Source organism: Psychrobacter sp. UBA3480 (assembly GCF_002377945.1).
GTDB lineage: Bacteria > Pseudomonadota > Gammaproteobacteria > Pseudomonadales > Moraxellaceae > Psychrobacter.
The window spans coordinates 63325-120995 of the sequence record NZ_DFQV01000020.1 but is presented as its reverse complement, the minus strand read 5'-3'; the positions used below and the strand labels follow the sequence as shown (position 1 = coordinate 120995).

Here is a 57671-nt window from a genome sequence, read left to right as displayed (position 1 = left end):
GCCGTACGGGCTTTTATTAGATCATTTTGAGCGGTCAATTTATATTCAAAGGACAACTTAAGCGCATTAAGCTCACGATAGCTACGCAAAAAATACAATAAGAACACAGCAGTAAAACCACCGGTAAGCACTGTGTTGAAAAGCAAATTAATGACAAAAGCTTGACGGTTATACTCCATCCACCCTAGATTGATCATAACCAAAACCACCAACACCATAGAGACCGTGGCAGAAAACATCATGAGCATGACAATACGCAAACTCACACTAGGAATGCTCGCGTTTTTGAAGACAGGACGCAAATAATCGACCAAATATAGTGCGGGAATAACTGTCAGTGCATTTTGTATCACGCGAGAAAAAAACTTGATAATAAAATCAGACCAGCCTGATAGACCATGGCGCTCAATCACCGTCAAAAACAGTGACCAAAAAAAGATATATGTCAGCCACTGCCAAGGCCTCATGATTTCCATGAGTTTAGGAATAAAAAACTCTAAGCGTGTAGCTAGTAAGGCAACCTCATCATTTGCTATACTCGAGTTCTTATTCTCTTGACTTGTCTTGTACCGATATGAACGCCAATTCTTCAAAACCTAGTAATCCTGAATCAAGTAAAAGTTCATCTGACTCTGATTTTAGCACAGATGCTTCTATAACAAGTACCACAACGCAGACTGCGCCTGCTAGTAGCCAAGGCCAACAAATGTGGGGCGGGCGCTTTAGTGAAGCGACAGATAGCTTCGTTGCCGCCTTTACTGCTTCTGTAGGCTTTGACCAACGCTTTGCTCGTCACGATATTCAAGGCTCGATTGCGCATGCAACGATGCTGAAAGAATGTGATATTTTAACTGCTGATGAAGTCGCCACTATTATTGATGGCCTTCAGCAAGTATTGCGCGAGATTGAAGCAGGTGAGTTTAACTGGTCGATCGCCCTTGAAGACGTGCATATGAACGTCGAGTCACGTTTGACTGACATTATAGGTGCCGTTGGTAAAAAGCTACATACTGGTCGTAGCCGTAACGATCAGGTAGCCACAGACATTCGCCTATGGTTGCGCGAAGAGACTGATAATATCATTGAGTTATTAGTACGTTTGCAAAGTGGTTTACTTGATTTGGCTGAGCAACATACTGATACTATCATGCCAGGCTTCACTCATTTGCAAACAGCACAGCCTGTTAGCTTTGGGCATCACGTGATGGCATGGTTTGAGATGTTGTATCGCGATACCGAGCGTCTTGTTGATGCACGTCGCCGTATCAATCAGATGCCACTTGGTAGCGCAGCGCTTGCTGGTACGACTTTCCCAATCGATCGTACCATCACTGCCGAACTACTAGGTTTTGAAGGTATCTGTCAAAACTCACTCGATGCTGTTTCGGACCGTGACTTTGCGATTGAGTTTACTTCAGCGGCTTCTATCCTGATGATGCATATGTCACGCATGAGCGAAGAGATTATTCTTTGGATGTCAGCGCAGTTTAATTTTGTGCAGATACCAGACCGCTTCTGTACTGGCTCATCGATTATGCCGCAAAAGAAGAACCCTGACGTACCGGAGTTGGTACGTGGTAAAGCGGCACGTGTCTTTGGTCAGTTGATGACTTTGCTTAGCCTAATGAAGAGCCAGCCACTTGCCTACAACAAAGACAACCAAGAAGACAAAGAGCCTTTGTTTGATTGCGTTGATACGTTGACAGGTTCGCTGCTTGCCTTTGCTGATATGCTACCAAACATCACGCCAAACGTCGATGCCATGCGTGCTGCGACGATGAAAGGCTATGCGACTGCAACTGACTTGGCAGATTACTTAGTACGTCAAGGTGTGGCATTCCGTGACGCTCATGAAGTCGTTGGTAACGCTGTTGCTTTAGGCATCAAAGAGGGTGTTGATCTAAGTGATTTGTCATTGGCACAGCTACAGCAATTTAGCGATGCTATCGGTGAAGATGTCTTCGACTATCTAACGCTAGAAGGCTCATTAGCAGCTCGTGACCATTTAGGTGGCACTGCACCAAACCAAGTCAAGCAAGCGGTGATCAATGGCCGTGCTCGCTTAAAAGCCTTTGCTTAATCATTAATTTGCAAATAACAGCCAACTTGCTAATTTAAACTTAACACCCGCTACTTATGCGGGTGTTTTTATTTGTCCTATGACCTCTACTGGTTTGGCCAATGTCATTTTCAAAATATCACTAGCTTTGGAAATTTCAATAAAAAGGTCAAACGTAGTTAGTGTTTGTCATACACCAACTACCAGAGACTTTATAACAAATGAATAGAGGCTTGACGATATACATTAGTACCCTTTGCTAAATCTACCAAGACCGTTATCATAGACTCATATGATATTTGATTTAACCACTTAATATAATGAATAAGGAATGCCTTATGACTGAGACTTTCAACCCTCAAGCAAATACTGTGTTTTGCCGTAAATATAAGCAAGATTTACCAAAGATGCCGCATCCACCCTTCCCTAATAAAAAAGGTCAAGAGCTGCAAGAGACCGTATCTGAAAAGGCGTGGAAAGAATGGCTTGAGCATCAAACGATGCTTATTAATGAAAACCATCTAAGCATGATGGATCCTGCTGCCAAAAAGTTTTTGACAGAGCAGCGTGATAAGTTCTTAGACAACGAAGACTATGAGCGTGCACAAGGCTGGACACCAGAAAGCTAGTATTTACTGGCTTTCTACTAGCTACATTTAGTAGTTATAAAAAAACGCGCTTACTTTAGCGCGTTTTTTTATTATAAGGTGAAGATCACAGTCATTCCTAGCAGCCTTCATCACTATCTGACGTTTCAAGATCATTGGCTGACAATGTACTAACTTGACGAGCAGCCAATCGGTCATTGGCTTCTTGCACCGCTTTTTCGACCATCGCATAGTCTGAATGACGCACGTCCTGCCCACTGATATAGTTAATGACTAGCTCTGCGACATTTTGTGCATGGTCACCAATACGCTCTAGCGATCGTAATATCCACATAATATTAATGACTTTTGATACATGGCGCGAGTCTTCCATAATATAGGTCATCAAGGCGCGTATGGCTGACTGATATTCGGTATTGACCACGCTATCATTACGCATCACTTCAAACGCTTGCTCCGCATTTGATTGACTAAAAGCTTCTAACGAGTTGTTTAGCATCAGACGAACTTGATTGCTCAAATGCTGAACCTCAGCATAGCCGTATGCTGATTTGCCTTCTGCCGCTATTTTACTGGCCATTCGCGCAATTTTTACCGCTTCATCGCCGATACGTTCCAAATCGACCACACCTTTACTGATTGACATGACTAAGCGCAAATCACTGGCTGCTGGCTGGCGTTTGGCGACCAATAATAAAATGTGCTCGTCGAGTTCGACTTCCATTCGATTGATATCGAAGTCCATATCGATGACTTCTTGCGCCAGTGTTTCATCTTTATCGATAAGAGCGTGTATGGCTTTGGCCACTTGGTTAGCCGCGCTATCACCCATGTATAGAAATAAACGGATGGCTTCATCAAGATCTTGGTCAAAACTTTTGGAGATATGCTTATCACTTTGCATGAGAGGTATTCCCTAGAATCTATATTTTAATAGCGCGGTGTGCTTGCGAAGTTAGAAAGTCGGCTTATGACATGTTAACTAGCTTTGTCTGCTTGTACCGATTTCAATCTCAATCAATGTTAGCCATAACGACCTGTAATATAGTCTTCCGTCGCGGTTTGGGTAGGTTTGGTAAATATCTGATCGGTCTCACCCATCTCAATCATATCGCCTAAATACATATAGACCGTATAGTCAGATACGCGTGCCGCCTGCTGCATATTATGAGTGACGATAGCGATGGTATAGTCGTTTTTCAGATCTTCGATCAAATCTTCGATAGCACCCGTCGAGATAGGATCCAGTGCTGATGTCGGCTCGTCAAGCAACAGTACTTCAGGTTTGGTCGCGACGCTACGTGCGATACATAGACGCTGCTGCTGGCCACCTGATAGCGACAGTCCTGATGCTTTTAGCTTGTCTTTCACTTCTGGCCATAGCGCTGATTTTTTCAGTGCCCACTCTACGCGATGATCCAGCTCAGCCTTACTTAATTTTTCGTACAGTCGTACGCCAAAGGCGACATTGTCATAGATTGACATCGGGAACGGCGTTGGCTTCTGAAAAACCATACCAACTTGAGCACGCAATAAGTTCACATCGATGTCTTTACCCAAGATGTTTTTGCCATCTAAATTAATGCTTCCTTCTGCACGCATACCTGGATATAGATCGTACATGCGGTTAAAGGTACGTAGTAGCGTAGACTTGCCACAACCTGAAGGACCAATAAAAGCAGTCACTTTTTTATCGGCGATATCGATATTGATGTTTTTTAATGCCTGAAAATCATCGTAATAGAAGTTTAGATCTCGAACTTCCATTTTTGCAGCAGGCATGTTCTTAGGAATATCTTGAATCGTTTGCTTACTGAAATCAGCAGTGTTTGGTTGCTGAGCTTGGGCGCTAGTAGACATGGGTCTATTTAATAGGCTGCCTGTTGCCGTATTAAAGTTGTCAGCAGTCGTGTTCGTACGGACGTTGCTTAGGACATCATTCATAATATTTCAACCTAGCTCAATTAATTTCATATAAGTTTAAGTAAATGCTTAGCGTGTAGCGTGCTACGGTCTGGTCTGCTCTCAGCCCTTATTTGGGCTGACCTCTACCACCGATAAATCTTGCCAAAATATTCAATACTAGGACAGATGCGGTGATAAGTAATGCTGCCGCCCAAGCCAATGTATGCCAGTTGTCATAAGGACTCATCGCAAACTGGTAAATGGTATTGGGTAAGTTAGCAATAGGCTGACCCATATCTGTACTGAAGTACTGATTGTTAAGTGCGGTAAATAGTAACGGTGCTGTCTCACCGGTGATTCGAGCAAAAGCCAATAGCACACCTGTGGTCAGTCCAGCTCGCGCAGCTTTTACAGTTACCTGAGTGACCAGCTTCCATTTAGGAGTACCTAGCGCATAGGCCGCTTCACGTAGACTATTCGGTACCAGATTCAGCATGTTTTCTGTCGTACGCACGACTACCGGAATAACAATCAATGCCAATGCTAACGCGCCTGCCCAACCAGAGAAACTTTGACCTTTTACCATCAGTGCATAGATAAATAGACCGATGACAATCGATGGTGCTGACAATAGAATATCATTTAAAAAGCGAGTGACCTTGCCAAGCATACTACCTTTAGAAAACTCAGATAAGTAAATACCTGTCATAAGGCCAATAGGTGCACCGATAAACAAGCCTGAAAACGCCAACATGACCGAACCAACAATAGCATTGCGCAAACCGCCTGCACTCATTGGTGGCGGCGTATCAGCGGTAAAGATTGGTAGCTGCACCATACCTTGGAAGCCTTCAACAAACAAAGTCACCAAAATCCATGACAACCAAAACAGGCCAAAAACCATCGCTGACATAGCAAAACCCAGACCTAACTTGTTGGTCAAACGACGCTTGTTATAAAGGCTTTGATTGTAGCGGGTAGCGCCGTTTAGCTTAGTAGGTAGTGGTGCATTGATCGCATTGTTAGCAGGCATAATATTTATTTCCCATATCTTTTATCAATATCTATCAAGGTTCAATAAATCGGTAACAGACTTATCGGTTACCTGCTTTGTGATCCATGCGCATGAGCATCAGTTTTGCTAAAGACAGCACAATGAAGGTGATGACAAATAAGATTAAGCCTAAATGTAGTAGAGACGCAAGATGTAGCTCACTAGACGCTTCAGCAAACTCATTGGCCAAGGCTGAGGTAATTGTCACACCAGAAGTGAATAGGCTTGGACTGATATTAAACGCATTACCAATCAAGAAAGTAACGGCCATCGTCTCACCCAATGCTCGACCAAGACCCAAAATTACACCACCAACGACACCAGCTTTGGTATAAGGCAGGATAATCTTGAACATGACTTCCCAAGTCGTCGCGCCCATGCCATATGCTGACTCTTTCAGTAAATCTGGTACGACAGAGAAAACATCGCGCATGGTGGCAGCGATGAACGGTATGATCATAATGGCAAGTACTAGGGAGGCGGTAAACATACCCAGTCCCATAGGCGCACCTGCAAACAGTTTACCGATAATAGGCAAAGGCCCGACGTGCTCAATGAACCATGGCTGAATGTGATCACCAAAGAATGGCGCAAATACGAACAATCCCCACATACCATAAATGATAGATGGGATACCAGCCAACAACTCAATGGCGATACCAAGTGGTTTTTTGAGGAACTTAGGGCACATCTCGGTTAAAAATATCGCAATACCGAAACTGACTGGAACCGCGATAATAATAGCGATAAATGAGGTGACTAAGGTGCCGTAAATAGGCGCTAGTGCCCCGTATTCATTGGCAACTGTATCCCAGTTATTGCTGGTATAAAACCCCAAACCAAACTCTTGAATACTCGGCCATGCTCCAACAATTAGAGACACCAAAATGCCCCCTAAAGATAGGAGGACGAGTATGGCAAACGCTTTAGTAGAATTCACAAATAAAGCGTCGTAACGTTTTTGTTTAGCCAGTTGGGACCTTAAGTCTGTCATAAGTGTCTCAGCATTGAATGGAATGAGTCGAAATATTAAAAAGATGTATCTCAGGTTTTAACACAACAAACTTAAACGGTATGAGTAAGCATATTTATCGAGATGTATTCATCAAATTTGCTGTGTTAAAACCTCTCAAATAACTACCGGAGAATAGTTATTCGAGAGGATAACTTGTCGGTTGCTAAATAGTATTTAGCAGAAACAAATTACTGAGCTGGCTTGTAGACAGGCTGTCCATCGCTACCTTTCACTTCGTTCCACTTCTCTTTGAACAATGCCACTGCTGTGTCAGAGAATGGTACGTAGTCTAGTTCCATAGCGCTGTCATCACCTTGGGTATAAGCCCAGTCAAAGAAGTTCAACACGCCAGCGACTTGCTGAGGATTTTCTGGTTGCTTATGTACCAAAATAAAGGTCGCAGCAGCGATAGGCCATGCTTGGTCAGTTTCAGAGTTGGTGATGACTTTATAAAAGCCTTCTTGTTGTGACCAGTCGATATCACCTGCCGCAGCAAACGTCTCAGCAGATGGCTGTACAATGTTACCAGCTGCGTTTTTCAGCGCAGTATGTGACATCTTATTTTGCTTAGCGTAAGCATACTCAACATAGCCGATAGAGTTTTTCATGCGGTTCACGTAGCTTGAAACGCCTTCGTTACCTTTACCGCCTGCACCAGTAGCAGAAGTCGGCCATTTGACGGTTTTATCAACACCAACGGTGTCTTTCCAGTCTGGTGAAACCTTGGCAAGATAGTCAGTAAAGTTAAACGTCGTACCTGAACCATCTGAGCGGAATACTGTTGTGATTGGGGCATCTGGCAAGGTCAAATCTGGGTTCATCGCCTTAATCGCAGGGTCATTCCAGTTACTGATTTTACCCAAATAGATATCAGCCAACGTTGTGCCGTCTAGTTTCAATGCACCAGGCTCAACACCATCAATGTTGACGATTGGTACAACACCACCGATGACTGTTGGGAACTGAATCAAACCTGCTTCGTCTAACTCTTCAGGTGTCATCGGTGCATCAGAAGCACCAAAGTCTACTGTCTTTGACTGAATTTGTTTGATACCACCAGATGAACCAATCGACTGATAGTTGACTTGGCCGCCGGTCGCAGCATTGTAGTCATATGACCATTTCGCATAGATAGGCTGCGGGAACGACGCACCTGCACCTGTAATATTCATAGCGATATTTTCAGCAGATTTAAAATCTGACGTAGCAGAAGATGCTGTTTGAGAGGTTGTTTCAGCTGTTGTCACAGCGCTACTGCTAGTATCAGCAGTTGGCTCCGCCGTATCTGTTGACTTATTACACGCCGTAAGCATTAATGTACAACTGACGGCCACTGCTAATAACGAATAACGCATGTAGGACTCCTGAAGTTTAACAACGGTATAAAAAAGCATTGCTTGTGATATGCGTGCTATCTTGCCAAATCTTTATGACAGTTTAATGACAACTTCTAGAATCCTTCATTCGCTTTACATAATATTTGAATAATTTATCTACAGCCTAGCAGTACTAAGCATCCTCATCTATCAACACTCAAAAAAATTATTCACGCAAATATGGAACTGTATGTATGACACAGAATATTTGTATCCAAATACCATTAGCCGTTGGTACAGAATTTTGTTAGTATGAAGGCTGATTTACAACACTGACAGACTCGGGGTGCGGTGTATTTTTGGCTCATTTTATTAAACTTGTTTTATTAAAGTAGTCGCCTTGATACATTCGCTGAGAGATCACCCGCCGAACCTGATGCGGTTAGTACCGACGCAGGGAAGTCTTAAGCACTTTGTTATTTATGACAAAGGGCGCGTAGAAATACATTTTTATCGTCACTACTGTCTTGATATGCGTGATGCATAACCGGATAAGAAGAGAAGATATAAATTTGCGTCCAATATTTGATGAGCACCATGCGCGACGATATTTTTTGGTCGAAGTTGTGGGTTCATGATATAAATTTGTCTAGATGATGGATGGCTACCCCCGCAGATACTGGCGGTGTTGATTTTATTCAAAAACCAACACGCTAGGACAGCATATGACTACTGCAGACACTACCTCAATTGCACCGAAAGCCCAAACGCATAACCCAGCCGACAACTCAACGCTTGCTTCAAATGCTGCTGACACGACCAACGTCAAAGCAGATAAAAAAGCAGATGCGCTAAAAACCCCTGCTCACCGTGCCGCAAGTGATGCCCGTTTCGAAGAAGATGCGCGCGACTTGCACCGTATTTTACCTGCCTCACGAAAAGTCTATATCGAAGGCTCAAGACCTGACATCCAAGTACCGATGCGTGAAATCAGCTTGGCTGATACGCCTGTTGGTGGCACCGGAGATAAAGACGGTGAGCATAATCCACCGTTTTATGTGTATGACACCTCAGGTGTATATACTGACCCTAATGTCGATATCGACCTCACACGTGGATTGCCAAAACTGCGTGAGAACTGGATTGCAGAACGCAATGATACAGAGCAGTTAAGCGGCCTATCTAGCTCATACGGACAAGCACGTGCTCGTGATATCAGTACTGCCAATCTTAGATTTGCTCATATTGATAAACCGCGTCGCGCCAAAGCAGGACAGAACGTCACGCAAATGTACTACGCACGTCGTGGCATCATCACTCCTGAGATGGAATATATCGCCATACGCGAAACGCAAAAACAGCATGAACTGACCGATATGCGTCAACACGATGGCGAGAGCTTCGGTGCCAATACGCCTCAAATCATTACCCCTGAATTTGTTCGTGATGAAGTAGCGGCTGGACGCGCTATTATCCCAAACAATATTAATCACCCTGAATCTGAGCCAATGATCATCGGGCGCAATTTCTTGGTGAAAATCAATGCCAATATCGGTAACTCAGCGCTAGGTTCGTCTATCGATGAAGAAGTATCTAAAATGACGTGGGCAACACGTTGGGGTGCGGATACCATTATGGATTTATCAACGGGTAATCATATTCATGAAACCCGTGAATGGCTAATCCGTAACTCTCCTGTGCCGATTGGTACGGTACCGATTTATCAAGCATTAGAAAAAGTCGATGGCGTCGCTGAAGACCTTACATGGGAAATATTCCGTGATACGTTGATTGAGCAAGCAGAGCAAGGCGTAGATTACTTTACTATTCACGCTGGCGTGCTATTACGCTATGTGCCGCTCACCGCAAAACGTCTGACAGGTATCGTCTCACGCGGTGGTTCTATCATGGCGCAGTGGTGTCTAGCCCATCACAAAGAAAGCTTTTTATACACGCATTTCGAAGATATCTGCGAGATTATGAAACAGTACGATGTGGCGTTTAGTTTAGGTGATGGTCTACGCCCTGGCTGCTTGCAAGATGCCAATGATGAAGCGCAGTTCGGTGAGCTACGTACGCTTGGTGAATTGACCAAAGTGGCATGGGAGCACGATGTACAGGTGATGATTGAAGGCCCTGGACACGTCGCGATGAACCGCATTAAAGAAAACATGGACTTGCAGCTTGAGCTATGTGCTGACGCGCCTTTCTACACTTTAGGGCCATTAACGACAGACATCGCTCCAGGTTATGACCATATTACTAGCGCCATCGGAGCTGCGATGATTGGTTGGTTTGGTACAGCGATGCTATGCTATGTCACGCCAAAAGAGCACTTGGGTCTACCAAACAAAAAAGATGTAAAAGATGGCATTATTACTTATAAAATTGCCGCACACGCTGCCGACCTTGCTAAAGGTCATCCAGGAGCACAGGCACGTGACAACGCACTATCTAAAGCACGTTTTGAATTCCGCTGGGATGATCAGTTCAATCTAGCGCTCGATCCTGATACTGCACGCGAATATCATGATGAGACGTTGCCAAAAGACGCACACAAATCGGCACACTTTTGCTCCATGTGTGGCCCTAAGTTTTGTTCAATGAAAATCACTCAAAACGTGCGTGAATATGCAGCAGGACTAGATAAAGATGCTGCCAACCAAAAAGTAACGCCGCAAACGGGCGACCTAACCGATGCTAGTCACTTAATCAAAGAGGTAGATACAGAGCTTGTCGGACAAGTTGGGGAGGCCACTGCTGAGGAAATTCGCCAAGGCATGGCCGAGATGACTAAGAAATATAACAACGAAGGACGTCAGTTATATAAAGAGGTGTAGAGTTAATAACCGATACTTTTAAAATAATAAAAGCCCTACTATTCAAGTATTTTTATACTTATCTAGTAGGGCTTTTTTGCTTATTTACTCATGATTTATGTGCGAATTTTTATTTACTACGTTTACACTTTTGACGCTTCATAAATCTCTTCAATTGAGGCATTGATGGTTTCAGCAAACTCGCTATCGTTTTGTTGCTTACTCAAGCCTTCGGTAAAGGCACGCGAGAAGCTCGCAATCATACCTGGGTTTTGTTTGAGCTTGGCGCAAGCATCGCTACGACTATAGCCACCAGATAACGCCACAACTTTTAGCACTTTAGGATGGTCAATCAGCTCCTGATAAAACCCTGCTTCTTCTGGTAACGTCAGCTTGAGCATCACTTGATGTTTGTCACTTAAGCGTTCTAGATTACGCAGTATATCTGCCTTTAGCAGTAGCTCGCACTCATGCTTTTGAGTGCTATCAATATTGACCTCTGGCTCAACGATTGGCATCAGGCCTTTTGAAATAATCTGCTTCGCCACATCAAACTGCTGCTGTACCACAAGCTCGATACCATCGACGTTTGGCTCATAAATGACTGAGCGCATTTTAGTACCGAATACGGGATAGTTTTTTGCTTTATCCAATAATAGATCTAAATTCGGGATTGGCTTCATAACTTGTACGCCGCTCATTTGCTCAGCCAGACCTTTATCTACCTTCAAAAATGGTACGATACTTTTATCTTCCCATAGGTAATTGGCCGTCGACTTACCATTGACTTCGCGCTCCATGGTGTCTTCAAACAAGATTGCACCAAGTACACGCTCACTATCAAAACAGTCACACGTCATGATACGAGCACGCATTTCATGAACCAAATCAAACATGGCCTCATCATTATCATAGTCGTCGCTGCTGACACCATAAGTCTCTAACGCTTTCGGTGTACTGCCGCCACTTTGATCAAGCGCAGCAATAAAACCTGAACCATTTTTTATACGCTGTAATTGCTTATCGTATTCCATTGAGCCTGCATCCTATTTTTATTGGTTAAGTTAAATATCATAAACTAAGCTTTTTTATTCCATACAAGCCGTGTTATTTGTAGATAACCTTATCATAGGATGATTTGTATGCCTATATAGGATAGGTGACAATATAGCCAAAAAATCATGAAACCAATACTTTTGGACAGAGTGCATTACGCCAAAAATAGCACCCCTACACAGCAGACTGCCAATAACAATCCTATTATATTGATACGGTTCAGCTGCTCTTTAAAAACACCTACGCCAATCAATGTCGCTACGGCAATAACACCGACATTCATACCAGTGAAAACAATACTGGGAGAATCATGCAGCACTTGGTGTGCCCGCACATAGGCATAAATATTGCCCATGTTTAATGCGCCGAGCAGTAGACCTGTCATAAGCGCTTGTTTTTGCCAACGTACCCGTGTGACCAGTAAATAGACTAAAAGCAATACACCTGCTACCCCGAAGCTAACCAATAGAGTCAACGGAAAGGCCGCCCCTTGTTTGGCCACTTGTTTGAACAAAATATCAATAATGCCGTAGCCTGCCCATACCCCGAATAACCACAGTGGCGTCTGCTTTGCTTGCCGAGTAATATCGTTATGCTGTGGTCGATAGACAAGCGCACCTAATGCCAGAAAACCTAACGCCAGTCCAAGTATACGTGTACCAGTCAGCACCTCACCGAATAGCAAAAAAGCCGCTACGATAGGAATGATAAGTGATAAGCGCTGAGAGGCGTCGGTTGCTACCATCCCCACCGCTTCAATAGCTCGTCCCAAAATGATAAATACGGCAGGTAATAGCACTCCAAGCGCAATGATGATGCTCCAAGCGCTATCAAGCGCATGTATGGCCCCTATATCAGGTTTTAGTAACACCCAAGTCAGTAAAAAAGCCACGGGATAGCCTGCTACGATGGTCTGACGAATATCTATATTTTTCTGGCGCAATATTTTCAAAAGTACTGAGACGGCGACGCTACATAGCACCGCTATTATTAAATACATCATTCACTGCTACCTTTTGAACTTCAATGTTGAGTTATTACTGTTCATATATTTATAAAAACCATTAAATAAAATACTTGCTAATCAGCTGATTTTCGCAATGAAATCATGCTTATAAAAGCAATATTTAAACCATGAATAAGTTCGGATGTAGAATGTAACAAAATATGTTTTCTACAGCAATCTATTTATTATGGTTATAACTGAAGCTCTCAAGACATGGCTATTCTTAAGCAAATTACAATTAGCATGCAGGTATGATTAGTAATTTTGCTAAAATAGCACCTAATCCCAATCACAAAAGTAAAGATTCTAGATAACGAGTCCTCTCGTTCATCTTGACGTACTGCTATTGATGTTTTATTACTGCCTATGAATGCTTTATTTCGCTTTTTCGAAAACCGCCTACCCGCCTTTCCAGACACCCCTATGCCATTGCCATCACCTCGCGATGGTATGCTGAAGTTTTTATGGGCATGTACCAATGGCCTACGCGGCTGGCTACTAATCTTTATGATTTTGTCCGCTGGTATCGGTATCTACGAGGCCATGCTGTTTGCTTGGATAGGTAATATCGTCGATTGGTTAGGCGTTTATACACCGCAAAACTTATGGGTAGAAAAAGGCGATATGCTACTCATCATGCTCGCTGTCATGATAGTAAGTCCATTGTGGATTGCCTTGTCATCGTTTATCCACTTTCAGACCTTGCAGGGCGTGTTTCCTATGCAGATGCGCTGGCGGTTTCATCAGCGCATGCTTGGGCAATCCATGCAGTTTTATCAGGACGAGTTTTCGGGTCGCGTCTCAGCTAAGGTAATGCAGACAGCGCTAGCAGTACGCGATACCGTGATGACTGTCACTGATATGTTTATGTATGTCTCTGTTTACTTTATCACCTCAGGGGTGATTCTGTTTAATTTAGACAGCTTACTACTCATTCCTTTTGTCATTTGGCTGGTCTTAGTTGCTATCACCATTTGGTACTTTATCCCTAAGCTCAAAGAGACAGCGATTGTGCAAGCGGATGCCCGTGCCTTAATGACAGGACGAATTACGGACGCTTATGCCAATATTATGACCGTAAAGCTATTTAGCCATTCGCGTCGTGAGCTGGGCTATGCCAAAAATGCCATGGGACAGTTTCTAGGTACGGTACATGCGCAGATGCGCTGGGTCAGCTATTTAGAAGTATCGACCCATCTTATCAGCGTGATCTTGGTCAGTAGTACGGCAGGTATTGGATTGTACTTGTGGCAACAAGGCGCAGTTGGTGTTGGTGCCATTGCTGCTGCGACTGCGATGGCGTTGCGTCTAAATGGTTTGACGCGTTGGATTATGTGGCAGACGGCCAGTTTGTTTGAGAGTATCGGTACAGTTCAAGACGGTATGCGTACGTTATCAGCACCGCAGACGATCATTGATAAACCTGACGCACCAGCGCTAGCCGTCACGGACGGTCGCATTGTGTTCGACCATGTTGACTTCAGTTATGAAAATGACGAAGAAGGCAATGGCCAAACTGGCGAAACGGTTGATAGTACCAACATCGCTAAGCGCGCTCCTAACTCATACATCAAACTATTAGACAACTTCCACTTAGATATTAAGCCAGGTGAAAAGATTGGTTTGGTTGGGCGTTCAGGTGCTGGTAAATCGACCTTAGTTAATTTGCTACTACGCTTTTTTGATGTCGATAGTGGTAAGATTCTGATTGATGGTCAAGCTATCGATGAGGTCACACAAGAATCGTTGCGCCAACAGATTGGTATGGTGACTCAAGATACGTCATTGCTACATCGTACTGTACGTGAGAACATCGCTTATGGTCGTCCTGATGCTACTGATGAAGAGATTATGATCGCTGCCAAACAAGCTCAGGCATGGGATTTCATCAAAGATTTGTACGATGACAAAGGCAATACAGGACTTGATACCCAAGTAGGTGAACGCGGAGTCAAACTATCTGGCGGTCAACGTCAACGTATTGCTATCTCACGTGTTATGCTAAAAAATGCGCCGATTTTACTTTTAGATGAAGCGACCAGTGCGCTAGATTCTGAGATCGAATATGCCATTACCGAAAGCTTAAATGACATCATGACCGGCAAGACCGTTATTGCTATCGCCCATCGCCTGTCTACTATTGCAGCACTAGATAGACTGGTCGTTATGCATCAAGGCCGTATCATTGAGCAAGGTAGTCATGATGAACTATTGGCATTGAATGGTGTCTACGCTCGACTGTGGCAGCGTCAAAGCGGTGGCTTCTTAGGTGAAGACAATTAGGATTCATTAAGTCAGCTCAATCATAAGAAGACAAACTACAAAAAAATCACTCAAAATAAGTCACAAGGAAGTGTTTATTTTATGGAAGCATTCACAAACCGTATTAATCTTGGCGGAAAACAGGCACGCTATTATGACCTTAGCCATTTTAATCAGCCGCTAGATTCAAGCTCTACTCCCCGCGCGCCAGCACATTTTTATAGTGGTAATAGTTTTACCGTTGGCACTTATACACCACTATTGAGCAAGCTAGCCACTGAATTTGATATCAGCTCACTTGCCCTACGTGGCTACTGGTATGATAAGCCGCACAGCCGCCGTCTGACGCGCGAGCAAGATGCCGATATGCTGATTAAGTTTTTAGAAAAGACCCAAGATAAGCCTGTCATAGGTATTGGTCATTCGCAAGGGGCTACGGCTACAGCGATGGCAGCTGCCAAACGTCCAGAGTTGTTTTCGCAGTTGTACCTGATCGAGCCTGTCACATTTACCAAACACCAAGCCACCTTTTATAACCTGTTGCCACGCTCTGTCCTACTGAGTCGCGAGCCTTTCAAAAGTACGTTAACTAAGCAATCTACTTGGCCAAGTATCTATAGTTATTACGAGAGCCTACGTGCGCAGCGTGCTTATAAGCGTATCAGCGATGAGCACTTGCAAGTATTTGCTGAACAAAGCTTGAGCAAAAATACAGATGGTAGCTATACGCTTATGTTTGCACCAGAACAAGAGCTGGCCAATTATTTTGGCGCCCCTCATATCGATGCTGCGCTCAAAAAACTACGCTGTCCCTACACCTTGATTACAGGGAAGCCTACCCTGTTCATCAATGACAAAGTACGAAAGCAATGGAAAAAATTTGTCCCAGTTAGCAGTCTTATTTCGCTGTCAGATTATGGGCATCTATTGCCAATGGAAGCGCCTGAACTATGCGCTCAAATTATCAACGAGCACTATCAAAGCAGTAAATAAGGATTTACAACGACTAAATTATGACTGACCTCTTTGCCCCTGCACCCACGGATAACTTACTACCCTATGATGGTAAAGTGAACGATCTAGGCGTGGTTATCGACGATGCCACTGCCCTTTATAATACTCTACTACATGAGCTACCTTGGCAGCCAGACATCGTGACGTTATTTGGTAAGACCCATCTAACTACTAGGAAAATTGTCTGGACGGGAGACAAAGATGCCAATTATCAATACTCGGGACATGTGCGGCAAACTGTTCCATGGTCAGATATGGTGTTTCACGTGAAACAAGATATCGAGCAAGCTTTAGCAGAAATCGGTGTCATCGCTAGTTTCAATACCTGCCTGCTTAATTACTACCCTTCTGGCACTGATGGTATGGGCTACCATGCTGATGACGAAAAAGAGCTCGGTCATCAACCAGTCATCGCCTCCTTGTCGCTTGGTGCCACACGTAAATTTGTTTTTAAGCATAAAAAAACTCAAGACAAAGTTGAACTTTATCTTGAGTCTGGTCAGCTCGTTGTGATGCATGGTGATACACAGACCTTTTGGAAGCATACGATTACTAAGACAAAGACGGTCGATGCTGGGCGAATCAGTCTAACGTTTCGGCATATGCTTACATCTTGATACTATCGCTGACTTAACGAATCATCTAACTCTTATGCTAGACGATCCAAAAAACGCTCACGATAACACTGGTAAGCAGCTTCACAAACATTGGCAGTGTAGCTAGCATTAACACCACCTGCGACCACTGCGCCTACCGCTGGAATAATTTGCGCCGCTTTTGTCTTAACGATGTTAGTGGCTACTTTAGTCGCTGTCTGACGCAGTACACGAGACACGACTTCTTCATTAATCTGATTAAATGCCTGAGTTTCTGGATCTTTAATCATCGCATGAGTGTCATCTAGCGCCGCTTTACGCTCCTCAACAGAGGCAGAAGTTGCCACAGCCAACAATGACATAGCAAATAGCTGTTCGCCTTTATCATTGATATCAAAGCCATAATAAGTTGCATATTCCCCAATCGCACGTAGATTGGCTGTAATAAGCCCAACGACATCAGCAGGGATACCTGCCCAGCCTACAACCCCTGTAGTCACCCCTTGCGCACTGGTTAGCGCTACATATTTGCTTTTGAAAAGCCTAACTTGTTTATCTACAACTGCAATGGGTAGACGTTTAATATCAGCCAGCGTTTCAATCGAGGAGCTATCAACATCTGCTATCTCTTGATAGCTATCGATAACGTTTTGAGTGTCTAGTATCCAATTGGCTACATCACTTAAAGCACTAATCGTTTCCTCAGTTGCTTTTTTTAAAGAATCACCAAATTGTGGAGCCTCCATTAACGCATCACCAGCTGCTACCACAGGGGTATTAAGCACTGTTAGCGTTTTATCCAAAATTCCTTTATCAGGGTTCTTCCATGCTTCTATTTCTTCACGGACTTTGGATTCATATGCAACTTGGTCAGTTATTTTTTCATTGGTGGTCTTATTGTTGATAGTCATATTATTCCCTTTATTAGTATCGTTCGTTTTCTATCCTATGATAAATAAGCAAAGACTACAGGGACGTTCTGTTGTTCAAAATAAAACTTTTGTATGATTTGTTAAGTCATCAGTTAAGTTCACTGGGTTTCAACAGACATCCCCTTACTAATAAATCCTATCAAACACTACCTAATAATTAGGCAATCTTGACATTCACTCAGCTGCCGCTAAGACAATCTTGCCGAAAGCGTCGCCTTTTTGTAGCTCCTGGTGCGCTGCAACGACTTCTGAGAGTGGATAGTTTTTTTGAATCTTTAAAGTCAGCTTACCATCGGCTACTTCCTGTAAAACACGCGCCATATCTTGACCACTACGCTGCGCTTTATAGCCTGCTACTGCTAAGTCTTTTTGCTGACCGGCTTCTTTGAGCTTATCAACCCAAATAGTTGGCAACACATTCACGCGGGCGCCTGATCTGAGTACGCTAAGCGCACGGACACCTGCTTCATCACCGACTAAATCAAGTAGCACGTCGGCTTGTAGATCAGAGAACGCTTCATCTTTGGTATAATCTATCCAACCTGCTAGCTTAGATACGTCTATCAACTCATTAAGCTTGGCGTACTTTTCTGGCGAGCAAATTACCGTCACCTTGATGTTATCTTGAGCCACTTTATTCATGAGCAATTGGATTAGTAAATGACCGACACCGCCTGCTGGTGCATTAATCACCACATGCTCGCCTGTTTTTATATCAGCAAAATCCACAAATTGTAGCGCCGTTTGTCCGATACAAGGCAAAGCACCTGCCTGCTCTAAAGTGACATTGTTTGGTACTTTTGCAAGCAGCTTAGCATCTACTGCCACATATTGCGCATAGCCACCACCGCTAAAAGTCAAGGCCGCTACTCTATCGCCCACCGCAAACTCATCACTATTGCTGCTGACTACTTCGCCTGATACATCAAATCCTAAAATAGCTGGCTGATCATTCTCAAACTTGTCTTTACGAATATTTTCCGCGCCCCAGCCTTTACCTTGGCGAGTCTTATAATCGACAGGGTTAATCCCAGCATAAGCAATTTTTACCAGTACTTGATCGTCCTGTAGCTCAGGAACATCAGCACCATCTTGGTATTTCATTACTTCAGGCTCACCGAACTCGCGTATGAGTACGGCGTGCTGAGTCTTAGGTATGTTATGGTTAGCTTGTTGATTGTTATCAGTAGTAGACGCTGTTGCCATCGTAGAATATCCTTATATTTTGTTTATCAGGCTGTACTTGTTATTCATTTTATTGAAACGTTGTACTGTTAATAGCACTTTCAATCGAGAACATGGTTAATCAATAAGATGATCAATAAAGACAATTGTTCATATATCGATAGATTGCCAATATAATACATTTAGACGAATTATTATAGTTAGGTATTAGGGCAGCATCAGTTCTGCACTAATGGGCAGATGATCTGATAGCGATGACCAAGGTTTTCCAGTGTGTACCCAAGCATCCTTCACAAGCAAATTGCGCACGTAGATACGATCTAAGCTGAGTACTGGCAGTTTTGCGGGAAAGGTTGGCAACAGCTTGCCATGACAATACTTGAACACTTCTATCATACCGAGATCTGACGCCAGTTTGTCACAAGACATCTTTTTCCAATCGTTAAAATCGCCTGCCAAAATAAGCGGTTGATCCGGCGCAATCTCATTTCGAACATAGTCACTAATCGCTTGATACTGCTTGATACGATCACGCTCAAACAAGTTCAAGTGTGCACACAATACGACAACTGGCATCCCCCAACCGATAGGCTGTACCTCACAGTGCAAGACCCCACGTTGCTCAAGCTTGTTGACCGTAATATTTACATTGTGTTTTGGATCTAGCGGGAAGCGGCTCAATACTGCATTGCCGTGGTGACCGTTTTCGTACTCTGAGTTTTTGCCGTAACTGTTTTGCAGATCTAAAAATTCGCCGAACCATTCATGCTGTGATTGATCTGGGTACTCGTTATATTGCATATTACGCTTGAGGTTTTGGCCTTGCACTTCTTGTAAACACAAGACGTCTGAACCCACAGACTCTAGCGCCTGAGCAATACCTTGCATCTTCACTTGGCGATTCAGCGGTGACATGCCTTTGTGGATGTTGTAGCTGGTTAAAACAAAAGAGGTGGTAGTCATAGTTTGGTTAGTTGTACGCTCATTATTTATGGAGTAAAGATCAATGGCTCAGCTACGATAGCACCCATAGTGATGGTAATGATAGACATAAAAAGAGCACTGGATCGTATTGAACCAATGCTCTCATATTACACCTATGTATTATCAATGGCTAATTCATAAATGGCTGATTCATAAATGAACATCGCGTATAAGTGTCATCGTCAGATTAGTAGCGAGTTACTAACGCTATTGGTTGATCTTCACCCATGATGTCTTGTGGCATAAATACAGCTTCGCCGCCATTATGAATGACGTGTTCGATGATTTCACCGATTGCATCATCTGTGATGCCTTCCGTAGTCGCATCATTGGCAGGGCTTAACGTTTGTGCTTTCTCATCAATCTTAGCGGACTGTATATAACCACGGCGTACATAAAGTGTCTCACCAGCTCCTTGGAAAGCACTGCGATATACTTCCTGCAAATCCGTCTGCAACATATTCGCACCACGAGCTTTGTCGATTTCACCCAGTGCAGCTTTGTGCAGTGAGGTGCGATACTCTTCTACAGCTTCTTGCACACTGTCAACGATATGCTGTGCACTACCATCTTCTAGATTGGTCGCATTCGATACTGTAGCAATGATATTATCTGGACGATCGCAGACTTCTTTATAGTAGCCAATATTTTTTGCATCACCAACTATGACAAGAGGCATTTTATGCTCGCCCCACAATTCTTGGACACTTTTATCAACTTGGTTAAAGAATTCTTTTAAGTGACTGCTTTCGTTGTTTGATGAGCGATCTGAGCCACCGTCACCTGTTGTATATAGTCCGTTATTTTCAACAGGGAACTGAATGTTCTCCATATTGTTTTGTGCATCGTCATCTTTATCGAATTCTCTCACAACGCGGTCATTAGATGCTTCAATCAAACGAGCATTATCACGAGTTAAGACCACAGTATAGTAATGAACCGCACTTGCCATATCACGGACCAAGTCACGCGTAGCAAATCTATCTGAAATCACAACGCGCTCTGTCGTATCAATTGGCATACGGATGACTTGCACATCATCTGTACTAGCAAATATAGCCAACGTATCGAGGTTATAATTGTGATTGAGCTCATTTATTTTATTTTGAATATTATCTAGAATGGTAGTCGCTGTGCGTTTATCGTACTCTTTCGTCAGACGATCTTCGGCAACTTTCAATTGATTTTTTAGAGCGATAGGATCTTGCTCATTAGCTGGATGTTCACGATGCGTTTTAACAAAGATACTTACTGCAGGGTTCGCTTTAGTTTCACGTAAACTTTTAAGAGTCGCTTTCATATATTGCTCCTTGTTTTATTATCATTCATTTTTAAATTTATATATCTCTTCACTCATATACTGTTATAAGCGTAGAAATTTCTATCCGTGTTTTTCTTACATCTTATCGATGCATAATATTTAAATTCCATTATCTTGATGCTAACAGCTATACCCCACTCCCTGTAGGGTTAATTTGCAAGCAAATGATAGCGCTTTGTAAGTAGAGCACTCTATATTGTTAAAGAACTGCCTTAACGAACATAGCTACATATTCAGATAATTATCTTAAGAAGTTGAATCTAAATACCAGAATCTCGACATCTACTTTCAGATTGCTAGCACTGTCCTAATTAGTTGAATCGTATAAAAGTGCTTAGGTTGTATTTTTACCAAACGAACCCATCTTTTATATAATCTATATATAAAACAAGAACACACTGTATATCTCCATAGTAGCCAGATTTATCTCATTCTCATTTTGATTAATAATAATTCATTGATATCGGATACCTATATGACACCTTCTCCTTTAGATTTACGCCTTGTCGATTTTGCCGACACTGCGCCACATACCTTACAAAATCAAGTGATTGACGCCATTGATGCTGCCAATGCTTTTTTAGATACCTTAACCTCGATAGAAAGCGACAGTGCTGAAAAAACAAGTGCTGAAAAAACAAGTGCTGAAAAAACAAGTGCTGAAAAGATAAGCGCTGAACAAGCTTTGGCAGATGTGATGAGCTTTGATCATATTAATTTGGCATTAGATCGTAGCTGGGGTATTTTGTCGCATCTCAATAGCGTGATGAGCAACGATGAGATTCGCCATGTTCACCATGAACTGCTACCAAAATTATCTGCTTACGGTACGCGAGTGGGCCAACATCAGCCTTTGTTTAATCGCTATCAAGCTATCGTCAATGACATAAATTTCTTTGCTACGTTAGAGCCTGCTCGTGCACGTGCAATCGAACTGGCATTACGTAGCTTTGAGTTATCAGGCGTTGCGTTACCTCAAGCTGAGCAAGAAAAGTTTGCCGCTATCCAAAGCGAGTTATCTACCTTGTCTGCAACCTTTTCGGACAATGTCTTGGATGCGACGCAAGCATTTGCCCTGCCTTTAGAAGATTCTCAGTTAAAGGGGTTAACAGAGAGTGGTTTGGCCCTACTGGCAGATGCAGGCGAGCAATACAAAGCGCGTGAGCTTGCTAGCGGTGCTCTTAGCCAAGCCGATATAGATGCACTTCCTACTCCTTACTATGTGGCCAGTTTGAATATCCCTGTATATCTAGCGATTATGACTCATGCGGACGATCGCAGCTTACGGGAAACGCTGTATCACGCTTATGTCACACGCGCCTCTGAGTTTGATACGCATACCAATGCAAAAGGAAACTCATTAAATAACGCTGACAATATGAGTCAAATCCTCTCATTACGTGAGCAAAAAGCCAAGCTACTTGGTTTTGCAAATTATGCCGAAGTATCCCTATCGACCAAGATGGCAGACAGTGTCTTAGAAGTAGAGACATTCTTACGTGACTTAGCAACGCAAGCAACCCCTGCTGCCAAAGCAGATTTGGCACAGCTACAAAAATACGCTAGCGATTATGGCATTGACGAGTTGCAACCGTGGGATAGCGCCTATATCGCTGAAAAGGTAAAACAAAGTGAGTTCAGCTTATCGCAAGAGGAAATTCGTCCATATTTCCCATTACCTAAAGTGATTAATGGCTTGTTCACTATCGTTGAGCGTCTATACGGTATCAAAGTACAAGAGCAAAGTTATAAAGATGCAGAAAGTGACTCAGTCTCGCGCTGGCATGACGATGTAAGTTTTTATCAGTTATTCGATGCTGATGATCGCTTGCTCGGTGGCTTTTACTTTGACTTGTTTGCGCGTAGCGGTAAGCGTGGCGGTGCATGGATGAGTGGTTTTCAATCTCGCTATAGCTATGAAGAACAGAACCATCAGCAGCTGCCCGTTTGCTTTATGGTTGGTAATTTTACGCCAGCACTTGATGGTAAGCCAAGCTTATTGACTCATGACGAAGTACTGACCTTGTTCCACGAGTTTGGTCATGGATTACATCATTTGTTGACCCAAGTGACGGTCGGTGATGTCGCTGGTGTCAATGGTGTTGAGTGGGATGCGGTAGAGCTTCCAAGTCAGTTTATGGAAAACTGGGCTTGGGACGCTGAAGGCATCGCGCTTATCAGCAGTCACGTTGAGACTGGCGAACCGTTACCTAAAGACAAACTTGATGCCCTATTAGCAGTCAAAAACTTCCAGAGTGGACTGCAAACGCTGCGCCAAATCGAGTTTGCATTGTTTGACTTACTGATTCATGCTCACACCCCAGCGCTTAGCTATGACGATATTTTAGAGACGCTCAATACCGTCCGAAATGACATTGCTATTATGCAGACACCTGACTATAACCGCTTTGCAAACGGTTTTAGTCACGTTTTCGCGGGTGGTTATGCTGCAGGTTATTATTCATACAAATGGGCGGAACTGCTATCAGCTGATGCGTTTAGCAAGTTTGAAGAAGACGGTATTTTCAACCCAGCGACAGGCAAAGCGTTCCGTGAGTCCATCTTATCTGTTGGCGGCAGTTTCCCGGCCAAGACCAATTTCGAAAACTTCCGCGGTCGTAGCGCCAGTATCGATGCCTTGCTACGTCATAATGGTTTCACTGATGCTGAAGATATTGATGCCGCAAATACTCAAACGACGCGCGAGGTCATTTAAATGCGTTATCAGTCCTCTAGTCCTAAGCGCCGATTTTTAGCAGGGGTACGTTGTCCAAAATGTCAGGAGATGGACGCTGTGGTGCAAGTCAATATCGTCACTCCTGCCCCAGATGAGTATATTGAATGTACTCAGTGCGGACATACAGAGCACCGCCCCGATCCTGATGCCATTAGCGCCAAGAACCATTTAGAAGATAAGATAGCTCGTGATGCGATGGCAACTGGCACCAGCGGCACTGTAAAATTCAAGTCTTAGCGATTTAGTTTTTATACTTAAAAACAGATTAAATACTTTATTATTTAATGGTCTATTAAGCCTATCTATCAATAGATAGGCTTTTTATTTTGAGTTTGCTATAGTATGGCTACTTATATTCTTGACTTGAATCGATCATAATATGAAACGAGAAAACATTCGTCCTTTACCCACTCACGCTTCCAAGAAAAAAGCGACTAAAACACGCCGGAAAATTTGGACAGTATTTATTTTAGTACTGCTGATTATTGCCATCGGCTATTTAATTTTAGGTAAGTCTGACACAGAATCTACTTTACCTCCTAACACTGCTACTTCAGCACCAGTAACTGAGCAAACGCCGACAGAGTCAACAACAGACAATATATCTGATATAACAGATGACTCTGTGATTAACGATGGTGTGCTCATGGATGAAAACTCCGGAGCAGCCAATAATGACAGGACCGCGATACCAAATCCTACTGCTATATTAGATGCGCCTCTACCAGAAAATGATAGCTTGGCGAAAGAAGAGATTGATCGTTTAGAAGATGAGCGTCAGCGACTAGCCGAACAAGAAAAGTTAGCAGCTGAACAAGTGGCTATGAATAAGCAATTGACTGATATGAAGGCAGAACAAATTGCGCTACTCGAACAGCAAATTGCTCAGTTAGAAGCAAACGACTCTAATAAAGCGACGGTTCAATAACTGTATACTTGATTTGGTTATAGAGAGGCTTACGATGGCGATTTTACAACTCACACATGCCTCTATTTTAAATAGCAATGCACAGTTGCTTGTTTTACCTGTCAACAATGCTGGTGTCGTTTTAGATCCTGTACTCACACGAGCTAAAACTCTATTTCCTGATAATTATAGTCGCTATCATCGTGCGTGCCGCGATGGTAGTCTGAATGTTGGTAGCTGCTTAATCAATAAGCGTACACGTGAGCAAGTCGGACTTGGTATCAGTAGTAACGGTAACCAGCCAAACTATATTGCCAACCTCGTGATATCAAACCATCCTTATCATCCAGCACGCACACGTTGGCTGACTGCTGCCTTGATTGATTTGCAACAGCAAATAATGCCGCTTATACGTTACCAAGGCATACGCAGAGTTGCATTGCTTGCGCGGCCGCTTATCTCAGGCAAACTACGTGATAACGTATCCAATGAAAGCACTACAGCAGATACCCTGCCCTTAGACTGGCATACTGATACTTTGCCATTACTGACTGAGTACTTACAAGATCTACCAAAACTTCGTATCGATATACACCTGCCTAAAAGTATTGATTTATAAATGGCCTTTTAGCTAGCCAGTCATCATCTTTTTGAACACATAAAAAAACCGCCTTGAATACTCATGACGAGTATTTCAAAGCGGTTTTTTATTACTTAAACCACATCAGGTATTGAGTATTAGTTCTGCTCAACACCTTTCATAGTCAGTTTGATACGACCACGGTTGTCAACGTCTTGTACAAGTACTTTAACGACCTGACCTTCTTTTAGGTAGTCTGATACATTCTCTACGCGCTCTTCCGCGATTTGTGAAATATGTACTAGACCATCAGTGTTTGGCAAGACATTTACAAACGCACCGAAGTCAACGATACGAGCAACGGTACCTTCATAAGTTTTACCAACTTCAACTTCAGCAGTTAGTGCTTCGATTTTACCGATAGCTGCTTTGGTCGCTGCTTTGTTTTCACCAAAGATACGGATAGTACCAGCATCATCGATATCGATAACCGCGCCAGTTTCTTCCGTTAGCTGACGGATAGTTGCGCCGCCTTTACCGATAACGTCACGAATCTTGTCTGGGTTGATTTCGATAACCGCATAGTTTGGTGCATGAGCATTGATTTCAGTACGGCTCTCAGGCAATACTTGGTTCATTGCTTCTAGGATATGGATACGACCTGCATGAGCTTGTTTAAGCGCTTGCTCCATGATGTCAGGGGTAATACCTTCAATTTTGATATCCATCTGAAGTGCAGTGATACCGTTCTTAGAACCGGCTACTTTAAAGTCCATATCACCTAGATGATCTTCATCACCCAAGATGTCTGACAATACAGCGAAACGATCGCCTTCTTTAACCAGACCCATCGCGATACCAGCAACTGGTGCTTTTAATGGTACGCCTGCGTCCATCAATGCCAAGCTTGCGCCACAAACAGAAGCCATAGAAGATGAACCGTTAGATTCAGTGATTTCTGATACCACACGAATCACATATGGGAAACGCTCACTATCTGGCAACATCGCTTGTACACCGCGGCGTGCTAGACGACCATGACCGATTTCACGACGTTTTGGAATACCTTCACGGCCCGTTTCACCAACTGAGAAATGCGGGAAGTTGTAATGCAGCATGAAATGGTCACGAATCGTACCACCTAGTGAGTCAATCATATTGACGTCACGGCTGTTACCAAGTGTGGTAGTAACCAATGCCTGCGTCTCACCACGTGTGAACAGTGCTGAACCATGTGTATATGGCAATACACCAACTTGTACGTCAAGCGCACGAACTGTCTCAGGGTCACGACCATCGATACGCGGCTTACCTGACAAAATGTTGTCACGAACGGTACGATATTTAAGGTCGTTATAGATTTCTTTAAGCTCAGATACGGTATCAGCATAAGTTTCTGACTCAGCATCACCAGCAAGTGCATCAATAATTGATTGCTTAATTTCATCAAGCTTCGTGTAACGTGCTTGCTTATCAGTAATGGTATAAGCGTCAGCAACTTGCTCGCCGAACTGCTCTTTCATGCTGCTAGTAAGTGCTTGATCACGCTCAGGAGCAGAGTATTGCTGCTTAGCAGTACCGATTTCTTCAGCCATTGAAGCAATGTTATCAATAACGATTTGTTGTTGCTGATGGCCGTACAATACTGCACCTAACATCTGGTCTTCTGATAGCTCTGCCGCTTCAGATTCAACCATCAATACCGCAGACTTAGTACCAGCCACAACTAAATCTAGGTCACTGGTTTCAAGCTGCTCAGACGTTGGGTTTAGAACGTATTCACCGTTAATGAAACCAACACGAGCGGCAGCAACAGGACCATTAAATGGTGCATCAGAAATAGCCAATGCTGCTGAAGCACCGATTAGTGCAGCGATATCTGCAGACTGAGTTTTATCTGATGATACAACTGTAGCGGTGATTTGGATTTCGTTTACGTAGCCTTCTGGGAATAGCGGACGAATCGGACGGTCAATCAAGCGTGAAGTTAAGGTTTCAAATTCGCTCGCACGGCCTTCACGTTTGCCGTAAGCACCTGGGATTTTACCGGCTGCATACATTTTTTCTTGATAATTAACCGTTAGCGGAAAGAAGTTTTGACCTTCTTTAGCTTCTGATTTTACGACTGCTGCAACTAATACTGTTACGCCGCCCATGTGTACTAAAATAGAGTTTGCTTGACGGGCAATACGGCCTGTCTCGATAACAACCTGCTGGTTGCCATATTGAAATTCACGCTTAATGGTGTTGAACATTGTCATATAATCTTCCTAATGTTGACTGACAAAACTGATATCAGCGTCAAAACAAGCTGATATCTGTCATTAAAATTCTGTGTATATGGCTATCAGTTGACATGTTTTCTATTAGAAATCATCGCAACCAATGCCAATAACGTTACTTGGTTATCTCATATATTTGTCTGAGTTAGACATCGTACTATTATGTATATTCGGTCGTGCAATTTTGGCTTTACTATAAATACTATCAAAAAGACATTAAGTCAAAAGACTTCGATGCTAAAAACCCTACAGGCTATTTTCTAAACTTTCAAATATCAGCTATCTGCGCTGATTACCAAGCCAAATGATGAATATCTTATTAATAATCGCCATATCTGTAGCAGATGCGCTATCAAACTCACAAGGCATTATTTTACAGTGATTTATAGCCATTGACCAATTAATTGCACAGTAGCGCAATTATCGTCAGAAAATACCGTATTTGGGGCTTGGCTAGTACAGTTTATACCAATATTCCTCTTAGCTATTCCATAAAAGGAGTTACAGCTCTTACTATTTGAGCACGGTATCTAAAACGAATAAGCATAAAAAAACGGCGTGAAACTATTCCACACCGTTTTTAGAAAAATCTATTTTATCGATAATAACAAACAAGTTCCAAGCGGTTTGGCAAAAAATTCAGCATCCGCTCGTACTATTGTCGTTAGATTAACGACGTAGACCCAACTGGCTGATTAGAGTAGTGTAACGACCAAGGTCTTTACCTTTTAAGTAATCAAGCAGTTTACGACGCGTGTTAACCATACGGATAAGACCGCGACGGCTATGATGATCAGCTTTGTGTGCTTTAAAGTGGTTCTGCAAATCATTGATACGAGCACTCAACAAAGCTACTTGAACTTCTGGAGAACCAGTGTCATTTTCGCCACGTTGGTATTGAGCGATGATTTGTTCACGATCGGTATTAGTTAGCATAAATATCTCCGGCAATGCTAAAAACTTTAAATACAGGCTGCAATTTGAGTCAGTATTAAAGCAATAGAATAATAAATAAAATAACCTGTACGCCATTCAGGACAACCCTGCATTACTAGAGTTGACCTAGTGTACGACAAGCTCGGTTGACAACCATTTAATATATTTTGAATCGTACATTGTATTTAGCTATAGCACTACTTAATCAAAGTAATGGGCTAACTACAGTACATCATTCAAAACCTAATTTAAATGTGGGGGTAATTATAACAAAAAACTGCTGAACTAGCAGCAGTTTTTCATAATACTTGTAAAGCGACATTTAATTTCTAGTAACTAGTATTTGATAGATAACTATCTATTAAAATCCTACCTAGGCTACTTATTAACGTCAGATTCTGTCGCATTGCCGCCTAGTTCATCATCTTCAAGAGGCGCTGCAGTAGTCACTTCCGCTAGACTGTCTGGGGCAGTATGCTCACTCGGATTGATTTCTTCTGCAAGCTTTTCAATCTCTTTTTCTTGCTCGTCCATATTGTTCGGTGAATTACTCATATTAGCTCCTGAATTATTATTTTGTGGACTAACTGTCGTTGCACTCATCGATCATAAGACGTGCAAACTATAAACATATCAATGCCACCTATTACAGGTGGCACATTAAAAACCTATTTGTCTTCTTTCGCATTTTCTAATTTAGCTGCGATACGTTCTGCTGCTGCTTCGCTGTTTTCACTATGATTATCTTCAGTTTGACTTTTAAGCGCTGCTTCTGCTGAATCAGAACGTTGTTGCTCAAGCTTAGTATCGTTTGGGTTAGAGTTTGACATAGTATCTTCCTTAGTTATGGTTATAAATGTTAGTTGTACAGAATTGAAATTTAATAGTACTTAGTTAATTAGGCTTGTTTAATTAGAAGTCGAAAGTCTAAGATAATGCTCTATCTATGGCATCAACAAAATTAGGAATATCATCTGGGTTACGCGAAGTAATAAGATTACCATCTACTTGTACTGTCTTGTCTACGTAGTTTGCTCCAGCATTTTCTAGATCTAATTGCAAAGTAGGGTAAGCGGTAAGGGTTTTACCTTTAGCAATACCTGTATTGATGAGAACCCAAGGAGCATGGCAAATAACAGCTAATGGCTTGCCTGCTTCATTGATAGCATTGATAATTTGATGAGCCTTTTCGTTACCACGAATAGTATCAGCGTTCACAGTACCACCTGGTAAAACTAACGCATCATAGTCAGAGACGTTAGCATCTTCTGCAAAGATATCAGCAGTAAAAGTATCACTTTTATCTACGTCTTGCTGCATGGCTTGCACTTCTTTTTTATCATTTGTTGTTATAAGAAGTGTCTTGTAGCCTTTGTCTTTTAACTGATTATTGACGTCTTCATACTCTGCTTGTTCGAAGTGGTTATGTAGTAAAAAAGCGATCGTTTTCATAACTTTCCTTTTCCTTATCTATTAGTTTTGTGAGCCAGTATATTTTTATAAGCTAATTTTATTATTATTCAGTAGTACGTTTTCCTTTGAACTATTTTATTTTTATCCAAATGCGTCCTTTCTGCATTACTTCTTTCTTTTGATTGTCTATTTTTAATTATTTGCTTTATAGCAATTTTTTATTTTTATAATATTTATCCGTTTTATTTTTTAACTCAGTATTCCCTATCTGATGAATCTAGAGTACAAAAAAAACAGGTTTCACCATAGGTGAAACCTGCAATAAAATGTGAAGGTATGTGATTAGTGTAAACTATTAGTAAATCAGGCCAATGTTAGGTGGTAGTTTCTCTATTTAAGTAACATTAGTGAAAACGTTACTATTAGCGCTGAATCAATTTCTTAGGTTGTAGACGTCCGTTTAAGCTCACAGACCCCAAACCAAGAAACTCTCCCTGCTCATTGAGTAAACGTATATCAACAGGTATTTCGTGCTCTAGTAGCTGAGACGCATCAAGTTCAGTATCAGCTTTACCATTGGTACTAGCGTCATCATTGGTACCGACAGAACTATTATTAGATAGTTGGTCAGAAACTATATTAGCAACATAATCTTTGAGCTTACCTGTTAGCTCATCAAATACGTTTAGGCGCTGCCCCATATGTACGCGGGCGCATTGTTCCTCTGTCAGCGTCAGTTCAGCATCGATATCAATACAAGCATCGATAGGCAGCAGCCAAGACTGACGCTCCTCTAAACCATGCTCTTCTAATGAAGGTAAAGCGATCGCATCATCAATGCTGAAGTTACCTACCTGTGTACGACGCAATGCTGTCAAATGTCCTAGCGTACCTAGCTGCTTTGCAATATCTTCCGCTAATACACGTACATAAGTACCTTTCGTACAAGTAACCGTTAGATTAATCTGGGTATCATCTATCATCTGTAGATTGATTGCTTTAATCGTAATATCTCTAGGTGGTCTATCAACCTCAATACCAGCGCGGGCATATTCATACAATTTTTTGCCATCTTTTTTTAGGGCTGAATACATCGGTGGTATCTGCTGCTGAGCACCCAAAAACTGCTGGGCAATAGTCGCTAATGAGGCTTCGTCAAATAATGGGATAGAAGCCTGCGTTACGATTTGGCCATCAGCATCACCAGTATCGGTTTGACTACCTAGCAAGATAGTCGCTTGGTAAGATTTATCAGCATCCAGTTGATAATGGCTAAACTTGGTGGCTTCACCCAAGCAAATAGGCAGTAAGCCAGTTGCCATCGGATCAAGCGTTCCTGTATGCCCTGCCTTTTTACTATCGTGTATCGGTGATTTAAATAAATACTTCACTTTTGACACGACTTGCTGCGAGGTCATACCTTTGGGTTTATCCACCAATATGACACCTGAAACTTTTACTTTTTCAGGTGTCATATTGGCTTTTTTATCAATTTGCTTAGACGCTATAGACATAATAATAATTTACTCGTCATTCTCGTTTTGCTCGGTTTTAGTCACGGCCTTGCTAATCAAGTCCATCATGTAGTTACCACGAGCCGTTACTTCATCGTAATGAAAACGTAAGCGCGGCGTAGTACGTGTCTTTAAGCTATGGCTTAATTCTGTACGCAAGAATCCTGCCGCTTTATTCAATACTTTGATGCTTTCTTCATGATTAGTCTTATTCATAGCATCATTGAGCTCAGGCTCCATGATAGTGACATAGACGTCCGCATAGCCTAAATCTGGGCTAACCTTGACACTAGAGATCGTGACAAAACCCGTTAGACGAGGGTCATTAACTTCATCGCGAATAAGAACAGCAAGCTCACGCTGAATCTGATCCGATAATCTTTGTAAACGTTGGTTCATGTTATTACCTTACTTTAATGGACTTATTTTATTAGTGTATGAGTCTGCTGATTAATAGATGTTGCACTGATATGTGCTAAAAAAGGCCTAGCAGGATGTACCTGTTAGGCCTAAGTACAGCTGAATATTAGCAAAGTATCTAAAAAGCTCAGCGGATTACGCATATTGCATTGATACATACTCTGCTATCGAACAGCAGCTTTAGATAGTACGTGCGAACTCTTGTATTTCAAAGACTTCGATTTTATCGCCAGCTTCAACATCATAACCGCGAACGGCCAGACCACATTCCATACCAGTACGTACTTCATTAACGTCTTCTTTATAGCGACGTAATGATTGCAATTGACCAGTAAAGATAACTTGGTCATCACGCAATACGCGGATAGGTTTGTTGCGATAGATTGTACCTTCGACCACCATACAACCAGCAGCAGCACCGAACTTACTAGAACGGAATACTTCACGAACGTCTGCAACACCAAGGATTTTCTCACGATGTTCAGGAGCAAGCATACCGCTCATTGCTGATTTCACATCATCGATCAAACCATAGATTACGCTGTAGTAGCGAATATCCATATTAGCAGTGTCTGCTTTACGGCGTGCAGTAGCGTCTGCACGAACGTTGAATCCTAACAGTACCGCTTCACTAGATTCTGCAAGGGTTACGTCAGACTCAGAGATAGGACCAACGCCTGAACTGATCACTCTGACTTTTACTTCATCAGTAGACAATTCATTTAGAGCAGCTAGTAGTGCTTCTAGTGAACCACGTACATCTGTTTTCAGTACGATATTCAAGAATGACACATCGCCTTGGCCCATCTGATCAAACATGCTTTCTAAACGCATGGCATTTTGACGCTCAAGTTGACGCTCACGCTCACGGTTGGTTCTAAAGTCCGCAACTTCACGAGCTTTTTTCTCATCCGTTACAACTAGGAACTCACTACCAGCAGCAGGTGTTTCAGGTAGACCTAAAATCTCTACAGGAATAGAAGGACCAGCTGATTTGATACGTTGGCCATGCTCGTCTGTTAATGCACGAACTTTACCATAATGCTCACCAGCTAGAACCAAGTCGCCTTGTTTCAATGTACCTTTTTTCACTAGGACACTAACAACAGGGCCACGACCTTTCTCCAGTCTAGACTCAATAACCACACCCTGAGCAGCACCGTCTAATGGCGCTTCTAGTTCCATTAGCTCAGCTTGCAAGCTAATAAATTCTAGTAAGTCTTCGATACCTTCGCCTGTTTTGGCTGAGATACGAGCCATTGGTGTATCGCCGCCCCATTCTTCTGAAACAACTTCTTTCGTCGTTAATTCATTAAGAACACGGTCAGGATCAGCACCTGGCTTATCCATTTTGTTGATAGCAACAATGATTGGCGTACCAGCTGCACGTGCATGATCAATTGCTTCTGCTGTTTGTGGCATCATGCCATCGTCAGCTGCAACAACCAATACAACGATATCAGTCGCTTGAGCACCACGTGAACGCATTGCGCTAAACGCTGCGTGACCTGGAGTATCAAGGAAAGTAATAACACCGCGATCAGTTTTTACATGGTAAGCACCAATATGCTGTGTGATACCGCCCGCTTCACCGTTCGCAACTTTCGTTTCACGAATTTTATCTAATAGTGAGGTCTTACCATGATCGACGTGACCCATAATAGTCACTACTGGTGGACGAGTCTGGATGTTACTACTACGCTCATCAACTGCGTACTGTAAGTCGTCTTCGACTTTAGTATCGCTAACTGGTACTGGGTTGTGGCCCATTTCTTCAACAAGCAAGCTTGCGGTTGCTTGATCAATCGTATCTGACTCACGAGCCATTTCACCCATTTTCATAAGTAATTTGGTTACTTCGCGAGCTTTAACCGCCATACGCTGAGCAAGATCGGCAACTGAAATTTGCTCACTAATCTCGACATCATAGACGATTTTTTCAACAGGTTTTTCAAATTTATGCTGTGACGCCTGAGTTGAACGCAAACCGTTTTTGCGGTTTTTGATTTCGCGCTCATCTTGGTTCTTACGACGACGACCACGAGTACCAGTACTGTTCGAACCACGTTTGATTTCGCGACGCTCTTTTTCGAAAGACTCTTCTAGTGCATCACCGACCAAACCTTCAGCTAACGGTTCATCTTTACGTACTTCAGTAACAGGCTCACGATCTGTATATTTACCAGCCATTTTACGCATTTGCTCAAGTGTACGCTTTTGCGCTTCTTCAGCTTGTGTGCGGCGGGTTTCTAATTCGATTTCACGCAGACGCGCTTCTTCTTTCTCACGAGTCTCGCGAGCTTTACGTTCAGCAGCGGTTTCAACTTTAGGCTTGGTTGCAGCAACTTTCTTCTTCGGCTGCTCTTTAGGCTTAACTTCAGCCGTCGCTTTACCGCCTTTTTTGACGACAACTGATGTAGAAATATCATCGTTTTTGTCGTCTGATTTTTTGCTAGAGCCTAAGCTTGCGCGCATTGCTGCTAGCGTTGCTGCTTGACGCTCTTCCGCTTTTTTCTTAGTAGCGGCACGTTCTTCAGCTTCTTTTGCTGCACGTTCTTGAGACTCAATTAGAGCCTGCTCACGAGCGGCTAGCTCTTCAGCCATTTTTTCTGGATCAGGCTTTTCGAATACTTTCTTTTTACGCACTTCTACGTTGACGCTCTTAGATTTACCAGAAGAGCCAGTCACACGTGCAGTACTGGTCGTCTTAGATTTAAGACTAATACGACGCTTTTCTTGTTGACCATGACTTTGCTTTAAATACGTCACCAGCTTTTCTTGCTCAAGCTCGGTGACTAGGTCATCCTCTGCGCGAGCAGGCAGGCCAGCATCTACTAATTGCTGCTTTACAGCATCTGTAGTTTTGCCTACCATTTCTGCCAGTTCTTTGACGGTCTTATCTGCCATTTATTATCACCTACTGTCTATTATTTGCTATATGTTCAATTCAGTTGTTGGCTACAAATGATTGGGTTAAGGCTGATACTTATAAATAGATATCAGCACTTTATTCTCAATAGCATATCACCAAAAGACAGCGATATGCAGTTACCGCTTATTCATCGAACCAAGATTCCCGAGCTTTCATGATGAGTTTTCCTGCAGTTTCAGAGTCTAATCCTTCGATATCTTCTAGATCGAAGACGGCTTGTTCTGCCAAGTCATCAACAGTAATGATGTCTTTTTGAGCCATTTTATAAGCCCAACTGACTGTCATACCTTCAAGCTCTTGAAGCTCTTGACTTGGCTCTTTCATGTTCTGTTGTTTGACCAGTTCATCAGCGATGACAACTTCTTTAGCACGCTCTTGAATCATATCAATCGCTTCATCGTCTAGACCTTCGATATCATAGAAAGTCTCAACTGGTACATAGGCCACTTCTTCAATACTGGTAAAACCAATATCAACCAATGCCTGTGCTAAGTCTTTATCTACCTCTAGGCGCTCATAGAATAATTCAATAAACGCTTTTGATTCGTTTTGTTGACGTTGCTGATACTCTTCTTCAAGCATCATATTAAGCTTATAACCCGTCAACTCAGACGCTAGACGTACGTTTTGACCTTGTGAGCCAATAGCACGTGCCAACTGATCATTTGTGCTAAAGATAATATCTGCCGTTTGCGTATCTTCATCTAAAATGATACTGCTTACGTCAGCAGGCTCTAGAGAGCTGATGATAAACTGGGCAGGATCATCTGACCATACCACTACATCAATACGCTCACCGTCTAACTCTTGCTGTACTGCTTGGATACGTGTACCACGCATACCAATACAAGCGCCAACTGGATCGATACGATGATCGTTAGTCTTCACGGCTATTTTAGCACGAGTACCTGGCAGACGAGCGACGTTACGAATTTCGATAATTTGTTCTGCAATCTCAGGCACTTCTTTTTGCATCAATGCTGATAGCATTTCAGGATGTGTGCGAGATAACAATAACTGTGCACCGCGGTTTTCACGGTTCACATGGTACAAGATAGCGTTGATACGCGACTTTGCACGGAGTTGTTCACGTGGCAACATTTGATCACGTGACAAATAACCTTCAGCATTGTCACCCAAATCGATGATATAGCCATCACGAGTCTGTTTTTTAACTTCGCCATACATCATCTCACCAACACGTGGCTCGAAAGCATCTGCAACTAATGCACGCTCAGCTTCACGAATCTTTTGGATGATGACTTGTTTGGCTTGAGTAGCAGCAATACGACCAAATTCGATTGATTCAATTTGCTCTTCTTTAATATCACCAATTGACCATTCTTCCTGATCAAGATCGGTGATAGCAAGCTGACAAGCTGGCATTTCATGGTCTTCATCTGCAACCACTGTCCAGTAACGATAAGTATCGTAATCGCCAGTTGCACGGTCGATCGCTACCCGTACAGCCACTTCTGGCTGCTCGGTATATACTTTTTTCTTAGTCGATACCACCAAAGCGTCTTCAATTGCTTCAAAGATATCTTCAGGATTTAAGCCCTTTTCATTACTGACAGTTTCTACTACCGTTAAGATTTCACGACTCATGCTATACCTGTCCTATCATTTTTTAATTGACTTAAATTTTATAATTTGGGTGCTGCTATTATATAGTTGCTATAAGCCACATAAGCTATTGGAAGATAAAACTGTCTACCTATAAACAGTTACCCTAGTACGAATCTAGGCATCTTCATAAATCAAATTGGCTTTATCAATATTACTTAGTGCAATCTCAAACTGCTCGCCATCACTTGACGTCAGTTTTAAAGAGTTTTCATCAATACCATCTAAAGTACCTGTGGCTTTACGACGTTTCTGATCGCCTGTACCGATAGCTTGAATCAGACGCAAGCTCACAGTTTGACCAACATACGCATGCATTTGCTCATCTGAGAAAAATGCACGATCAAAACCAGGTGAAGATACTTCTAAGATGTACTCACCAGCGATAGGATCATGAACTTCTAAGATACCGCTTACTTGATGGTTTACTGCCGCGCAGTCTTCAATCGTTACTTGTTTATCTTGGGCTTGCTCTTCTGGCAATGCTTCAATATAGATACGTAGTAAAGAGCGACGACCTTGTGGCGCAAACTCGATACCCCATAGTGACACATCACAAGCGGCCACGGCAGGGGCAATAATATTAGTCAGTTCTGCAACTTTAGTCGAAAGCTTCATAATCTCTTTGTATTTTCCTATTCACTTATCTATCGTACTTAGTAAACCGTATTAAAGATTGACTCTTATCTATATATAGCAATCTTATAATGATAAAAATCACGGTCAGTATATAATTTTAAATCACAAATATATGATACATATTGTGCATTTATATAGGGACGAGCGTAAAAAACATCAAGCTCGGCCAAACAATGCTTTTATTATTTATAAAGCACTACTATCGATAAAAGTATGAGGAATAAAAGATAGTGTTGCTTAAGAAGCATCGTGCCGGTAGCGGCCGATGATGACCAGTGACGAGTAATATCGTACTCTATAGACTTAGAGCTTAGCATAAGTAGGATAGATACCGCGATAACACTGACCTTCAGATACAAAAAAACCCACAAACATAATGGTGGGCTAATCGGTACTGACAAATTTAGTGTACAAAACATCAGTATAAAAAGTGGTAGCGGGGGCTGGATTTGAACCAACGACCTTCGGGTTATGAGCCCGACGAGCTACCAGACTGCTCCACCCCGCATCAATCTAGAACGCATATTATAGGGAGGTTTCGTAGAAGTGTCAATACTTTTTTTAAATTAATTATAAAATAAGTATTATCTGCTAAAAATCCAACCTGACGCTATGCTGCGTCTGTAAAACTTGGTGCGATTGGGGGGACTTGAACCCCCACAGCTTTCGCCACCACCCCCTCAAGATGGCGTGTCTACCATTCCACCACAATCGCATTGTACTGCTCTGCTTCTATCATCCAGTCTATAATCAATGATGCTTAAGGTAGGCATCTATAGAACAGGAGTTGCGAAAACAGGAAAGCATTGTAAATCTAACCTACCAAAATAGCAAGCGCTGCCTACTTAAAAGAGGCTTACTCGGAATGTTGAGTCATTGGACGCGGCGTTTGCGGTGCTGAAACTGGCGCATCTAGACGAAACTGATCTTCTGCTTGCTTACGAGCATGAACGGCAAGCGTCATACTTGTAATAAAAAATATGACCGTTAGTACTGCCGTAGCACGCGTCAAGAAATTAGCAGTGCCTGCTGCGCCAAACACGGTACCTGATGAACCAGCACCAAAAGAAGCTCCAGCGTCTGCCCCTTTACCATGCTGTATCAGAATCAAGCCGATCATGGCGATGGCCACAATAATATGCAGGGCTAATATAAACGTAAACATGGTGGCCTCTTTTGCCGCGTAATGACGACTGATAACGGAAAATAAAACGTAAGGTTAATAGAATGACAATCGGCATGATCAAATGCCAAATCGACTATATAAATAAGGCGCATTGTACACGATTGCAAGGGCAGTGTTAAACCTACTTTTACCAACTGATGAAACCATACTGACTATAAGCTATGATCTTGATATCTGAGTATTATTTATTCATTTAAGCATTGGCTTGGTTGAAGGCATCGGCAATCGCTAGAAAGCTCTCTGCTTTTAATGAAGCACCGCCCACTAATGCGCCATCAATCATAGCGTCAGAAGCAAAGCTATTGGCATTATCAGCATTAACACTACCGCCATACAGCACGGTAATCGTATCTGTTATATCAGCAAAGCTTGCAACCGTTTGCTTGATATACTGATGAGTCTTACTCACTTCTGCCACAGTAGGCACTTTACCTGTACCAATGGCCCATACAGGTTCGTAAGCGATGAGCAGCTTTTCAGATAACGATGATGCTAACTCTGGCTGTTGAGTCAGTAAATCCTTAATAACCGAAAGTTGCTCATTGATAACGTCGAGTGTTTGACCATTATCATACTGCTCTTGCGTTTCGCCGATACAAAATACCACACCTAATTTCTGAGAAAATGCATGAGACAATTTGCTTATCAGGCATTCATGAGACTCTTTGTGATATTGACGACGCTCAGAGTGGCCAAGTAGCGTCCAAGTAGCACCTGCATCTGCTACCTGCTGTGCTGAGCAGTCACCAGTATAGGCTCCTGTACTTGCACTATAAGTACTAACGTCCTGTGCTGCACAAAGTATTGAGCTATCTGCTAGACGCGTACTCACTGTACTTAAATGAACACAACTTGGTGCTACCATTAATTTACAGCGGTTTTTTAATGTCTGCGAGCTGGCTTGTTCTTCAGTATTAACTTTAGTCAATAAGTCGTCCAATAGTGCATTGACAGCACTGTTAGTCGCAGGATTCTGTTTCCAATTGCCAATTACCCAAGCTTGCATACTTATTTACCTTGTCTCATGTATTCATGCCAATTCGGCTAATATGCGCGTCAGTATAACAAATAATTCGTAAGTGCTATAGTAGCGTGCCACCATGAGCAGAATCACTTCTGCAAACTTATCTACAGACAATGCATCAATCGACCGTTATTTTTACGAGCTAGTCGTCTAATGGTATATATAAATTTTTCAAACTAAAGTAAAGTTCTATACTACAGAATGTATAAAATCAAATATTGTTGCTGGTTCTATATATAGATATACAGGTAGATAAGATAAACAAAGCAAGATAGTTCAAGCGAGTTATCGACTAGCAACGACAAGTATATAACGTCTAATACCAAGCAGTTCTACAGAATACTTTGTATCAAAGGAGAGGTTACAATGTCTATCGCAACCAGTAAGTACGGCGGTCTAGCACAGCAACTGATTAGCGACGGTGTCGTTAGCGAAGCAAATATGAAGACGGCACAGATCGAGTCGCAACAGCAGCAAATAGGACTGGTACCCTATTTAGTAGACAACAAATTGGCCGATGCTTATCATCTTGCCCAAATGCTATCCCAAGCTTTCGGTGACCCTCTATTTGATCTTGATGCATTAAACGTTGATGTTATTCCAAAAGACTTGGTTGATGAAAAAATCGTTCGTAAGTTTAATGCTTTACCACTCTTTAAACGAGGACAACGTCTATTTGTCGCACTAAGTGATCCCACACGCGTTGATGCTATTGATGCGATTGCCTTTAATTCTCGACTGTCGATAGAAACCATTGTTGTCGAAGAAAATAAGCTCAAAAAGCGTATTGAAAATATTTACGCGGATACGATGCAAAGTTTTGATAGCTTTTCTGATAATGATTTAAGCGTTGGTTTTGAAGATGGTGATGAAGATAAAGAGGATGGCGAAACTCAGCTGAGCGACGGCGTTGATGAAGCGCCTGTCGTAAAATTCGTCAATAAAATGCTAGTCGATGCCATTCGTATGGGTGCTTCTGATTTACATTTCGAGCCATATGAAAAGTCTTTCAGAGTACGATTTCGTGTCGATGGCGTCATGCAAAAAATGGCCAATCCACCGGTTCAACTTGCGAATAAAATTGCAGCACGCTTAAAGGTCATGTCTCAGATGGATATCTCAGAACGTCGGGTACCACAAGATGGGCGTATTAAACTAAAAATTTCTAAAAATAAAGCGATTGATTTCCGGGTAAACTCATTACCGACGTTATTCGGTGAAAAGCTTGTTTTGCGTATCCTTGACCCATCATCGGCCATGCTAGGTATTGATGCATTGGGGTATGAACCAGATCAGCAGGAAATGTTTTTAGAGGCATTACACAAACCACAAGGCATGTTGCTTATCACTGGTCCTACTGGTTCTGGTAAGACGGTATCACTTTACACTGGTATCAATATCTTAAATACTGGCGCAACCAATATCTCAACGGCTGAAGATCCAGTCGAAATTAACCTTGAAGGAATTAACCAAGTCAATGTCAATGCCAAAGTTGGTCTAACGTTTGCCAATGCGCTTAAGTCTTTTTTACGTCAAGATCCTGATATTGTCATGGTCGGTGAGATTCGTGACCTTGAGACTGCTGAGATCGCCATTAAAGCTGCGCAGACAGGCCATATGGTTCTTTCTACTTTGCATACTAACTCGGCACCTGAAACATTAACGCGTCTACGTAACATGGGTGTTGCCTCTTTTAACATTGCCACATCAGTCAACCTAGTTATTGCCCAACGATTGGCACGACGTCTCTGTAAGAACTGTAAAAAACCTATTAGCATACCGCGTCAGAGCTTATTAGAGATTGGTTTTACTGATACTGATCTAGATAACACTGATAATGTCATTTATGAACCAGTCGGTTGTAATGAATGCCGTGAAGGTTATAAAGGCCGTGTAGGTATCTATGAAGTCATGAAAGTGAGCCCTGATATTTCACGCATTATTATGGAAGATGGTAACGCAATAGATATCAAAGACGCTGCCATTAAAAATGGTTTTCGCGATTTGCGTCGTTCTGGGATTTTAAAAGTGTTGCAAGGAGTCACAAGTATTCAAGAAATGATGCGGGTGACTTCTGAATAAAAAATGAAATCATAAAATATATGCTATGTCTTAGTATCTTGACTTTCAGTTGCTATAAGAGTTATAAACTAGCAACGTTCTTTATCGTATAACTTTAAAAATAAGACAGATAAACACTGGTTTTTTACGCTAAAATAAAGTATGCCTGACTAATATTTCAAGTCTGGTATTTTGTTGTAGGTTTACAATATCTATATTGGACAATTTTGAGGGTAGTAACATGGCAAAAGCTAAGACCGATATGTTGTTGGACTTTGTTTACGACGGTGTGAATCGACGCGGGCAGAAAGTTAAGGGCGAAACTACTAGTCGTAGTTTAGAACTGGCAAAAGCGACCCTACGTAAACAAGGTATCACGGTTAAAGGGATTAAGAAAAAACCAAAACCACTTTATACCTTCAAAAAAGCCATTAAAGCCATTGATATTGCTATTTTTGCTCGGCAACTAGCAACAATGATGAAAGCGGGCGTACCTTTAACTCAGTCTTTCGAAATTGTCGCCGACTCCCTTGATAATCCAAGTATGAAAGACTTAGTACTGCAAATCAAAGCAGATATTGAGGCAGGTGGTACTTTTGCTTCTGCACTGCGCAAACATCCGCGCTATTTTGATGATTTATTCTGCTCCCTCGTCGAATCTGGTGAACAATCAGGTGCACTTGAGACGATGCTTGAACGAGTAGCTACTTACAAAGAAAAGAGTGAGCTTCTAAAAGCAAAAATCAAAAAGGCGATGAAGTACCCTATTGCTGTTATCGTAGTTGCTATCATTGTCACTATAATTTTGCTCGTAAAGGTAGTACCTGTATTCTCTGGATTATTTGAATCATTTGGAGCGGAATTACCTGCTTTTACTCAGATGGTAGTAGCGATGTCTGAATGGATGCAGGCATGGTGGTTTATTTTGATCATCGTCATTGGTGGATCAATTATTAGCTTTACTGAGGCTAAAAAGCGATCTAAAAAGTTCCGTGACTTTTTAGATCGGGCTACCCTAAAGGCTCCAATTTTTGGAAACATTGCTTATCAAGCAATTATTGCCCGTTTCGCTCGTACGCTATCTACAACTTTTGCTGCTGGTGTGCCGCTTATCGATGCCTTAGATTCTACTGCTGGTGCGACCAATAATGTTGTTTTTTACAATGCAACTCAGCAAATTAAGAGTGATGTATCTACTGGTCAGCAATTACAGTTCTCTATACGATCTACCAACTTGTTCCCAAGTTTAGCTATTCAGATGGTTGGCATTGGCGAAGAGTCTGGTAGTTTAGAAGAAATGTTAGATAAAGTCGCTGTCTACTACGAGAATGAAGTTGATAACGCTGTTGATGGTCTAACTAGCTTGATGGAACCACTTATTATGTCGGTATTAGGTGTATTAATTGGTGGCCTAGTCATTGCAATGTACTTGCCAATCTTCCAAATGGGCGCAGTAGTAGGATAATGATTTGATGCAACTTATACAGTTACTACAAGAGAACAGTACCCTAGCTTTATTCGTATTTGGCCTATTAGGTCTTTGCGTTGGTAGTTTTTTAAATGTTGTGATTCATCGCATACCGCTGATGATGGTCTATGGCTGGAGACAAGAGTGTAGCCAGTTTATGTCTGAACAGGCCGATATGCCACGCGAGCATACACTGCCCATAGCAAATATTGTCGCTACTGACCAACCAATTACCTTAAGTCGACCTGCCTCTCGCTGCCCTCATTGCGCACATAAAATTAAGTGGTATGAAAATATCCCTTTAATAAGTTGGCTATTACTACGCGGACGCTGTTCAAGCTGCAAAGCGGCTATCGATCTACGTTATCCTCTTGTTGAGCTAGTCACTGCCCTCCTGTCCGTATTAGTAATATATAAGTTTGGGGTAAATGCTACAGGCTTGTCCGCATTGGTTTTAGTATGGACACTGGTTGCTCTAACAGGTATCGACTTTGACACACAGCTACTACCTGATCGTCTAACTTTTCCTTTAGCAGGCTTAGGATTGGCGGTAAACTCACAAAGTTGGTTTGTCACACCAACACAGTCGATATGGGGATTACTACTTGGGTTTTTATCGCTATGGATAGTAGTCAAGGTGTTTTACTTAATAACTAAAAAACATGGAATGGGTCAAGGGGATTTTAAATTACTAGCAGTATTAGGTGCTTGGCTCGGACCTATGATGTTACCTTTGATTATTCTACTATCATCTTTACTCGGCTCTATCGTTGGGCTGATCTTGATGAAAAAACAGGGTGAAAGCCGACCTTTTGCTTTCGGGCCTTATATCGCTATTGCAGGTATCGTTGCCTTATTATATGGCTCAGATATCGTCAGCTGGTATCTCGGTATGTATGTCTAATAACTGACAGCGTACATTAGATTATTGTAGTAAATTTCCGGCAGTGACTCATAAATAAAGCCTCAAAAGGCCGATTGTGAGTTTAAAGCCGCATTCATTGTTCTATCTGTCAGATAAGCCATTATTATGTCAAAAAATACATCGCATTCTTATTCACACCAGCCACAAGCCACGCAACCAAAAAGCAAGAAGCTTGTGGTTGGTTTGACGGGTGGTATCGGTAGTGGCAAATCTGCCGCTAGTGCTTGGTTTGCTGAGCAAGGCATCGATATTATTGATGCAGACGTGATCGCCCATGAGACTGTCGCTAAAGGTAGCGTCACTCTGCAGAAAATCCAGAAAAAATTTGGTGATTGGATACTGACGGATGATGGTGTTATGGATAGGGTTGCTGTACGTACACACGTATTTGCAAATCCTGAAGCGCTGATTGAGCTTGAGGCTATCACTCACCCAGCAATACGTGAGACAGCAAAAGCACAGCTAGATGCTAGTACTTCACCGTATATAATCTTATCTGCGCCCCTACTTATAGAGGCGGCAGAAGCAGGACTGGCCAATTTATGTCAACGTATTTTGGTCATGGATGCGACCGAAGACACGCAGCTTGCACGTGCCAGTCAGCGTGATGATCAAAGCATACAAAAAATTAAGGCCATTATGACCAATCAGCTGAGTCGTGAAGAGCGTAATCGTCATGCAGACAATGTCATACTCAATGAGAGCGACCTTGCCTCTCTATATCTACAACTAGAACCCTTGCACCAAGAGTATCTTACGCTTGCCCAGCAGCTAAAGTTCGCTGGCGATTAACCTCATACAATGCCATGCCAGTAGCAACACTCACGTTTAGGCTCTGTAGATTACCATGCTCGTTTCCTGACATTGGAATATAAACCAACTCATCACAGCTTTCCATTGTCAGGCGACGCATACCCTCTCCTTCTGAACCCATAATGATAGCGGTCTTGCCAGTTAGGTCAGCGGCATGTATTGGCTTAGCCTCTTCACTAAGTGCCGTACCAAATACGAAAACGCCTGCATTTTTGATTTGCGACAACGTGCGTGCTAAGTTCGTAACGCTGACGATCGGCATCATCTCTGCTGCGCCAACTGATACTTTAGCGACTGTTGGCGTTAGGCTCGCTGCATGATGCTTTGGACAAACCACTGCATCCACACCCATAGCCACTGCGGTACGTAGGCAAGCGCCAAAGTTATGTGCATCAGTAATTTGATCTAGTACCAATAATAAGCACTGTTCACGGCCAATAATAGTATCAAGCAAACCTTCATCAGCGAAACCTAACGGACGAGCATTGAGCACCACGCCTTGATGCTGCGGACTACCACATAACTGAGTCAGCTTGTCTTTTTGGGTCGGTTGAATACTAATGCCGTTTGCTTCCGCTTCGGCCATGATAGCTTGTACATGACTGTCACTCTCACGCCCTTGCTGCACAAACAAGCTAAGGCCATCAAGAGGACGATGTTCAAGTAACGCATCAATAGCATGAATGCCGTAAAAATAAATGGGTTTTGCCATAATAGGCCTATTAAATATAAAGTGGATATCGCACTAGGCGACGGGATAAAAGAGGATAACGATAGCTTTAAATGTCATAGCTCATTAATAATGAGAAAATAGTAAACCAAACGTCAAAAAAGAAATAAACAATACCAATCCGATATTGTTTATTTTCTCGAAACACTAATGTGTGATAGAACAAGCGCTAGAATGAAAGCTCAAGCGCCCTATTAATAATATCAGCCTTCTAGATGACAGACATATTGAACAATCTCTTCAGTACGTAGGTTAAAACCGCTATTACCTTCAACGACAAATGACTGACCTGCACGGTAGTAGCTGAATTCATCATCACCATTGATCTTCACTTCACACTCACCACTGGTGATTTCGATACGCTCAGAAGTATTAGTGCTAAAGTGATAATGCTCAACCAAGTTGTCACAAGGTAAGATCACGCCTAGCGTTTTATGGCGACCATCCTCAAACATAATGGTATGGCTTGAGCAGCGACCATCATAAGATACTGTCGCTTGGGCATTAACTGTTACGTTAGTAAATTGCGCCGCTGTCATAGTGGCTTCCTTATCAAATAATTATGGCAAAACTAAAAAATAAGTAACGGGTTAAAGTACCGACAGAGTTGCACTGGGCTTTAAATACGCGACCAGTAAGCAAACACGCCTGCTTTAGGCACCTTACCCCTCTATAGTAGATATCTGCGCGCTAAAGGTAGCCACAGGTTCTATGAAAACGCTTTTGAATAATGATCGAGTGGCATGTTTTTTACCACTATACGCCTACAATTTTACAAAATTATGACTCGTTATTAGGTTGCATAGCGCATCAAACTCATAAGAAGAGTTTATCATTATGTGAGATTATGCTACCACATTATATCTATAAAGTTTGTTAAAGCGACTAGGAAAATTCTATTTGATGACAAGTATCCATTCGCTCATTTAATATTTATTTAGTATTTTTCTAGACGGATGCTAGACCACTAATTTAGGTATGTTTTTATCATTATCAGTCAAAATACTTCTTCACATACTATACTTATCTTTAGATATCCAATGACCCTAATGATTAACATTATAGGTATTATGTTGATGATTTATTGTCAGTTTTTAATAGTTTTATGGTAATCTCCCAATAATAAATTCTGTTATACCTCGTCTTAAAGTTTGTATTTACGCACATTTAACATCATACTATTTGCCTACAATATTTATCTAATTAGCAAGTTTAAATAGATATTTTCACTTCCTTATTTACCCTATTTATAGATGGCTTCCTAAGATTTATATGATGTCCATTGTCTGTCCTGAGAGGCGTTGATGCTAGTATCGTTAACTTTACATCAGTTTGCGTTGATTGCTCAGCATGAGCTGAGCGTGGCTGAAGGTTTTAATGTCATCACTGGTGAAACAGGTGCTGGCAAGTCGTTATTGCTAGATGCACTATCACTGTGTGTCGGTGAGCGAGCAGACAGTGCAATGGTCAGGCATGGCGCTGCGCATGCAGATATCTACGCTCAATTTGATGTAGAAAATAACGGCGTCGTCGCTGAGTGGTTTTCTAAAAATGAGCGACCGCTAGAAGAGCCTGAAGTACTTATTCGTCGACAATTAAGCAATACTGGCCGCTCAAAAGCATGGCTAAATGGTTCACCGGTTAGCTTAGCTGAGCTAAAGAGTTTAGGTGCTTTACTGGTCAATATACATAGCCAACATGCTCAGCAAGCGTTGCTCAAGCCGCAATTTGTGGTGCAATGGCTTGATGAGATGGCACAGATAACACCGCTAGCCATCCAAACTGCCAGTAGCCATCAATCCTATCAGCAACTAAAACGTCGAGCGGATGACATCGCGAGCCGCGAAGCCCAGCGTCAAGATCGTATTCAGTTGTTGCAGAGCCAATTAGCAGATATTGCGCCATTATTGGCTGTGGACTACGCAGAAGTTGAATCTGAACATGAAGAGCTTTCCAATATTGAAGCCTTAATGCAAGAGGCCAGTCATGGTCTGCATTTGCTCGACAATGATACCGATGAGCCAGACGTCATGACCTTGCTCGGACAAGCGATTAAACTCTGTGACAACCAAGTAAGCGTCAGTCAAACGTTTGAACAAGCTTCTGAACAGCTCCATCTAGCACAGCAGCAAATTACTGAGGTGACTACCCTACTATCAGATTATGCCGAACAGCAGCTACCTGATCCTGAACGCTTACAGACATTAGACAACCTAATCAGCTTAGGACATCGTCTGTCACGTAAGCATAGCTTGCCAGCCAGTGATTTAATTGATGAAGCAAAAGGCTGGGAGGCGCAATTAGAGCAGCTAGAGAACGAGCCAAGCAGTGATGCAATGGCAGCGCAAATTGATCAGGCTTGGCAAGACTATCTCGCTCTGGCGACACAGTTAAATAAAGAGCGCACAAAAGCTGCCCCGATAATTAGTAAGCAACTCATCAAACAACTACAACCGCTTGCGCTACCCAATGCTCGCTGTGAATTTGTTTTTACCAAAAAAACCGAACCTAGTCAGTACAATGCCCAAGGTTGCTTCGATATTGATTTATTATTCAGCGCCAATGTCGGTATGCCAATGCAGCCCTTACATAAAATCGCCTCAGGTGGTGAACTGTCACGTATGGCGCTCGTGATGCAAGTACTACAAGCGACCAATGCTGATAATAATGCCGCCAAGCCTATGCTGGTATTTGATGAGGTCGATGTCGGTATCAGTGGCGGTACTGCGCAAGTGGTCGGCGAGCTGCTACGCTCACTTGGGCAAACACAGCAATTGCTAGCTATTACGCACCAAGCGCAAGTCGCGGCACAAGCGCATCAACATATCTTGGTACAAAAGCACCATCAAGCACAGACCGAAAGCGAGCTACTCATACTGACCAACAGTGCGCAAGTAGACGAGTTAGCACGTATGTCTGGTGGTGTCATTATTACCGATGTCACACGCGATCATGCCCGCAGTTTATTATCCGATGTTAAGTAACGCTTATCTGACCTATCTAACGTTAAATAACCGTTCGTTTTCATCAAAACGGATGGTTATCTGAGTCTGTATGATGGTCAGTAGCAATTAGTGCGAATCTTGCTTTTCTGTTGATTATCACCATATAGTGGTCTTTCACCCTTATTATTAGGTTGCGTTTGTTTCTATGTCTAAAACCAATTTGACCCATCATTTTTTGATTGCAGCACCAGAGCTGTCAGACCCAAGGTTTGAGCAGGCACTTATATATATTTGCCGTCATGACAAGCATGGTGCGCTAGGTCTGATGGTCAATCGTCCGCTTGAGCAATCTCGCGTAGGTAAGCTGCTAGAAGATTTGGATATTGAAGTGACCAATCCGCAGGTGATGGAAGATGTGGCTTTAGAGGGCGGTCCTATGTATCCGGAGGTTGGCTTTGTGCTGCATACTGGTCAGCCAGAATGGGCCTCTTCTTTCGCTATTTCAGAGAACGTTTGCATCACAACTAGCCAAGATATTCTAAAGCGTATTGCCGCAGGTCAAGGCGTCGGTCACTATCAGCTGTGCCTAGGTCATGCCAGCTGGGGTAAAAAACAGCTAGACCAAGAGCTGAGTAATGGTGATTGGTTAGTCTGCCCTGCTGATCTGAACTTATTATTTGATACACCGTTTGAAGAACGCTGGCAAATTGCAGCCGATAAAATCGGAGTCAATTTCGACTACCTTAGTAGTGACATAGGTCATGCGTAATATCATACGCTCTACGAATTTAGATAAAGACATAAAGGACACCCGTTACTATGGTAGATAGCACTTTTACGGCTAATAGCACAGACGCTATAGATAATGACATTGATATTGGTGTTGATACTCTCGATAAAGATAGCAATATCATTGCTGAAACTATTGAGCCAGAGGTAAAGCCGCATCTTATCTTGGCGCTAGATTACGGTGTCAAAAAGATGGGTATGGCACTCGGTAATACCATTACGCAGACGGCGCGTGCCTTTGACATATTGGCAATGAATAACGGGCAGCCAGATTGGGACAATCTAATTGGTATCATCAAAGTCTGGGGCGTAGCGCAAGTCGTGGTTGGCCTACCGCTTAATATGGATGGCACTAGCTCCATGCTTTCAAAACGGGCGCACAAATTCGCTCGTCGTCTGGCCCATAGAGTGATGGAGCAACATTTGCCAGTGACCGTATCACTGTGTGATGAGCGGCTGACTTCAATCGAAGCAAGAGAAATCGCATGGGACAATGGTTGGATCAAAAACGAACGCGACCCAATCGATGATATCTCTGCTTGTATCCTAATGTCGACCTATTTTGCTGATCCTAATAGCAGTATCGCTATCGATGCAATCAAAGCAGAATAAAGCAGCCAAATAGGTAAAAGACACGTGTGCGGCTATAATGCCACTTCGATACATCGTACTTCTCAACGGATAAATGACTGATTACTATGACCACTGTCTCAGACCAATCTTCGCAACATAAGTCACAGCATGGTTTTGCTCCACTGGCTATTGCCCGTATTAAAGGCGCACAGCGTGCCAACCAAATAGCGATTTATCTCATTTATGCGGCTATTTTTGCATTTGTGGTCTTTGGCACGATTGCTAGTATCAAAGCCTTCCATGATAACCAGCTGCTTTATCAATTATTTTATAATTTGCCATATGCCTTAGTAGCCCTCACGATACCCATTACTATTTATGATGCATTGGTCGTTTATCGTTATCGCTTAAATCAACCGTCAATGATTGCCATGAGTATTGGTGTATCAACCATTATATTGGTTGGTGGATTAATTTTTGCCGATACTGCATGGTTAGGACTATCTTGTTGGTTGGGCGTGGCATTTTTATTTAAAGTAAGTTTTAAGCGGTTTTTTAACTTTTTAGAAGTAGCTGATACGCCTGATGCCGACGAAGAGCCTGAAATTACTGAAGCGTAGACGATCTACAAAGTACGCCGCGATAAGCATTTAAGCAAACTACTTACCCTACTTGTCCTTAAACCCACTTATTTAGCTTTACGATAATGACTATGACCACTTCTATACCAGACACGCCTATCCACCATCACTTAGATACTCAAGGGCTGATTTGTCCTGAGCCCGTCATGATGCTACACCGCGTCATTCGTAAAGCAGATGGCGGTGAAGTGATTGAAATATTAGCGACAGATCCAGCTACCACACGCGATATTCCAAATTTCTGTCGTCATTTGGGTCATGAGCTAATCAGTCAAGAAACACTGGCTGAAAACGTGAGCTTAGACTCTGATCCTGACGAAATCACCATCGATAGCGATGATAATACGACTGCGAGCGTAACGCTATATCGCTATCTGGTTAAGAAAAAAATGGCATGATAGGTTGGACGTTATATTAATGACTGTCTGTCATCGCTAACTTAACCCCTACCTGAGTATTATCTTATGAGCCGTGATCGCGCCGTGCAACAACGACAGCCTAAAGCATTGGCGGTCGATGATGAGCCAGCTTATATGACTGAGTTTCGTCAAGCCATGCTGGCACGCGGTCTAGCGACGCGTACTCGTAATGCGTACGTCCGTGACCTACGCTCTTGCGAGCTGACCAATCCTATCGCCCTGACACGCTGGCAGCCTGATGATGTGCTGCACTGTCTGTCACTGCTTGCTAAAGATGGCAAAACCCCACGTACCCAAGCGCGTATGCTCTCAAGCTTGCGTCAGTTTTATCTATGGATGATCGCCAGCAATCTACGCGAAGACAATCCTTGTGAGCGTATCAAAAGCCCAAAGCTAGGTCGTCCGCTGCCAAAAGACTTAGCCGAGGCTGACGTAGATAATCTCCTTGCCGCACCTGATACCAGCACCGCGCTAGGTCTCCGTGATAAAGCCATGCTAGAAGTTTTATACGCCTGCGGTCTGCGGGTGAGTGAGTTGATTAACCTCTCATTAGAGCAAGTGAATCTAAACTCAGGCTGGCTACAAATCACGGGGAAAGGTAATAAAACGCGACTGGTGCCCCTCGGCGAATATGCAGCGGATGCATTGGAAGATTATCTGTCTCATGGGCGTGGCGATTTGATTGCTCATTTAAAATCAGGCAATTGCCAAGCGGTATTTTTGACGGCGCAAGGTGGCTATATGACGCGGCAGAACTTTTGGTATTTACTTAAGAAGTACGCCAAAGTTGCCAGTATCGATAAAGAATTATCCCCGCATACGCTACGTCATGCCTTTGCCACGCATTTGCTCAATCATGGCGCGGACTTGCGTAGCGTACAGTTATTACTTGGGCATAGCGATTTATCAACCACGCAAATCTATACTCATGTGGCAACGGCAAGATTGCAGAAATTACATGCGGAGCATCACCCACGTGGGTAGCCTTGCCATATGGGCAGCATTGAAATCTAATATTATTGATGATTGTAAAAGGAATATATCGTGTCGCAAGCTCAACCTTCTACCTTCACAAAGAGTCAAAACTTTGCACTCAGAAATCTTACTATCATGGGTTATTTAGAAGGTACTTCCTTTCTATTGTTACTTGGTATCGCGATGCCACTCAAATATATGTTCGATATTCCAGAAGCAGTAAGCTATGTCGGTCCAGTGCATGGGGTATTATTCGTTGCTTATGTCATGGTGCTAATCATTACGGCGAGCAGAATAAAAATGCCGCTCTGGGCACTACCTGCAGGTGTGCTCGGCTCATTCTTGCCATTCGGGCCATTTATATTTGATCATTTATTAAAGAAGAGTTTGGGGAAATAGTTTCGAAAAAAAATTCAATATCAGGAACGATGTATAGCTGAATGCGGCTAACGATGATACTATTCTATTCGCCTGCTGTATCTATCACTATTTTGGGATTACGTGCTCGTATTTCTTGATAAAAGCTTGCTCTATCTTTCGGTGATATCAATACTTCTTTGTTCCGATATTCTATTTTAATCCTATCCAGTGATAGTGCTGGCGCAGAACTCATGCTTTGTGTTGGCATAATATAGGTGATATCTGTAAGCTCGATGTTTTGAACAGAGAATCCACTATCTACTTGTAGCTGGTCATTCGTTAATGTGTACTTAGTACTGAAAAAAGGGATGAGCATTAGTGCTGCAAAAGGTATGAGAATAACCGTCATTAATATAGTTTGTATGAGGGATTTGTGAGCATCTCGCTTCCACTGCCATAATGGAACAGACACAGTAAATAAGCTCAAACCCCAAAGTAACAGTGCAAGCCAGAAGTCTACTTTAGATACGAATATAATGTCTGGCATAAATAATACTTAGCGACTATTAGGTTAAATTCGATTCTATATTAAGCGATACCTCTTATCTAATATCTCTAACATTTTTTCTTAAAAAGTTTTGCAATATAGCAAAATGCAGTTCTAGAAATAGATAGCTGCAAACCCATCCTTTTCTAGTTACAATACCCTTATTAAAGTGCGTCATGATATACATGCTGCCTAACTGGGCTGCGCACTACCTTTTTCCTATCTATTATCCGAGAATCCCATGAGCCATAGACCACCTGCTGACCTATTAAAAAATGCCGAACACTGGCGCGAAGATATCAATTTTCGCCAAGAAGTGCTGGGTAAGCCGTTTGATTTTGCGACCACGTGGGGCATTTTTTCACCGCAAAAACTCGATGACGGTAGCTTAATGCTACTTGATTATGTGGATTTTGAGCAAGATGATGACTCGATCGATTTGGGCTGCGGTTATGGCGTACTTGGTATGACGGCAGCACGTGAATGTCCAAATGGTCAGCATACGCTGATTGATAAAGACTTTATGGCGGTAGAATACGCACGCCGTAACTGTGAGAAAAATGGTCTAAACAATGTCGATGTGCATTTATCAAATGGTTTTAATCATGTGGCAAAAGACAAAGACTTTAGCCTTGTGATGTCAAACTTGCCAGCCAAAGTGGGTAAAGAGCAGCATTATTTATACTTCCTCGATGCCTATGCACGTATGCGTAAAGGTGGCCGTTTTTATGTCGTGACCATCAATGGCCTACGCCAATTTGTTAAGCGCTCGTTTACCGAAGTGTTTGGCAATAGCGACAAAATCAAGCAAGGTAAAACCTATACGATTACGATGGCGACCAAAGACTAGTTTTAACTTTGCCTGATTGAATTTCAGCCATTTAAACTGAAGCTTAAATTGAAATCGACATAAAAAAGCACGCTAAATTAGATTTAGCGTGCTTTTTATTTGGTATAACCAACTGTCTTTTTACATCTGGCGTTTTATCAAGTATCCACCCAATAGCGCGCTGCCGATAATCGGCAATAGCACCATAAGCATCGGTGAAAAGCCTGTCGCTAGCGATACAAATCCGACTAAGTCCTGAATATAGCTAAATAGTAGACCAAACAGCAATGCCACGACGATACGTAAGCCTAAGCTGTGCGTCCGTAGCGAGCCAAAGACAAACGAGCAAGCAACAATCACCAGCGACAATATCGATAATGGCGATAGTAGCTTTTGCCAAAATGCCACTTCATGATCTAAAGAACGATTGCCCTGCTGACGCATAAACGTGCGATGCTCATACAGCTGCGTCAATGACAAATCTTCTGCCTTACGCGTTAGCAGATACACAGACTCTGGAGCAAAGGGTAAGCTTAACGTATCTGATGGTGAAATAGCTTGGCTACTCTCAAATCCCTGATTGATAGAGAGCTTAACCATATCATTTAGCTGCCACTCGTAACGATACTGCTCACTTGGCTTTTCGCTATTTACATCAATTGGTTCACGGCCAGTATACTTTCCACCTTCCGCGTGGACAGCAGTTTGTAAATTACCGTTGTTGTCCAAATGCCAGCGTTTCACCTCACCAATATTACCCGCGACATCAGCATAATCGATATATAAAACGTCGCTACCATCAGGTGTAGCACTGCCATCTTCTGCGGTTTCGAAACGTGGCTGTATCGTCCAGTAGCCGCGCACTGATGTGACCAGTGAGGTGCTATCCTCATCATTAATCTGTTTTGCCAACTGATTAGAAGACGGTAAAACGAACTGGTTGATAGCTAATGCCAACAGTACAAATATCAAAGCGGGCTGTAATACCCAGCCGACGATACGATAAATACTGACCCCAGCCGCGCGCATGACGACCAGCTCGCTTTTATTGGCCAGCAAGCCCAATCCTATGACGGCACCAAGTAACGCACCCGTTGGAATAAATTGCTCTAAAAAGTAAGGCGAACGATAAAAGATATATTTGAGCGCCTCGCCCATGGTGTAGTTATCATCTAACGAATCAAGCTCTGATAAGTAAGAAAAAATCAGCTGTAATGCCCACAAACCAATGACGGCAGCAATAATAGCCAATAGAGCGTTGAGTTTGACATAGCGACTGAGGACTTTTAGATTGGCAGGTTTTTTAGCCAATTGATCAGACTCAGCTGATTTAGCAAATAAAGAGCGCATTAAGACTGCCCTCCTTGTGAGCTGTTGTTCTGATTATCTATGTCGCTAACTGAACTAGTTGTGGCAACGGCTAGCCTATTTTCTTGTTTGCGAAAGCGCAGTCGATGTTGCACACGGCTACCCCAATTCATATAAAGCGCCAATGCCATAAATCCTAAGATAAGCCATGCATACGCCCATACGCTGATGCTGTCTTTGCTCACCGCGTTTTTGAGCGAGATGATACCTAATGCACAGCTAACAAATAATAAGATAGAAGGAAACAAGCGCAGCCAACGTCCTTGACGCGGACGGACTTGCGCCAGTGGCACGGCCAACATAGGCGCGATAATCATCAGCCATGGTAGCGCCAAACGGTAGCCAAGCTCACCTTGTGCAGCACGCATTGCACTATTAGTGCCTGATGGTGAGCTACTCGTGGCGGCTTGCCACAATGGTCCTATCTGTTGCGTTTCGATATTGTCTTCGGTGATACCTTCCTGTGAAGACTCAGTCAAGGTGATGCGATAACGATCAAAAGCGACTTGATTATATTTCAGACTGCCTGCGCCGACTTCGTAACGACGTCCCTGAAACAGATCCAACTGGGTCACACCGCTATTACCGGTATCCACTTGCTCAGCACGCTTAGCCAGCGTGATAGTATCTTTGCTAATGTCTTTTGCACTACTATTTATAATATTTTTTGGTATGTCTGAGATGCCAATCTGTTCGGCTGTCTCATTATCAATCGTGTTATTCATATCAGTGGCATTGGCATTGGCATTAGCATCGACACTTTTGGAAGTACTACCTTTTTTCGCAGGTTCAGATTGGATCAAGATCACATCTTGCAATTTTTTCTTATCATCGCTGAGACTACCCACGTACAAATGGTAATTACCGCTACTGATAAACTCGTTCGGACGAATCAAATCAAACGCACTGGTCAATGCTTGCTGCTGCCACACAGCCTCAGACGAGCGGACACCCCAAGGCTTACCAACGACAGATAGCGCCGCTTCACCAACGAACAATGCCAATATTAATGGTGTCATCAACCGAGCAAGCTTACCTCGAGACACGCCACTAGCATTGATCACTGCCATTTCTTGATCGACATACAAGCGACCAAATACCAGCATCAAAGCGATAAAGAATGCTAACGGTAAAATGAGCTCTAAAAAGTACGGTAGGTTATACCCAATGATAGTAAACAGTAGGCTGACGTCCAAACGACCTTCAGCAGCGATGCCAAAATAGCGTATCAAACGACCGCCGAGCATCATCACTACCAAAAACCCCAACACTAAGGCAGTGGTAGAGGCAACTTGTTGTGTCATGTAGCGGCGTAATATCACAATGGGTACTCTTAAACGGTTGGTATGCGCGCGATTGATGATGAGCTTATTGAATATTTAGGACGTACGACGACATATCATCACCATGATATGGGTCATCTAAATACTCAAATAACGATAAACGTCACTAAGCGACTGGTTAGTCATACTCAATAAACACAAGCGACAGATATAACCGCTAATGCTAGCATGTTTTGCCCAAAAATGGCTGTGAAATGTGTTTGAAAACATTACCTACACCTTGCTGAGAGCGCATTATTGACAGTAAGTAACAAATATAGCAAATATTGGATAAATAATTGATAAAACCTCAAATTACATTGAATTGATAGTATTTATGGCGTTAAGTTTTTGCTTTATTTATTTTGGAAAGGTTTGTTTGTCATTCGTATCATCGAACATTTATCTCTGTTATTAATTGCTAGACTGACTGATAGAAAAATATACTTATATCGTCAAACGGAGAATAATACTAATGAATAAAACGACCTCTACACCCTCTACCCTACTCGAGCTCGCTGGCGGCACATTCGATGCGCTTGACTGGTCAAATTGCGCGCTTGTTCTTATCGACTATCAAAATGAATATGTCGATGGCGCTATGCCCTTAGGGGACGCTGGGGTAAAAGCCATCGCCAATGCACGCCTAGTACTCGATAAAGCTCGTCAGCAAGATTTACCTATCTTTCACATAAATCATCACGGTGCAGAAAATGGCAATGTCTTTGATCCTTTATCAGCTAACGTTGAGATAGTCGAACAGTTGCAGCCGCAAGATGGCGAAACAGTGATTGCCAAAAAGCATCCGAATGCCTTTTATGATACGCAATTACAATCATTGATCTCAGCAGCAGAAAAGAAGCAGATTATTTTTGCGGGTTTTATGAGTCATATGTGCGTTAGCTCAAGCGTCCGCGCCGCATTTGATTTAGGTTTTGATAGTTTTGTCTGCCATGATGCCTGTGCCACTCGCGACCTACCGAGCGCTACAAGAAAGCCGATAAGCGCTGAAATCATGCATGATACTGCCATGGCAGCACTACAAGACAGATTTGCCGCGATGGTAACGACCGATGAATTGGTCAATGGCTAGTATGTTGGCATCATCGAAAAATGATAATGTAACCGCTAAACCATAGCGCAAGTTAGTACAGCATAATAATTCAAACGTATTACCCAAGACTTGCTAACTGCGCACGATTATCGCAATATGCTACACTATTGTGATTGCTCAACAGACCAAATAATCTAATAATCTGACAAGTATAAGCAGACATACAAATCCTGCAATTTTCATAACTCTAATAAGGATAACTATATGAACATCAAATTATCTCAGCATTTACCAAAGACCCATACGCAGAAAATTTTGAAAAAAGAAGCCAAAAGTAAAGACGATGCTTGTCTGGTTGTATTAGTCGATGACAAGAAAAACATTCTGGCTGAATCTGTGCTGACCGAATATACCACTCGTATTGAGCAGTTGATTGAAGTATCACATTTCAAGGGCACTACCTGTGAGACTGTTGCTGACTACGCATTAGCAGGTGATAAAAAAACCACTAAGCAAAACCCTGT

General features: G+C 42.5%; 52 protein-coding genes, 2 tRNA genes, 1 pseudogene and 1 riboswitch (1 of these 56 running past the window's edge). Of the genes and pseudogenes, 24 read left to right on the top strand and 31 right to left on the bottom strand.

Features of this window, described 5'->3' with window-relative positions:
• A protein-coding gene (locus B2863_RS07820; RefSeq protein WP_296208994.1) for a histidine kinase crosses the window boundary here: on the bottom strand, nt 1–467 show its 5' portion. The gene continues 559 nt to the left of window position 1, outside the view; only the first 467 of its 1026 coding nucleotides appear in the window; it begins with the start codon at nt 465–467; the stop codon falls past the left edge of the window.
• Between the two features lie 239 nt (nt 468–706).
• Between B2863_RS07820 and argH the strand changes: the two genes are divergently transcribed.
• On the top strand, nt 707–2080 hold the full coding sequence (gene argH / locus B2863_RS07815; RefSeq protein WP_296209791.1) for an argininosuccinate lyase: 1374 nt from the start codon (nt 707–709) through the stop codon (nt 2078–2080).
• Nucleotides 2081–2397: 317 nt separating this feature from the next.
• Nucleotides 2398–2688 (top strand): oxidative damage protection protein, encoded by a 291-nt coding sequence (locus B2863_RS07810; RefSeq protein WP_057757820.1) that lies wholly within the window; start codon nt 2398–2400, stop codon nt 2686–2688.
• A 97-nt stretch (nt 2689–2785) separates the two neighbouring features.
• On the opposite strand, the gene phoU is transcribed toward B2863_RS07810, so the two are convergent.
• The 5 genes from phoU to pstS form a co-directional block, all read right to left on the bottom strand.
• A complete protein-coding gene (gene phoU / locus B2863_RS07805) occupies nt 2786–3571 on the bottom strand; it encodes a phosphate signaling complex protein PhoU (RefSeq protein ID WP_296208991.1) in 786 nt (261 codons plus the stop codon).
• 119 nt (nt 3572–3690) lie between these two features.
• Nucleotides 3691–4611 carry a phosphate ABC transporter ATP-binding protein PstB gene (gene pstB, locus B2863_RS07800; protein WP_414706907.1) on the bottom strand — a complete coding sequence of 307 codons (921 nt, stop codon included), beginning with the start codon at nt 4609–4611 and terminating at the stop codon, nt 3691–3693.
• A gap of 88 nt (nt 4612–4699) precedes the next feature.
• On the bottom strand, nt 4700–5605 hold the full coding sequence (gene pstA / locus B2863_RS07795; RefSeq protein WP_296208988.1) for a phosphate ABC transporter permease PstA: 906 nt from the start codon (nt 5603–5605) through the stop codon (nt 4700–4702).
• Between the two features lie 61 nt (nt 5606–5666).
• Nucleotides 5667–6620: a phosphate ABC transporter permease subunit PstC gene (pstC, locus tag B2863_RS07790; RefSeq protein ID WP_191114511.1), complete on the bottom strand. Its 954-nt coding sequence runs from the start codon at nt 6618–6620 to the stop codon at nt 5667–5669.
• A 209-nt stretch (nt 6621–6829) separates the two neighbouring features.
• A complete protein-coding gene (pstS, locus tag B2863_RS07785; protein ID WP_057757805.1) occupies nt 6830–7996 on the bottom strand; it encodes a phosphate ABC transporter substrate-binding protein PstS in 1167 nt (388 codons plus the stop codon).
• Between the two features lie 293 nt (nt 7997–8289).
• A riboswitch (TPP riboswitch) is annotated at nt 8290–8434 on the top strand.
• A 248-nt stretch (nt 8435–8682) separates the two neighbouring features.
• Here pstS and thiC point away from each other — a divergent pair.
• Nucleotides 8683–10797 (top strand): phosphomethylpyrimidine synthase ThiC, encoded by a 2115-nt coding sequence (gene thiC / locus B2863_RS07780; RefSeq protein ID WP_296208985.1) that lies wholly within the window; start codon nt 8683–8685, stop codon nt 10795–10797.
• Nucleotides 10798–10919: 122 nt separating this feature from the next.
• Here the strand turns inward: thiC and B2863_RS07775 are convergent, their stop codons facing one another.
• A complete protein-coding gene (locus B2863_RS07775; protein WP_296208984.1) occupies nt 10920–11810 on the bottom strand; it encodes a fructose bisphosphate aldolase in 891 nt (296 codons plus the stop codon).
• 176 nt (nt 11811–11986) lie between these two features.
• On the bottom strand, nt 11987–12835 hold the full coding sequence (locus B2863_RS07770) for an EamA/RhaT family transporter (protein WP_296208982.1): 849 nt from the start codon (nt 12833–12835) through the stop codon (nt 11987–11989).
• A 369-nt stretch (nt 12836–13204) separates the two neighbouring features.
• On the opposite strand from B2863_RS07770, the gene B2863_RS07765 reads away from it, so the two are divergent.
• The 3 genes from B2863_RS07765 (at nt 13205) to B2863_RS07755 (ending at nt 16731) form a co-directional block, all read left to right on the top strand.
• Complete coding sequence (locus B2863_RS07765) at nt 13205–15121, top strand: ABC transporter ATP-binding protein (RefSeq protein WP_296208979.1); 1917 nt, start codon at nt 13205–13207, stop codon at nt 15119–15121.
• Nucleotides 15122–15202: 81 nt separating this feature from the next.
• Nucleotides 15203–16093: an alpha/beta fold hydrolase gene (locus tag B2863_RS07760; protein WP_296208977.1), complete on the top strand. Its 891-nt coding sequence runs from the start codon at nt 15203–15205 to the stop codon at nt 16091–16093.
• 20 nt (nt 16094–16113) lie between these two features.
• Nucleotides 16114–16731: an alpha-ketoglutarate-dependent dioxygenase AlkB family protein gene (locus tag B2863_RS07755; RefSeq protein ID WP_296208974.1), complete on the top strand. Its 618-nt coding sequence runs from the start codon at nt 16114–16116 to the stop codon at nt 16729–16731.
• Between the two features lie 32 nt (nt 16732–16763).
• Here B2863_RS07755 and B2863_RS07750 read toward each other — a convergent pair whose 3' ends face one another.
• From B2863_RS07750 to B2863_RS07735, 4 genes are all read right to left on the bottom strand, one after another.
• Nucleotides 16764–17621, bottom strand: a complete 858-nt coding sequence (locus B2863_RS07750) for an EcsC family protein (protein ID WP_296208972.1) — start codon at nt 17619–17621, stop codon at nt 16764–16766.
• A gap of 195 nt (nt 17622–17816) precedes the next feature.
• Complete coding sequence (locus B2863_RS07745) at nt 17817–18848, bottom strand: NADP-dependent oxidoreductase (protein WP_296208969.1); 1032 nt, start codon at nt 18846–18848, stop codon at nt 17817–17819.
• 186 nt (nt 18849–19034) lie between these two features.
• Nucleotides 19035–19790 (bottom strand): endonuclease/exonuclease/phosphatase family protein, encoded by a 756-nt coding sequence (locus tag B2863_RS07740; protein ID WP_296208967.1) that lies wholly within the window; start codon nt 19788–19790, stop codon nt 19035–19037.
• 208 nt (nt 19791–19998) lie between these two features.
• Nucleotides 19999–21111 carry a hypothetical protein gene (locus B2863_RS07735; protein WP_101204654.1) on the bottom strand — a complete coding sequence of 371 codons (1113 nt, stop codon included), beginning with the start codon at nt 21109–21111 and terminating at the stop codon, nt 19999–20001.
• 496 nt (nt 21112–21607) lie between these two features.
• On the opposite strand from B2863_RS07735, the gene B2863_RS07730 reads away from it, so the two are divergent.
• From B2863_RS07730 to B2863_RS07715, 4 genes are all read left to right on the top strand, one after another.
• Nucleotides 21608–23848, top strand: coding sequence for a M3 family metallopeptidase (locus B2863_RS07730; RefSeq protein WP_296208962.1), 2241 nt, complete (start codon nt 21608–21610; stop codon nt 23846–23848).
• Nucleotides 23849–24106, top strand: a complete 258-nt coding sequence (locus tag B2863_RS07725) for a YheV family putative metal-binding protein (protein ID WP_296208958.1) — start codon at nt 23849–23851, stop codon at nt 24104–24106. It abuts the gene before it with no gap.
• A gap of 142 nt (nt 24107–24248) precedes the next feature.
• Nucleotides 24249–24797 carry a hypothetical protein gene (locus B2863_RS07720; RefSeq protein ID WP_296208956.1) on the top strand — a complete coding sequence of 183 codons (549 nt, stop codon included), beginning with the start codon at nt 24249–24251 and terminating at the stop codon, nt 24795–24797.
• 34 nt (nt 24798–24831) lie between these two features.
• The gene (locus B2863_RS07715) at nt 24832–25395 is read left to right on the top strand and encodes a hypothetical protein (protein WP_296208954.1); all 564 of its coding nucleotides are present in this window, start codon (nt 24832–24834) and stop codon (nt 25393–25395) included.
• Between the two features lie 119 nt (nt 25396–25514).
• Here B2863_RS07715 and pnp read toward each other — a convergent pair whose 3' ends face one another.
• The 14 genes from pnp to tpiA all read right to left on the bottom strand — a co-directional run bounded on the left by pnp (nt 25515) and on the right by tpiA (nt 39310).
• On the bottom strand, nt 25515–27617 hold the full coding sequence (gene pnp, locus B2863_RS07710) for a polyribonucleotide nucleotidyltransferase (RefSeq protein ID WP_101204658.1): 2103 nt from the start codon (nt 27615–27617) through the stop codon (nt 25515–25517).
• Between the two features lie 690 nt (nt 27618–28307).
• Nucleotides 28308–28574 (bottom strand): 30S ribosomal protein S15, encoded by a 267-nt coding sequence (gene rpsO, locus B2863_RS07705; RefSeq protein ID WP_045443035.1) that lies wholly within the window; start codon nt 28572–28574, stop codon nt 28308–28310.
• A 378-nt stretch (nt 28575–28952) separates the two neighbouring features.
• Entirely contained in the window at nt 28953–29129 is a 177-nt protein-coding gene (locus tag B2863_RS07700) for a hypothetical protein (RefSeq protein ID WP_201606272.1), read from the bottom strand.
• A gap of 113 nt (nt 29130–29242) precedes the next feature.
• On the bottom strand, nt 29243–29404 hold the full coding sequence (locus tag B2863_RS07695) for a hypothetical protein (protein ID WP_296208942.1): 162 nt from the start codon (nt 29402–29404) through the stop codon (nt 29243–29245).
• Between the two features lie 97 nt (nt 29405–29501).
• The gene (locus tag B2863_RS07690; protein ID WP_296208939.1) at nt 29502–30026 is read right to left on the bottom strand and encodes a type 1 glutamine amidotransferase domain-containing protein; all 525 of its coding nucleotides are present in this window, start codon (nt 30024–30026) and stop codon (nt 29502–29504) included.
• A gap of 383 nt (nt 30027–30409) precedes the next feature.
• Nucleotides 30410–31501 carry a tRNA pseudouridine(55) synthase TruB gene (gene truB / locus B2863_RS07685; RefSeq protein ID WP_296208936.1) on the bottom strand — a complete coding sequence of 364 codons (1092 nt, stop codon included), beginning with the start codon at nt 31499–31501 and terminating at the stop codon, nt 30410–30412.
• Between the two features lie 9 nt (nt 31502–31510).
• Complete coding sequence (locus B2863_RS07680) at nt 31511–31900, bottom strand: ribosome-binding factor A (RefSeq protein ID WP_102078739.1); 390 nt, start codon at nt 31898–31900, stop codon at nt 31511–31513.
• 201 nt (nt 31901–32101) lie between these two features.
• On the bottom strand, nt 32102–34828 hold the full coding sequence (gene infB, locus B2863_RS07675) for a translation initiation factor IF-2 (RefSeq protein ID WP_057757754.1): 2727 nt from the start codon (nt 34826–34828) through the stop codon (nt 32102–32104).
• A gap of 148 nt (nt 34829–34976) precedes the next feature.
• Nucleotides 34977–36461 carry a transcription termination factor NusA gene (gene nusA, locus B2863_RS07670; RefSeq protein ID WP_057757751.1) on the bottom strand — a complete coding sequence of 495 codons (1485 nt, stop codon included), beginning with the start codon at nt 36459–36461 and terminating at the stop codon, nt 34977–34979.
• A gap of 135 nt (nt 36462–36596) precedes the next feature.
• A complete protein-coding gene (rimP, locus tag B2863_RS07665) occupies nt 36597–37097 on the bottom strand; it encodes a ribosome maturation factor RimP (protein WP_296208929.1) in 501 nt (166 codons plus the stop codon).
• Between the two features lie 452 nt (nt 37098–37549).
• Nucleotides 37550–37626, bottom strand: a tRNA-Met gene (locus B2863_RS07660).
• 123 nt (nt 37627–37749) lie between these two features.
• Nucleotides 37750–37833 (bottom strand) — tRNA-Leu (locus tag B2863_RS07655).
• Between the two features lie 141 nt (nt 37834–37974).
• A complete protein-coding gene (secG, locus tag B2863_RS07650) occupies nt 37975–38283 on the bottom strand; it encodes a preprotein translocase subunit SecG (RefSeq protein WP_191114493.1) in 309 nt (102 codons plus the stop codon).
• Nucleotides 38284–38497: 214 nt separating this feature from the next.
• Nucleotides 38498–39310 (bottom strand): triose-phosphate isomerase, encoded by an 813-nt coding sequence (gene tpiA, locus B2863_RS07645; protein WP_296208924.1) that lies wholly within the window; start codon nt 39308–39310, stop codon nt 38498–38500.
• A 384-nt stretch (nt 39311–39694) separates the two neighbouring features.
• Between tpiA and pilB the strand changes: the two genes are divergently transcribed.
• The 4 genes from pilB to coaE all read left to right on the top strand — a co-directional run bounded on the left by pilB (nt 39695) and on the right by coaE (nt 44574).
• Nucleotides 39695–41410 (top strand): type IV-A pilus assembly ATPase PilB, encoded by a 1716-nt coding sequence (pilB, locus tag B2863_RS07640; RefSeq protein ID WP_296208921.1) that lies wholly within the window; start codon nt 39695–39697, stop codon nt 41408–41410.
• A 220-nt stretch (nt 41411–41630) separates the two neighbouring features.
• Nucleotides 41631–42854 carry a type II secretion system F family protein gene (locus B2863_RS07635; RefSeq protein ID WP_134292256.1) on the top strand — a complete coding sequence of 408 codons (1224 nt, stop codon included), beginning with the start codon at nt 41631–41633 and terminating at the stop codon, nt 42852–42854.
• Nucleotides 42855–42861: 7 nt separating this feature from the next.
• Nucleotides 42862–43761: a prepilin peptidase gene (locus tag B2863_RS07630; RefSeq protein ID WP_296209785.1), complete on the top strand. Its 900-nt coding sequence runs from the start codon at nt 42862–42864 to the stop codon at nt 43759–43761.
• A gap of 126 nt (nt 43762–43887) precedes the next feature.
• On the top strand, nt 43888–44574 hold the full coding sequence (gene coaE, locus B2863_RS07625; RefSeq protein ID WP_296208915.1) for a dephospho-CoA kinase: 687 nt from the start codon (nt 43888–43890) through the stop codon (nt 44572–44574).
• Here coaE and rlmB read toward each other — a convergent pair.
• Nucleotides 44537–45307 carry a 23S rRNA (guanosine(2251)-2'-O)-methyltransferase RlmB gene (gene rlmB, locus B2863_RS07620; protein ID WP_102078746.1) on the bottom strand — a complete coding sequence of 257 codons (771 nt, stop codon included), beginning with the start codon at nt 45305–45307 and terminating at the stop codon, nt 44537–44539. The genes coaE and rlmB overlap by 38 nt on opposite strands.
• A gap of 221 nt (nt 45308–45528) precedes the next feature.
• On the bottom strand, nt 45529–45864 hold the full coding sequence (locus B2863_RS07615) for a pyrimidine/purine nucleoside phosphorylase (RefSeq protein ID WP_057757729.1): 336 nt from the start codon (nt 45862–45864) through the stop codon (nt 45529–45531).
• Nucleotides 45865–46629: 765 nt separating this feature from the next.
• Here B2863_RS07615 and recN point away from each other — a divergent pair.
• From recN to B2863_RS07580, 7 genes are all read left to right on the top strand, one after another.
• On the top strand, nt 46630–48309 hold the full coding sequence (gene recN / locus B2863_RS07610) for a DNA repair protein RecN (protein WP_296208914.1): 1680 nt from the start codon (nt 46630–46632) through the stop codon (nt 48307–48309).
• 166 nt (nt 48310–48475) lie between these two features.
• A complete protein-coding gene (locus B2863_RS07605) occupies nt 48476–49039 on the top strand; it encodes a YqgE/AlgH family protein (protein ID WP_101204671.1) in 564 nt (187 codons plus the stop codon).
• Nucleotides 49040–49089: 50 nt separating this feature from the next.
• Nucleotides 49090–49671: a Holliday junction resolvase RuvX gene (gene ruvX / locus B2863_RS07600; RefSeq protein WP_296208911.1), complete on the top strand. Its 582-nt coding sequence runs from the start codon at nt 49090–49092 to the stop codon at nt 49669–49671.
• 86 nt (nt 49672–49757) lie between these two features.
• A complete protein-coding gene (locus B2863_RS07595; protein ID WP_296208906.1) occupies nt 49758–50252 on the top strand; it encodes a hypothetical protein in 495 nt (164 codons plus the stop codon).
• A gap of 92 nt (nt 50253–50344) precedes the next feature.
• Nucleotides 50345–50671 (top strand): sulfurtransferase TusA, encoded by a 327-nt coding sequence (gene tusA, locus B2863_RS07590; RefSeq protein WP_296208904.1) that lies wholly within the window; start codon nt 50345–50347, stop codon nt 50669–50671.
• Nucleotides 50672–50737: 66 nt separating this feature from the next.
• On the top strand, nt 50738–51676 hold the full coding sequence (gene xerD, locus B2863_RS07585; protein ID WP_114701433.1) for a site-specific tyrosine recombinase XerD: 939 nt from the start codon (nt 50738–50740) through the stop codon (nt 51674–51676).
• Between the two features lie 60 nt (nt 51677–51736).
• Nucleotides 51737–52066, top strand: coding sequence for a DUF3817 domain-containing protein (locus B2863_RS07580; RefSeq protein ID WP_296208898.1), 330 nt, complete (start codon nt 51737–51739; stop codon nt 52064–52066).
• Between the two features lie 64 nt (nt 52067–52130).
• Here B2863_RS07580 and B2863_RS07575 read toward each other — a convergent pair whose 3' ends face one another.
• Complete coding sequence (locus B2863_RS07575; protein WP_296208896.1) at nt 52131–52574, bottom strand: PH domain-containing protein; 444 nt, start codon at nt 52572–52574, stop codon at nt 52131–52133.
• A 241-nt stretch (nt 52575–52815) separates the two neighbouring features.
• Here B2863_RS07575 and B2863_RS07570 point away from each other — a divergent pair, with 241 nt between their 5' ends.
• The gene (locus tag B2863_RS07570; protein WP_101204678.1) at nt 52816–53424 is read left to right on the top strand and encodes a class I SAM-dependent methyltransferase; all 609 of its coding nucleotides are present in this window, start codon (nt 52816–52818) and stop codon (nt 53422–53424) included.
• Between the two features lie 120 nt (nt 53425–53544).
• Here B2863_RS07570 and lptG read toward each other — a convergent pair whose 3' ends face one another.
• Both lptG and B2863_RS07560 read right to left on the bottom strand, forming a co-directional pair.
• Complete coding sequence (gene lptG / locus B2863_RS07565) at nt 53545–54753, bottom strand: LPS export ABC transporter permease LptG (protein ID WP_296208895.1); 1209 nt, start codon at nt 54751–54753, stop codon at nt 53545–53547.
• Nucleotides 54753–56075 carry an LPS export ABC transporter permease LptF gene (locus B2863_RS07560; protein ID WP_296208892.1) on the bottom strand — a complete coding sequence of 441 codons (1323 nt, stop codon included), beginning with the start codon at nt 56073–56075 and terminating at the stop codon, nt 54753–54755. The genes lptG and B2863_RS07560 overlap by 1 nt, the downstream gene beginning before the upstream one ends.
• A 493-nt stretch (nt 56076–56568) precedes the next feature.
• Here B2863_RS07560 and B2863_RS07555 point away from each other — a divergent pair, with 493 nt between their 5' ends.
• Both B2863_RS07555 and B2863_RS07550 read left to right on the top strand, forming a co-directional pair.
• Nucleotides 56569–57186, top strand: a complete 618-nt coding sequence (locus B2863_RS07555; RefSeq protein WP_296208890.1) for a cysteine hydrolase family protein — start codon at nt 56569–56571, stop codon at nt 57184–57186.
• Nucleotides 57187–57411: 225 nt separating this feature from the next.
• Nucleotides 57412–57671: pseudogene (locus B2863_RS07550) on the top strand (leucyl aminopeptidase); the annotation flags it as partial.

Excerpts from the sequence above, each read along its gene's own strand:
- argH (WP_296209791.1), top strand. The coding sequence starts at position 707 with ATGTGGGGCGGGCGCTTTAGTGAAGCGACAGATAGCTTCGTTGCCGCC.
- B2863_RS07810 (WP_057757820.1), top strand. The coding sequence starts at position 2,398 with ATGACTGAGACTTTCAACCCTCAAGCAAATACTGTGTTTTGCCGTAAA.
- phoU (WP_296208991.1), bottom strand. The coding sequence starts at position 3,571 with ATGCAAAGTGATAAGCATATCTCCAAAAGTTTTGACCAAGATCTTGAT.
- pstB (WP_414706907.1), bottom strand. The coding sequence starts at position 4,611 with ATGAATGATGTCCTAAGCAACGTCCGTACGAACACGACTGCTGACAAC.
- pstA (WP_296208988.1), bottom strand. The coding sequence starts at position 5,605 with ATGCCTGCTAACAATGCGATCAATGCACCACTACCTACTAAGCTAAAC.
- pstC (WP_191114511.1), bottom strand. The coding sequence starts at position 6,620 with ATGACAGACTTAAGGTCCCAACTGGCTAAACAAAAACGTTACGACGCT.
- pstS (WP_057757805.1), bottom strand. The coding sequence starts at position 7,996 with ATGCGTTATTCGTTATTAGCAGTGGCCGTCAGTTGTACATTAATGCTT.
- thiC (WP_296208985.1), top strand. The coding sequence starts at position 8,683 with ATGACTACTGCAGACACTACCTCAATTGCACCGAAAGCCCAAACGCAT.
- B2863_RS07775 (WP_296208984.1), bottom strand. The coding sequence starts at position 11,810 with ATGGAATACGATAAGCAATTACAGCGTATAAAAAATGGTTCAGGTTTT.
- B2863_RS07770 (WP_296208982.1), bottom strand. The coding sequence starts at position 12,835 with ATGATGTATTTAATAATAGCGGTGCTATGTAGCGTCGCCGTCTCAGTA.
- B2863_RS07765 (WP_296208979.1), top strand. The coding sequence starts at position 13,205 with ATGAATGCTTTATTTCGCTTTTTCGAAAACCGCCTACCCGCCTTTCCA.
- B2863_RS07760 (WP_296208977.1), top strand. The coding sequence starts at position 15,203 with ATGGAAGCATTCACAAACCGTATTAATCTTGGCGGAAAACAGGCACGC.
- B2863_RS07755 (WP_296208974.1), top strand. The coding sequence starts at position 16,114 with ATGACTGACCTCTTTGCCCCTGCACCCACGGATAACTTACTACCCTAT.
- B2863_RS07750 (WP_296208972.1), bottom strand. The coding sequence starts at position 17,621 with ATGACTATCAACAATAAGACCACCAATGAAAAAATAACTGACCAAGTT.
- B2863_RS07745 (WP_296208969.1), bottom strand. The coding sequence starts at position 18,848 with ATGGCAACAGCGTCTACTACTGATAACAATCAACAAGCTAACCATAAC.
- B2863_RS07740 (WP_296208967.1), bottom strand. The coding sequence starts at position 19,790 with ATGACTACCACCTCTTTTGTTTTAACCAGCTACAACATCCACAAAGGC.
- B2863_RS07735 (WP_101204654.1), bottom strand. The coding sequence starts at position 21,111 with ATGAAAGCGACTCTTAAAAGTTTACGTGAAACTAAAGCGAACCCTGCA.
- B2863_RS07730 (WP_296208962.1), top strand. The coding sequence starts at position 21,608 with ATGACACCTTCTCCTTTAGATTTACGCCTTGTCGATTTTGCCGACACT.
- B2863_RS07725 (WP_296208958.1), top strand. The coding sequence starts at position 23,849 with ATGCGTTATCAGTCCTCTAGTCCTAAGCGCCGATTTTTAGCAGGGGTA.
- B2863_RS07720 (WP_296208956.1), top strand. The coding sequence starts at position 24,249 with ATGAAACGAGAAAACATTCGTCCTTTACCCACTCACGCTTCCAAGAAA.
- B2863_RS07715 (WP_296208954.1), top strand. The coding sequence starts at position 24,832 with ATGGCGATTTTACAACTCACACATGCCTCTATTTTAAATAGCAATGCA.
- pnp (WP_101204658.1), bottom strand. The coding sequence starts at position 27,617 with ATGACAATGTTCAACACCATTAAGCGTGAATTTCAATATGGCAACCAG.
- rpsO (WP_045443035.1), bottom strand. The coding sequence starts at position 28,574 with ATGCTAACTAATACCGATCGTGAACAAATCATCGCTCAATACCAACGT.
- B2863_RS07700 (WP_201606272.1), bottom strand. The coding sequence starts at position 29,129 with ATGAGTAATTCACCGAACAATATGGACGAGCAAGAAAAAGAGATTGAA.
- B2863_RS07695 (WP_296208942.1), bottom strand. The coding sequence starts at position 29,404 with ATGTCAAACTCTAACCCAAACGATACTAAGCTTGAGCAACAACGTTCT.
- B2863_RS07690 (WP_296208939.1), bottom strand. The coding sequence starts at position 30,026 with ATGAAAACGATCGCTTTTTTACTACATAACCACTTCGAACAAGCAGAG.
- truB (WP_296208936.1), bottom strand. The coding sequence starts at position 31,501 with ATGTCTATAGCGTCTAAGCAAATTGATAAAAAAGCCAATATGACACCT.
- B2863_RS07680 (WP_102078739.1), bottom strand. The coding sequence starts at position 31,900 with ATGAACCAACGTTTACAAAGATTATCGGATCAGATTCAGCGTGAGCTT.
- infB (WP_057757754.1), bottom strand. The coding sequence starts at position 34,828 with ATGGCAGATAAGACCGTCAAAGAACTGGCAGAAATGGTAGGCAAAACT.
- nusA (WP_057757751.1), bottom strand. The coding sequence starts at position 36,461 with ATGAGTCGTGAAATCTTAACGGTAGTAGAAACTGTCAGTAATGAAAAG.
- rimP (WP_296208929.1), bottom strand. The coding sequence starts at position 37,097 with ATGAAGCTTTCGACTAAAGTTGCAGAACTGACTAATATTATTGCCCCT.
- secG (WP_191114493.1), bottom strand. The coding sequence starts at position 38,283 with ATGTTTACGTTTATATTAGCCCTGCATATTATTGTGGCCATCGCCATG.
- tpiA (WP_296208924.1), bottom strand. The coding sequence starts at position 39,310 with ATGCAAGCTTGGGTAATTGGCAATTGGAAACAGAATCCTGCGACTAAC.
- pilB (WP_296208921.1), top strand. The coding sequence starts at position 39,695 with ATGTCTATCGCAACCAGTAAGTACGGCGGTCTAGCACAGCAACTGATT.
- B2863_RS07635 (WP_134292256.1), top strand. The coding sequence starts at position 41,631 with ATGGCAAAAGCTAAGACCGATATGTTGTTGGACTTTGTTTACGACGGT.
- B2863_RS07630 (WP_296209785.1), top strand. The coding sequence starts at position 42,862 with ATGCAACTTATACAGTTACTACAAGAGAACAGTACCCTAGCTTTATTC.
- coaE (WP_296208915.1), top strand. The coding sequence starts at position 43,888 with ATGTCAAAAAATACATCGCATTCTTATTCACACCAGCCACAAGCCACG.
- rlmB (WP_102078746.1), bottom strand. The coding sequence starts at position 45,307 with ATGGCAAAACCCATTTATTTTTACGGCATTCATGCTATTGATGCGTTA.
- B2863_RS07615 (WP_057757729.1), bottom strand. The coding sequence starts at position 45,864 with ATGACAGCGGCGCAATTTACTAACGTAACAGTTAATGCCCAAGCGACA.
- recN (WP_296208914.1), top strand. The coding sequence starts at position 46,630 with ATGCTAGTATCGTTAACTTTACATCAGTTTGCGTTGATTGCTCAGCAT.
- B2863_RS07605 (WP_101204671.1), top strand. The coding sequence starts at position 48,476 with ATGTCTAAAACCAATTTGACCCATCATTTTTTGATTGCAGCACCAGAG.
- ruvX (WP_296208911.1), top strand. The coding sequence starts at position 49,090 with ATGGTAGATAGCACTTTTACGGCTAATAGCACAGACGCTATAGATAAT.
- B2863_RS07595 (WP_296208906.1), top strand. The coding sequence starts at position 49,758 with ATGACCACTGTCTCAGACCAATCTTCGCAACATAAGTCACAGCATGGT.
- tusA (WP_296208904.1), top strand. The coding sequence starts at position 50,345 with ATGACCACTTCTATACCAGACACGCCTATCCACCATCACTTAGATACT.
- xerD (WP_114701433.1), top strand. The coding sequence starts at position 50,738 with ATGAGCCGTGATCGCGCCGTGCAACAACGACAGCCTAAAGCATTGGCG.
- B2863_RS07575 (WP_296208896.1), bottom strand. The coding sequence starts at position 52,574 with ATGCCAGACATTATATTCGTATCTAAAGTAGACTTCTGGCTTGCACTG.
- B2863_RS07570 (WP_101204678.1), top strand. The coding sequence starts at position 52,816 with ATGAGCCATAGACCACCTGCTGACCTATTAAAAAATGCCGAACACTGG.
- lptG (WP_296208895.1), bottom strand. The coding sequence starts at position 54,753 with ATGCGCTCTTTATTTGCTAAATCAGCTGAGTCTGATCAATTGGCTAAA.
- B2863_RS07560 (WP_296208892.1), bottom strand. The coding sequence starts at position 56,075 with ATGACACAACAAGTTGCCTCTACCACTGCCTTAGTGTTGGGGTTTTTG.
- B2863_RS07555 (WP_296208890.1), top strand. The coding sequence starts at position 56,569 with ATGAATAAAACGACCTCTACACCCTCTACCCTACTCGAGCTCGCTGGC.